At 38.7% G+C, this 57,671-nt stretch carries 49 protein-coding genes and 2 tRNA genes (2 of these 51 running past the window's edge); 27 read left to right on the forward strand and 24 right to left on the reverse strand.

The annotated features are described in order from the left end of the window. Positions 1–1,304, reverse strand: partial view of a type I pullulanase gene (gene pulA / locus FERPE_RS08800; RefSeq protein WP_041263510.1) — the 5' portion only. 1,228 nt of this gene lie to the left of the window's left edge; only the first 1,304 of its 2,532 coding nucleotides appear in the window; the start codon lies at positions 1,302–1,304; the stop codon falls past the left edge of the window. 244 nt (positions 1,305–1,548) lie between these two features. On the opposite strand from pulA, the gene FERPE_RS08805 reads away from it, so the two are divergent. The 7 genes from FERPE_RS08805 to FERPE_RS08835 are packed head-to-tail and all read left to right on the forward strand — an operon-like array spanning position 1,549 to position 7,241. Next, positions 1,549–2,376: a phosphate ABC transporter substrate-binding protein gene (locus FERPE_RS08805; protein ID WP_014452276.1), complete on the forward strand. Its 828-nt coding sequence runs from the start codon at positions 1,549–1,551 to the stop codon at positions 2,374–2,376. 55 nt (positions 2,377–2,431) lie between these two features. Beyond that, positions 2,432–3,295, forward strand: coding sequence for a PstC family ABC transporter permease (locus tag FERPE_RS08810; protein ID WP_014452277.1), 864 nt, complete (start codon positions 2,432–2,434; stop codon positions 3,293–3,295). Continuing rightward, positions 3,292–4,122 carry a phosphate ABC transporter permease PstA gene (pstA, locus tag FERPE_RS08815; protein ID WP_014452278.1) on the forward strand — a complete coding sequence of 277 codons (831 nt, stop codon included), beginning with the start codon at positions 3,292–3,294 and terminating at the stop codon, positions 4,120–4,122. The genes FERPE_RS08810 and pstA overlap by 4 nt, the downstream gene beginning before the upstream one ends. Beyond that, positions 4,119–4,877: a phosphate ABC transporter ATP-binding protein PstB gene (gene pstB, locus FERPE_RS08820; RefSeq protein ID WP_014452279.1), complete on the forward strand. Its 759-nt coding sequence runs from the start codon at positions 4,119–4,121 to the stop codon at positions 4,875–4,877. Before pstA ends, pstB begins: the two co-directional genes overlap by 4 nt. 39 nt (positions 4,878–4,916) lie before the next feature. Further along, positions 4,917–5,564: a phosphate signaling complex protein PhoU gene (gene phoU, locus FERPE_RS08825; RefSeq protein ID WP_014452280.1), complete on the forward strand. Its 648-nt coding sequence runs from the start codon at positions 4,917–4,919 to the stop codon at positions 5,562–5,564. Next, entirely contained in the window at positions 5,561–6,256 is a 696-nt protein-coding gene (locus tag FERPE_RS08830) for a response regulator transcription factor (protein WP_014452281.1), read from the forward strand. The genes phoU and FERPE_RS08830 overlap by 4 nt, the downstream gene beginning before the upstream one ends. After that, positions 6,237–7,241 (forward strand): sensor histidine kinase, encoded by a 1,005-nt coding sequence (locus tag FERPE_RS08835; RefSeq protein WP_064012556.1) that lies wholly within the window; start codon positions 6,237–6,239, stop codon positions 7,239–7,241. The genes FERPE_RS08830 and FERPE_RS08835 overlap by 20 nt, the downstream gene beginning before the upstream one ends. 154 nt (positions 7,242–7,395) lie before the next feature. Here the strand turns inward: FERPE_RS08835 and infB are convergent, their stop codons facing one another. From infB to FERPE_RS08850, 3 genes are read right to left on the reverse strand one after another with little or no spacing between them, the layout of a single operon-like run. After that, the gene (infB, locus tag FERPE_RS08840) at positions 7,396–9,450 is read right to left on the reverse strand and encodes a translation initiation factor IF-2 (RefSeq protein WP_014452283.1); all 2,055 of its coding nucleotides are present in this window, start codon (positions 9,448–9,450) and stop codon (positions 7,396–7,398) included. A gap of 21 nt (positions 9,451–9,471) precedes the next feature. Next, positions 9,472–10,473: an NAD-dependent epimerase/dehydratase family protein gene (locus FERPE_RS08845; protein WP_014452284.1), complete on the reverse strand. Its 1,002-nt coding sequence runs from the start codon at positions 10,471–10,473 to the stop codon at positions 9,472–9,474. Then, the gene (locus FERPE_RS08850) at positions 10,464–10,958 is read right to left on the reverse strand and encodes a MarR family winged helix-turn-helix transcriptional regulator (protein WP_014452285.1); all 495 of its coding nucleotides are present in this window, start codon (positions 10,956–10,958) and stop codon (positions 10,464–10,466) included. Before FERPE_RS08850 ends, FERPE_RS08845 begins: the two co-directional genes overlap by 10 nt. Positions 10,959–11,265: 307 nt before the next feature. Here FERPE_RS08850 and FERPE_RS08855 point away from each other — a divergent pair, with 307 nt between their 5' ends. After that, entirely contained in the window at positions 11,266–12,897 is a 1,632-nt protein-coding gene (locus FERPE_RS08855; RefSeq protein ID WP_014452286.1) for a phosphoenolpyruvate carboxykinase (ATP), read from the forward strand. Between the two features lie 203 nt (positions 12,898–13,100). Continuing rightward, on the forward strand, positions 13,101–13,739 hold the full coding sequence (locus FERPE_RS08860) for a peroxiredoxin (protein WP_014452287.1): 639 nt from the start codon (positions 13,101–13,103) through the stop codon (positions 13,737–13,739). Positions 13,740–13,826: 87 nt separating this feature from the next. Here FERPE_RS08860 and FERPE_RS08865 read toward each other — a convergent pair whose 3' ends face one another. From FERPE_RS08865 to FERPE_RS08910, 10 genes are all read right to left on the reverse strand, one after another. Next, positions 13,827–16,304, reverse strand: a complete 2,478-nt coding sequence (locus FERPE_RS08865) for a glycogen/starch/alpha-glucan phosphorylase (RefSeq protein WP_014452288.1) — start codon at positions 16,302–16,304, stop codon at positions 13,827–13,829. 230 nt (positions 16,305–16,534) lie between these two features. Continuing rightward, on the reverse strand, positions 16,535–17,044 hold the full coding sequence (locus tag FERPE_RS08870; protein WP_014452289.1) for a hypothetical protein: 510 nt from the start codon (positions 17,042–17,044) through the stop codon (positions 16,535–16,537). Between the two features lie 18 nt (positions 17,045–17,062). Next, positions 17,063–17,623, reverse strand: coding sequence for a metal-dependent hydrolase (locus FERPE_RS08875; RefSeq protein WP_014452290.1), 561 nt, complete (start codon positions 17,621–17,623; stop codon positions 17,063–17,065). 16 nt (positions 17,624–17,639) lie between these two features. Next, the gene (locus FERPE_RS08880) at positions 17,640–18,587 is read right to left on the reverse strand and encodes a M48 family metallopeptidase (protein ID WP_014452291.1); all 948 of its coding nucleotides are present in this window, start codon (positions 18,585–18,587) and stop codon (positions 17,640–17,642) included. Between the two features lie 31 nt (positions 18,588–18,618). Next, the gene (locus FERPE_RS08885; protein WP_014452292.1) at positions 18,619–19,554 is read right to left on the reverse strand and encodes a D-alanine--D-alanine ligase; all 936 of its coding nucleotides are present in this window, start codon (positions 19,552–19,554) and stop codon (positions 18,619–18,621) included. A 58-nt stretch (positions 19,555–19,612) separates the two neighbouring features. Then, on the reverse strand, positions 19,613–20,614 hold the full coding sequence (locus FERPE_RS08890; RefSeq protein ID WP_014452293.1) for a LacI family DNA-binding transcriptional regulator: 1,002 nt from the start codon (positions 20,612–20,614) through the stop codon (positions 19,613–19,615). After that, positions 20,581–21,828: a competence/damage-inducible protein A gene (locus tag FERPE_RS08895; protein ID WP_014452294.1), complete on the reverse strand. Its 1,248-nt coding sequence runs from the start codon at positions 21,826–21,828 to the stop codon at positions 20,581–20,583. The genes FERPE_RS08890 and FERPE_RS08895 overlap by 34 nt, the downstream gene beginning before the upstream one ends. Before the next feature lie 138 nt (positions 21,829–21,966). Continuing rightward, a tRNA-Arg gene (locus FERPE_RS08900) sits at positions 21,967–22,043 on the reverse strand. Between the two features lie 68 nt (positions 22,044–22,111). Further along, positions 22,112–22,201, reverse strand: a tRNA-Ser gene (locus tag FERPE_RS08905). Between the two features lie 155 nt (positions 22,202–22,356). Then, the gene (locus FERPE_RS08910) at positions 22,357–23,574 is read right to left on the reverse strand and encodes an IS110 family RNA-guided transposase (RefSeq protein WP_014450884.1); all 1,218 of its coding nucleotides are present in this window, start codon (positions 23,572–23,574) and stop codon (positions 22,357–22,359) included. Between the two features lie 224 nt (positions 23,575–23,798). On the opposite strand from FERPE_RS08910, the gene FERPE_RS08915 reads away from it, so the two are divergent. The 5 genes from FERPE_RS08915 (at position 23,799) to FERPE_RS08935 (ending at position 30,074) form a co-directional block, all read left to right on the forward strand. Then, positions 23,799–24,530, forward strand: coding sequence for a hypothetical protein (locus tag FERPE_RS08915; RefSeq protein ID WP_014452295.1), 732 nt, complete (start codon positions 23,799–23,801; stop codon positions 24,528–24,530). 42 nt (positions 24,531–24,572) lie between these two features. Further along, a complete protein-coding gene (locus FERPE_RS08920; protein WP_014452296.1) occupies positions 24,573–25,688 on the forward strand; it encodes an ABC transporter permease in 1,116 nt (371 codons plus the stop codon). 59 nt (positions 25,689–25,747) lie between these two features. Beyond that, the gene (locus FERPE_RS08925) at positions 25,748–26,431 is read left to right on the forward strand and encodes a hypothetical protein (protein ID WP_014452297.1); all 684 of its coding nucleotides are present in this window, start codon (positions 25,748–25,750) and stop codon (positions 26,429–26,431) included. Between the two features lie 65 nt (positions 26,432–26,496). Next, positions 26,497–28,077 carry a CotH kinase family protein gene (locus tag FERPE_RS08930; RefSeq protein WP_014452298.1) on the forward strand — a complete coding sequence of 527 codons (1,581 nt, stop codon included), beginning with the start codon at positions 26,497–26,499 and terminating at the stop codon, positions 28,075–28,077. 383 nt (positions 28,078–28,460) lie between these two features. Then, positions 28,461–30,074 (forward strand): sodium:neurotransmitter symporter family protein, encoded by a 1,614-nt coding sequence (locus FERPE_RS08935; protein ID WP_014452299.1) that lies wholly within the window; start codon positions 28,461–28,463, stop codon positions 30,072–30,074. Positions 30,075–30,235: 161 nt separating this feature from the next. Here the strand turns inward: FERPE_RS08935 and heR are convergent, their stop codons facing one another. The 6 genes from heR to pelG are packed head-to-tail and all read right to left on the reverse strand — an operon-like array spanning position 30,236 to position 37,870. Next, positions 30,236–30,985, reverse strand: a complete 750-nt coding sequence (gene heR, locus FERPE_RS08940; RefSeq protein ID WP_014452301.1) for a heliorhodopsin HeR — start codon at positions 30,983–30,985, stop codon at positions 30,236–30,238. A gap of 21 nt (positions 30,986–31,006) precedes the next feature. Further along, entirely contained in the window at positions 31,007–33,346 is a 2,340-nt protein-coding gene (priA, locus tag FERPE_RS08945) for a replication restart helicase PriA (protein ID WP_014452302.1), read from the reverse strand. A 36-nt stretch (positions 33,347–33,382) separates the two neighbouring features. Beyond that, positions 33,383–34,270, reverse strand: a complete 888-nt coding sequence (locus FERPE_RS08950; protein WP_014452303.1) for a methylenetetrahydrofolate reductase — start codon at positions 34,268–34,270, stop codon at positions 33,383–33,385. A 40-nt stretch (positions 34,271–34,310) separates the two neighbouring features. Beyond that, positions 34,311–35,222: a hypothetical protein gene (locus FERPE_RS08955; RefSeq protein ID WP_014452304.1), complete on the reverse strand. Its 912-nt coding sequence runs from the start codon at positions 35,220–35,222 to the stop codon at positions 34,311–34,313. Further along, positions 35,203–36,414 carry a GAF domain-containing protein gene (locus FERPE_RS08960; RefSeq protein ID WP_014452305.1) on the reverse strand — a complete coding sequence of 404 codons (1,212 nt, stop codon included), beginning with the start codon at positions 36,412–36,414 and terminating at the stop codon, positions 35,203–35,205. Before FERPE_RS08960 ends, FERPE_RS08955 begins: the two co-directional genes overlap by 20 nt. Before the next feature lie 43 nt (positions 36,415–36,457). Next, a complete protein-coding gene (gene pelG, locus FERPE_RS08965) occupies positions 36,458–37,870 on the reverse strand; it encodes an exopolysaccharide Pel transporter PelG (protein ID WP_014452306.1) in 1,413 nt (470 codons plus the stop codon). A 431-nt stretch (positions 37,871–38,301) separates the two neighbouring features. On the opposite strand from pelG, the gene FERPE_RS08970 reads away from it, so the two are divergent. From FERPE_RS08970 to FERPE_RS09025, 12 genes are all read left to right on the forward strand, one after another. Beyond that, positions 38,302–38,583 carry an RnfABCDGE type electron transport complex subunit B gene (locus FERPE_RS08970; protein WP_014452307.1) on the forward strand — a complete coding sequence of 94 codons (282 nt, stop codon included), beginning with the start codon at positions 38,302–38,304 and terminating at the stop codon, positions 38,581–38,583. A 60-nt stretch (positions 38,584–38,643) separates the two neighbouring features. After that, positions 38,644–39,654: a DNA-processing protein DprA gene (gene dprA, locus FERPE_RS08975; RefSeq protein ID WP_014452308.1), complete on the forward strand. Its 1,011-nt coding sequence runs from the start codon at positions 38,644–38,646 to the stop codon at positions 39,652–39,654. A gap of 102 nt (positions 39,655–39,756) precedes the next feature. Continuing rightward, a complete protein-coding gene (gene panC / locus FERPE_RS08980; RefSeq protein ID WP_014452309.1) occupies positions 39,757–40,599 on the forward strand; it encodes a pantoate--beta-alanine ligase in 843 nt (280 codons plus the stop codon). A 33-nt stretch (positions 40,600–40,632) separates the two neighbouring features. Next, entirely contained in the window at positions 40,633–42,801 is a 2,169-nt protein-coding gene (locus tag FERPE_RS08985; RefSeq protein WP_014452310.1) for a TIM-barrel domain-containing protein, read from the forward strand. After that, on the forward strand, positions 42,773–44,254 hold the full coding sequence (gene xseA / locus FERPE_RS08990; protein WP_014452311.1) for an exodeoxyribonuclease VII large subunit: 1,482 nt from the start codon (positions 42,773–42,775) through the stop codon (positions 44,252–44,254). The genes FERPE_RS08985 and xseA overlap by 29 nt, the downstream gene beginning before the upstream one ends. A gap of 53 nt (positions 44,255–44,307) precedes the next feature. Next, positions 44,308–44,580: a hypothetical protein gene (locus tag FERPE_RS08995; protein ID WP_014452312.1), complete on the forward strand. Its 273-nt coding sequence runs from the start codon at positions 44,308–44,310 to the stop codon at positions 44,578–44,580. Between the two features lie 75 nt (positions 44,581–44,655). Continuing rightward, positions 44,656–45,387, forward strand: coding sequence for a hypothetical protein (locus tag FERPE_RS09000; RefSeq protein WP_014452313.1), 732 nt, complete (start codon positions 44,656–44,658; stop codon positions 45,385–45,387). A 266-nt stretch (positions 45,388–45,653) separates the two neighbouring features. Next, positions 45,654–46,655, forward strand: coding sequence for an ABC transporter ATP-binding protein (locus tag FERPE_RS09005; RefSeq protein WP_014452314.1), 1,002 nt, complete (start codon positions 45,654–45,656; stop codon positions 46,653–46,655). Further along, complete coding sequence (locus tag FERPE_RS09010) at positions 46,645–47,643, forward strand: ABC transporter ATP-binding protein (protein WP_014452315.1); 999 nt, start codon at positions 46,645–46,647, stop codon at positions 47,641–47,643. The genes FERPE_RS09005 and FERPE_RS09010 overlap by 11 nt, the downstream gene beginning before the upstream one ends. Positions 47,644–47,645: 2 nt before the next feature. After that, positions 47,646–49,379 carry an ABC transporter substrate-binding protein gene (locus FERPE_RS09015; protein WP_014452316.1) on the forward strand — a complete coding sequence of 578 codons (1,734 nt, stop codon included), beginning with the start codon at positions 47,646–47,648 and terminating at the stop codon, positions 49,377–49,379. Positions 49,380–49,521: 142 nt separating this feature from the next. Continuing rightward, entirely contained in the window at positions 49,522–50,487 is a 966-nt protein-coding gene (locus tag FERPE_RS09020) for an ABC transporter permease (RefSeq protein WP_014452317.1), read from the forward strand. An 18-nt stretch (positions 50,488–50,505) separates the two neighbouring features. After that, entirely contained in the window at positions 50,506–52,221 is a 1,716-nt protein-coding gene (locus tag FERPE_RS09025) for an ABC transporter permease (protein WP_014452318.1), read from the forward strand. 74 nt (positions 52,222–52,295) lie between these two features. On the opposite strand, the gene FERPE_RS09030 is transcribed toward FERPE_RS09025, so the two are convergent. The 4 genes from FERPE_RS09030 to bgaS form a co-directional block, all read right to left on the reverse strand. Continuing rightward, complete coding sequence (locus tag FERPE_RS09030; protein ID WP_014452319.1) at positions 52,296–53,270, reverse strand: glycoside hydrolase family 130 protein; 975 nt, start codon at positions 53,268–53,270, stop codon at positions 52,296–52,298. Between the two features lie 31 nt (positions 53,271–53,301). Then, complete coding sequence (locus FERPE_RS09035) at positions 53,302–54,273, reverse strand: glycoside hydrolase family 5 protein (RefSeq protein ID WP_245530410.1); 972 nt, start codon at positions 54,271–54,273, stop codon at positions 53,302–53,304. Between the two features lie 139 nt (positions 54,274–54,412). Beyond that, on the reverse strand, positions 54,413–55,429 hold the full coding sequence (locus FERPE_RS09040; protein ID WP_014452321.1) for a LacI family DNA-binding transcriptional regulator: 1,017 nt from the start codon (positions 55,427–55,429) through the stop codon (positions 54,413–54,415). 32 nt (positions 55,430–55,461) lie between these two features. Further along, positions 55,462–56,859, reverse strand: a complete 1,398-nt coding sequence (gene bgaS, locus FERPE_RS09045) for a beta-galactosidase BgaS (protein WP_014452322.1) — start codon at positions 56,857–56,859, stop codon at positions 55,462–55,464. A 238-nt stretch (positions 56,860–57,097) separates the two neighbouring features. On the opposite strand from bgaS, the gene FERPE_RS09050 reads away from it, so the two are divergent. Next, on the forward strand, positions 57,098–57,671 hold the 5' portion of the coding sequence (locus FERPE_RS09050; protein WP_011994508.1) for an IS110 family RNA-guided transposase. 575 nt of this gene lie beyond the right edge of the window; only the first 574 of its 1,149 coding nucleotides appear in the window; the start codon lies at positions 57,098–57,100; its stop codon lies off the right edge, out of view.

Genomic DNA, 57,671 nt, shown 5'->3' on the forward strand with positions numbered 1-57,671 from the left:
GAGTAGCGTCCTTCTGGAACTGTAAAGAGGTATGGGTCATAACCCCAGTTGTAACTTCTTTCAAAATCTTTATCAGCTTCATCGCCTGTCCAGAAATCGAACATTGGAAGAATATGAACGTGAGTAACCCCGAGTTCAACGAGGTGGTCAAGACCAGTTGTTACACCATTAGGACCTCTTGTGCCTTTTTCTGTGAGTCCCAAGTAAAGTGCTTTGTTCTTGACGCCAGAATTATCGAGTCCGGTCATATCTGCGATGTGGATTTCGTATATTATCGCATCTTCTGGGGCAACTAGTGGTGGTCGTGCGACTTTTTCCCAGCTCTCTGGATTTGTTTTGCTGAAGTCAATGATAGCACTCTTGGCAGAATTCTTCGTTACCGCTTTTGAGAAGTAATCAACTGATTCTCTATATTCTCCATAGCTGAAGTACCTGATTTTGTAGAACCATCCATCCCAGTTTCCTTCAAGGACGGCTTCCCATGCCCCGTTGCCTATATATTTCATTGGAACAACTTGCGTTGGTTCTTTATCATCCCAATTTTTGTAAAGTAGCACATCAACAGTTTTTGAAACAGGTGACCAAACCCTTATCGTTGTCTTTTCAGGGGTGTATTCAAATCCGAGTGGACCATCGTAATAAATCTTGTCCAAAATTTCCATCATGATGACCCTTGCCGGTTTGTACCCTTCTATCTCTACTTGGACATCTTTGTTAACATCCTCAAGTTTGATAGGTTCAGCGAGAACAACTTTGACATGGTTTGTTCTGGAAATATCCGTCGGATTGGCTTTCTCGACACGAGCTATTTTGAGTGGTTGACCGTCTACCGTAACTTTTGCACCGACTTTTGTTGTGTCGACTTGACCTGTTAAATATGCTTCGATTGTGTATTGGTCCCTAGCCTGTGCAAAGAGCACACGAGGGCTTGTGTCTGGTTTTGTTGTGTAAATCTGTTCTATTCCTTGCAAGAGCCACACCTCCGCCTTACCATCTTTGATTGTTATGAATCTATCCATTGCAACATCTTTTTCTCTCCATTCTCCAAGTCTAACTATTATTCCAACTTTCGTTAATGTCTCCGGGAATTTAACTTTTGCAACAACTCCAAAATCATCTTTTTCTGTGAACTGATAAGCTGCACCTTCTTTTGAAATAGGTTCAACCCACCAAATCCAAAGGTTCCATCCGTCGTAGTTACCATCCCACCTGTGATAATGGATAATCAGCTCTGTTTCCGCAAAGCTTATCGATAATGCGAATACGATGAGCGTAATAACTGAAAGCTTTTTGAGCAGACCCATACTTGAATCTCTAAACATACCCTGACACCTCCTTAAATTGGTGTTTTTGAACAACTATATTGTACCCAAAGTATTATACATTATCCCAGATTTTTTTCTACAAATTTTTGGAAATGTTTCCAGTGAAAAAAGAGACGAGCAGCACCTCAAATAATCGAACTTAACAATTCTTAACATATTAAAAATTTTACTTAATGGACCTCTGAGAAAATAAAAGCGAACTTTAAAACAGGAGGTGGAAGGTATGAGGAAGTTCATTTTAACGATAGCATTTGTTTCACTTTTTGCGGTTTTTGGTTTTGCGACTGCGTTGGTTATAAAAGGTTCGAACACGATGCTTGACATTGCGCAGTTGTGGGTCGAAGAGTTCAACAAACAGAATCCAGACATCAAAGTTACACTTGAGGGGGCAGGTAGTTCAACGGGGATTGCAGCACTTTTTAACGGAACAACGGACATCGCAAACTCCAGTAGATGGTTTAAGGATTCTGAAGTTCAAAAGATGTTTGAAATGAAAAAGTGGTTTGCACCAGTTCTTGTTGCTTGGGATGGTATCGCAATAGTTGTTCACAAGGATTTGCCTATCAAGAACCTTACCATACAGCAAATAAAGGATATCTACACAGGAAAAATTACAAGATGGAACCAGATTGATCCGAACCTTCCGGCGAGAGATATTGTTGCTTTCTCCAGAAACACAGCTTCCGGAACGTTCGAAGTCTTCAAAGAAAAAGTGCTCGGTGATGAAAAGATGTCTCCAAGGGTAAGAATGCTTGAATCGTCTATGGCTGAGCTTGAAACTGTTGCCAAAACTCCGTATTCTATAGCTTACTTTGGTGTTGGCTACGTAGATCAGAGTGTAAAAGTTGTCTCCGTAAACGGAGTTATGCCAACAAAACAAAACATACTTTCTGCGAAGTATCCGCTTTCTCGTCCACTCTTCATTTTCATCGATGTTACAAAAGGTTGGCCTGAAGAAGGACCAGTTGCAGAATTCTTGAGATTTGTTATGTCAAAGAAAGGACAGGAACTTGTTGAAAAAGCAGGGTTTATCGCTGCTCTTGGACAGTAAGGAGGGTAGCAGATACTGAAAAGAAGGTTCTAAAAAACAAGAAAGGGGATGCCATGTGCGTAGAGAAATAAAAGATAAAACGCGCAAAGCTTTGATGGCAATATCTTCAGTCACAGCGATTGCTGCTCTCTTTGGAATATACTATTACCTTGTTAAAGAGTCGCTTCCAGCTATCCGCTCCGTTGGGGCGGAACTCTTTTTATCTGACCAATGGTATCCCGTTTGGGAACCAGGAGAATATGGAATGAGAGCGCTAATTATAAATTCTTTGATTGTAACTGTATTAGGGACGTTATTGGTTGTTCCTGTTGCATATTTCATAGCCATCTATTTACATGGATTTGCAACGAAGAAGGAAAAAGCAATTGTAAGGAGATTGATCGAGTATCTGTCAGGTATACCATCTGTAATCATTGCTTTTGTCTTTCTTACGTACCTCAGTCCCATTTTTCCGGCGATAGGTATATATTCTCCCCAGAATTTGTTACTTGCATTAATAGGTCTGTTCTTTTTGACAATACCGATAAGTACCGTATTAATATTAGAATCCTTAGACAGTGTTCCAAGAGAACTAGAGGAAGCGAGCGCGGCGCTTGGAGCACTCCCGTTGAAGACTTACATGAAGATCACGACTAAAGCAACACTGCCAGGTGTTATGAACGCGATAGTTTTAACGGCGAACAGGATAGTTGGCGAGACAATTGTTGTGTTGCTCCTTGGTGGGGGTGCAGCTATGGTGCCTACAAAACTAACGGACCCGTTTAAGACGTTGACAGCAGCTATTGCAAGTGAAATGCCGGAAGCTGCTAAATTTTCAATTCATTACAGCGCGTTATTCTTTGCAGGCTTGGTACTTGTAATCTTCTCAACGGTATTTGAACTCACATCGGTTATGTTGTTAAGGAGGAACCGAAGATGAAAAAAGTAGATAAATCACGTATCGTTGAAAACAGAAAGACAAGGCTTGTCCTACGAATTCTTACATACATTATTTCTTCACTTATCGTTGCTCTTTTCATACTTGCGTTTGTGCCGGGGTTAAAATACTGGTCGTGGGAGTTTTTCACTCAATTCCCAAAGGAACGTATGACCGATGGGGGTATATTTCCAGCCATTCTTGGTTCAATCTTACTAACCGTAACATCACTTGCGATAGCGATTCCACTTGGTGTGCTGTTGGGAATTGTGCTTTCGGAATATAATTTGACCTATATAAAGTTCGCAGTTACTATTTTGAGTGGTATACCTTCCGTTGTCTATGGACTTTTTGGATTGGGGTTGTTCTGTATCACAATGAACATGAGAACTTCCATTTTAGCTGGTGCCTTAACACTATCTTTGATGGTCTTGCCGGTTATATCATCATCAGTTTACGAAGTGATGCAAGCAATTCCAAGAGAACTTAGAGAGGCTGCATATGCTTTGGGTGCTCGAAAGAGCGAAGTAATATTTGAAATGTTAGTCCCTTCAGTTAGAAACACCATCCTTACCGTTTCATTTGTCAGCGCGGGCCGCGTGATTGGTGAAACAGCACCGCTTATTCTTACCGCTGCTGTTTTCTATGCAACACAATTACCGAAAAGTCTTCTTTCTCCAGTTATGACGATGCCAACTCACATATATTTCTTGACCGCCGCATATGGAAGTAGTGCTCGATGGATGGCAGAAGGAACAGCTTCTGTTCTTATACTATTTATAATTCTTGTCTACTCAATAGCATTTATGTTCAGGAGGGAAAAGAAATGACGGATACAGTGATTGAAATTAGGAATTTTAACGCTTATTATGGTGAGAAAATCGCTGTTAAGGATGCGAATTTGAAAATACAAAAGAACAAAATTACAGCAATAATGGGACCATCTGGTTGCGGTAAATCAACGTTGCTCAGAAGCATCAACAGGATAAATGACTTGATACCAGAGTTCAAAGTGCAAGGTGAGATACTATTTCACGATAAAAACATATACGACCCAGATGTTGATGTGTACACGCTCAGAAGAAGGATAGGGATGGTTTTCCAAAAACCAACGCCTTTTCCAATGTCTATCTTTGAGAACATTGCCTACGGCTTGAAATTGATAGGTGTAACCGATAAAAAGGAACTCAAAGAAAGGGTGCGTAATGCACTTGAGATGGCGGCTTTGTGGGATGAAGTTAAAGATGACCTTGAGAAAAGCGCTTTAAAACTGTCTGGTGGACAACAACAAAGACTTTGTATAGCGAGAACTATAGCAATAGAACCAGAAGTGATATTGTTTGATGAACCCACAAGTGCACTTGATCCGGTTGCTACGCAGAAAATAGAGGCTTTAATTGAAGAGCTTGCCGAGAAATTCACTATAGTCATTGTTACACATAATATAGGTCAGGCGTCGAGGATTTCAGATTACGTTGTCTTCATGTATCGTGGAGAGATAATTGAACAAAACATAACTTCAAAGTTGTTAACCAATCCACAAAATGAAATCACTCAGCAGTTCCTTAGTGGTAAAATAGGATAAATAGGATAATGATAGATAATTATCAGGGGAGGAATACAGATGGTAGACGAAAAGCATCACTTTGAAAAGGAGTTTTCTATGCTTAGAGCTGAGCTTTCTAAGATGGTTTCGTTAGTCACAGATTCGATAGAAATGGCCTCTGTGACATTCGAGAATATGGACCGCTCAATCGCAAGAAAGATTTTAGAACTTGACGATGAAATTGACGATCTCAACAGAGAGATTGAAAACCTTGTCATAGATATAATAGCAAGGTTTACACCTCTCGGAAAAGATTTGAGATATACAATCGCTGCAATGAAACTTGCTAACAATCTTGAAAGAATAGGGGACCATGCATGCAACTTCGCAGAGAAAACATTATGGATTTCGGACAACATGCCTGAATTTAAGCCTTCAGCCTTGGTAAAGCAAATGTTTGGAGAAGTTATCAATATGCTTCAGAAGACGGTTCTAGCGTTCTCGAGAAGGGACGTTGAACTTGCCATAGAAACGTGGCGTATGGATGACGTTATTGACGATTTGGACAGAAAGGTTACAAACGATGTTGAAGGTTTCGAACCTCACACTTTGGTTTTGAACGTGCTTTTTGCAAGGGACTTAGAACGTGTTGCTGACCATTTGACTAACATATGTGAGGAGATAGTATTTATAGAAACAGGAAAGGAGCTAAAAAGCCTACTATGAGGGTTCTTGTTGTCGAGGATGAAAGGTTGCTTGCGGAAAATATAAGCAAGATGCTCAAAAGCGAAGGGTTTGAGGTTGAAATCGCATACAGCATATCTGATATGTACAAAAAAATTGAGGTGTTCGAACCAGAACTAATTGTGCTCGATTTAATGCTACCTGATGGCAATGCATTGAACGAAATCCAAGAGCTCAAGACTGAACTCCCAGAAGTTGGAATTATCATTATTTCCGCAAAGAACACCGATTTGGATAAGATAATAGGTATTGAACTTGGTGCGGATGACTACGTAGGTAAACCCTTCAACACAAGGGAACTTGTTGCCCGTGTGAAGGCGTTTTTTAGAAGAACAAAGGGATTAAAAGAGGTCATTCGTTACGGGAAACTTGAGATATATCCAGAAGATTACACAGTTTTCTACGATGGTAAGAAAATAGAACTAACATCAAAGGAATTTGAAATTTTAAGACTCCTTGCTCAGCGTCCAGATAGGGTATTCTCCAGAGAGCAGATCTTGGAGGAGTTGTGGAAGGACGATTTCGAAGTCTACGATAGAGTAATTGATGTTCATATAAACAGCCTGAGAAAGAAACTCGGGAAGAACTGGATAGTAACTGTCCGTGGAGTTGGATACAAATTCTCAAAGAAAGGGGACACAACCCTTGAATCAGATGAATCCGACAGAGAATAAATTATCACACGCTGAATTAGCGACAAAGCTTCTGGACCATGTTCAGGAAGCGGTTTTTGTTTTAACCGGTTCAAAAATTACGTATGCGAACAAAAGAGCAAAAGAGTTTTTTGGAGAATGCGAAGGTTTGGATTTGTTTGAGCTTCTCATCTTAGAAAAAGGAACCTTGATTGTTGATGCGATACATTCGGACAATTTTGGAAACACCCTGGAATTTGAGGATAGGGTTTTTTCTAGTAAAAAAGGTGGATGGGTCTATTTTCACATTACATATGTAAAAGAACTCTCCACCTTAATTCTTCGTGATATTACTCAAGAAAGAATTCTACAAGAAGCTAAGGACAATATGTCTGTTTTGATAGCCCACGAGCTCAAAAACCCGCTCGGAGTTTTGCTAAGCACGGTATCTGAGATGATTGAGGACGAAGATGATGAGGAGAGATTAAAAAAGTTACTCGCAATTGAGAGGCAAGCACTCAGGCTTAAAAGAATTGTCGAACAGGTTGAGTATATAACCAGGGCACAACTTGGACTTTACACACCTAAGCCTGTTCCAATTAATGTAAGAAGGTTAGTAGATACCGTTTTAGATGATGTAAAAGAGCTCGCCCAAACAAAATCAATAAAGATTGAAAAGCATATAGATGTTGAAAAATTGGTGGCTGATGAGTTTATAATCAGGACTATATTGAAAAATCTTGTCTCCAACGCGGTTAAGTATTCTTTCGAAAATTCAAAGGTTATTATCAAAATTACTGAAGATTACATTTCTATCCGAGACTTTGGTGTTGGGATTCCTGAAGAAGAAATTCCAAAGATATTTAACAGATTTTACCGCACATCAACGGGTGTCAAAATGGCTTCGGGCTCGGGTCTGGGACTTGCCGTGGTTAAACACCTAGCAAATATTGCGAATTACAGAATTGAAGTCAAATCTCAACACATGATTGGAACTGAATTTATTGTATATCTCCGTTCAGAATAGTGTTTTTATGCTAAAAAATAAGCCAGAGAAAACACCCCTCTGGCTTTTTGTTTTGAAGCGTTTAGAAAGGTTGATGAAGATATTAGTAAGTTTAAAACTCAATAAACAATAAAAAGCCACCGCGAAGGTGGCTTTTTTGAATCAGTTTAACGCTTTAGTTATTTTCTTCCTTAGGTTCTTCGACAATAGCTGTCAACTTCCTTGGAACTTTCTTGATTATGTAGAATTCCAGCTCGTCCCCTTCTTTTATATCATCAAAATTCTGGAACTTTATACCACATTCCTGTGGAGCACTAATTTTGTTAACATCTTGTTGGTAATGTTTTAAGCTTTCTATTTTACCTTCGAAGACCAACGAGCCATTTCTGTATATCCTAACAAATCCGCTCTTGTCCACATATCCATCGTAAACTTGAACTCCTGCAACGTTTCCATATTTGTGTATTTTAAAGACCTTTTTAATCTCACCTGTTCCGGTCTTTTCTTCAACTTCTTCAGGCTCAAGCATACCTTCAAGAGCTGCTTTTAAGTCTTCGAGAAGTTTGTAGATGATAGTGTATGTTTTTATTTGAACGCCTTCTGATTCTGCTAATTTCGAAGATTGTGAATCGGCTTTTACTCTAAAACCAAGTATGATGGCTTCCGAAGCTGATGCAAGCATGACATCACTTGTGTTTATTGCACCTACTGCAGCGTGGACGATGTCTATATCAATTTCGTTTGTTCTAAGCTTTGCTATAGCATTTTGCAAAGCCTGGAGGGAGCCAACCGTATCTGCTTTCAAAATAAGTTTCAGTTCCTTCTTTTCGCCTTCTTGCATCTTTTTCAAAATCTCTTCGAGTTTTATTTGTCTCTTCTTTCTCAACTCGCGTGCTTCGATTTCTCTTACCTTTTCTACAATTTCTTCAGCTTTTTCTTTTGATTCAACAACGTAAATGATACTGTGCGGGTCTGGGAGTTCTTCGAAACCAACTATCATAACAGGAGTCGATGGTTCAGCTTGGTTTATGCGTTTTCCTTTGTCATCTATGAGCGCTTTTACTTTTCCGTAAACCTTTCCAGCTACAACGTAGTCTCCCACTTTGAGTATACCATCTTTGACTATCGCATTTGCCACAGGTCCGTATCCCTTATCAAGGCGTGTTTCAATTGTTACAGCCCTTACAGGTTTATCAGGTATGCATCTTATATCTTGCATTTCAGCAACCAGGAGAATCATTTCAAGCAACGTATCAACATTCGTTCCGTTTCGTGCAGATATGGGGACAACGATTGTGTCTCCACCCCATTCTTCTGGTATGAGGTTCAATTTTGTTACCAAATCTTGTTTTGTGAGTTCAACATTTGCGTTTGGTTTATCTATCTTATTGATAGCTACAATAATCGGCACATTTGCAGATTTTGCATGGTTGTAAGCTTCTATCGTTTGGGGCATAACACCGTCATCTGCAGCGACTACGAGAACAACGATATCCGTTGCTTGAGCTCCTCTGGCTCGCATTTCTGTAAAGACTTCGTGTCCGGGAGTGTCGATGAATGTAATCTTCTTACCATTGACCACAACTTGGTAAGCACCAATACTTTGTGTAATTCCACCCTCTTCTTTTTCTGCTATTCTTGTCTTCCTTATATAGTCCAAAAGTGTGGTCTTACCATGGTCAACGTGACCCATCACAGTTACAACAGGGGGCCTTGGAACTAACTTTTCTTTATCTTGGTAAAGTATCTCAAACTGCCTCTTCAATTCATCGAGTGGGTTTTCCAGTTTGACTTCTTCTTTTCCTTGCTCCTCTTCAAATGTGAGGCGAACATCATACATCTTTGCAATTTTCTTTGCAAGCGATACAGAGATTGGTTGGCCAGGTCTGAGAACCTCACCTTTCATGAAGAAATCTTGGATAATTCTATTTTGCGGAACTTTTATCTTTTCCGCAAATTTGTCCAATTTTAGGTCTTCTTCTGTAATATGAACGGGAGGCTTTTTCGCCTCTACTTTTTCCTTTGTTGGTTCCTTTGTTTTAGTTAATGTTACATCTTCCTCCTCGTCGAGCGTTTCCTTGTAGATTTCGAGGAGGATATTCACAGTCTCTTCATCGATAAAACTCATGTGGCTCTTTACTTCAATACCAAGCTCCTCTAGTTCGTGGAGCAATTCTTTTGTATCCATGTCGAGTTGTTTTGCAAGTTCGTATACCCTTAGTCTTGCCAAAAAATCCACCTCCCGTTTAACTCAAACTATATTATAACACACATTCTTTGGATTGTTCAATTCGTTTAACCAATTGAAAAAATCGTGTATTGAATCTTCAACTTTTCTGGGGGTGTATGGTATTATAGATGAGATTTTCGCCTTTGAAAATGTGTAATTCAAACGCAATGTGTGTAGTGCATAAGGAACAAATTCAGTTGGTATTGAAAAGAGCAAATTAGCAATCAATGAAATTGCGCTGAGTATATCTCCAGAAGTGTCATCTAGTATCTTGAACGAATTAAGACCACATAGTTGCGGGAGCTTTGCAAAATCAATGTCGTTACCAGAGACTATGAAACGTTGCTTTGAAATTTTGCTGTAGCTATTTGATATAAGCAGGCTGTATAGTTTAACAATGGCATCGGCGACGTCTCGCACATCGACGAAGTCAAATTTACCATTTACCGTATAACGCAATTTTCCAGTTTTATATTTCAACAGTACTCTTGAGAAATATGATAATTTGTAATCGTATGGTCCAAATATACCTGTTGGAAAGATGATAAAACCATCAAGACCTTCAGAAAATGCCTTTTCAACTTCTTTGGTGGCTATAGCCTTTGATTTTGCATAGTCCCCAACAACACGGGTTTCATCCACTGGTGTTTCTTCGGTTATTAAACTACCTTTTTCAACTTCAACAAACGCGTGAACACTGCTTACGTAAATCAACGGTATTTTCTTTTTCTTCGCAAGGTTTATAACATTTTTCGTTCCTCCAACGTTTACCGAATAGACCAGTTTCTTTTTGGCTGGGGTTATCGCTATAACTGAAGCGAGATGGAATATTGCATCAACATTTTCAAGTGCGTGTGAAAAATCTGAGCGCACGTCTGAATAGAAAACCTCCACTGGAACAAGTTGGAGTGGAAATAGAGTGTCACCTGGCTGAATCAAAACCCTAACCTTTTCACCTTTTTGGAGAAATTTCTTTACCAACACGTTTCCTAAATGACCGGTTGCACCTGTGATTAAGACCATATTTTATCACCTCTATCAATCATTTTGTATTCATTAAGCATTCTTGAGAGTCTTACCATAACATCAAAGCCGAGTTGGAGGTTGGAAAGTTCTTCTTTCGAAAGTAAGGATAGAATCTTGTTAAAAATATCTTCAAACGCTTTCAATAACTTTTTGTAAAGACTTTTTCCTTCATCAGATAGGACAATGTAAAAATGCCTTCTGTCTTCTTCAGATTGAATAGTTTTTATCACCCCTTTTTTGATGAGTGATTTTGTGGCAATGCTAACTGCGGCTTTTGAAATATTCAGTTGCTTTGATAGTGTTCCATTGGAGACTTTATCAGACGTTGCGGAGAATAAAAAGACATAAAGCTCCGTTGTGCTCATACCTTCTAGCTCAGGTATCTCGGGTATGAGACTTACCATTCCAGTTACGATTTCAACGATATTTCTTAAGATGCTTTCTGGATTAAGAGAGTTATCTTCAAAATGTTTAAACTCCACTATCCCTCACCTCCTTAGTTACCTTGTAATCTATTGCCCATATATTTAGACCGTTTATTTTTTAAATCGTTTAATTTTTTAACTATTTTTGACAAATGCATGCGTTACTATCGTTGGTTAGTCTATTCTTAGAACGAAAATATGTGATAGCTTTGTTTAGATTGCAAAAGTTTTGGTATGCTCGTTTTATCTTTCGAATCTTTGAGTATGCAATGTTTATAGTTTCACAAAAAGAGTACTAAAATTGATATGCTTCATAGAAACCTAACTTTGCGACCTTAAGTATTTCAGAGGGGAGGGCTTTTTGATGTCGACCAAGGGAAGGTGGCAGTGGTCGGAGGTAAACAAGACAAATTTTTCTAAGATTAGGTCAACCATTGAAGCTGCGTTTTACGGTAACAACGTAGAGCTTTTAACATCGCGACGAGAGGCATACAAGAAAGCTATAAAATCGCCAGGGACCATAGTCACCGATTTGCCTGTCTACAAACCAGAATTGTTGAACTTAGATGAAGGAACTCGTATTCTTTTGTTCAACGATGGTGCAACCGTAGGTAGGTTTGCTGGTGCGAGGAAGATTATAGGGATGCCAGGGGTTAACGAGGATGCACTTGCAGAAGTACTCAGAGAAGCAGTTTATGGAACGCGTTACAGAAAGATGTATCATGCTATTAGTTACACAGGATTACACGAAGACTTTATGGTTAAAAACCACATACTTATACCCGAAGGTTTTGAGAATACGGTGTATAACTGGCTTTTGAATTTCCAAGACCTAACGCCAGAGTATGCTGCTATGTATGAAAGGTCTAAATTTTTAAATGAGCCGGATATTTATATCTTCACAGACCCTGATTGGTCCCACCCTGATTTTCCCGGTGGACTTGCTCTCTTTGACCCAAAAAACAACTGCGCCGCGCTTTTAGGACTAAGGTATTTTGGTGAGTTTAAGAAGGGTACGCTTACACTTGGGTGGTCTGTTGGGAATAGACAAGGTTACGTTGCTTGCCATGGGGGCTTGAAAAAATATGAGTTCGATGGGAAAAAATACGTTGCAGCATTCTTCGGGTTGTCAGGTTCAGGGAAATCCACACTAACGCACGCCAAACACAATGGAAAATACAAAATCACAATTGTTCACGATGATGCATTGGTGATAAATCTTGAAGACCTTTCATCAATAGCATTGGAACCTTCGTACTTCGATAAAACTTCTGATTATCCGTTAACAAGTGACGATAACAAATATTTACTGACAATCCAAAATTGTGGTGCAACAGTTGACGAGCAAGGAAGAATTGTACCAGTTATGGAAGACATCAGAAATGGCAATGGAAGAGCGATAAAATCAAAGCTTTGGTCACCCAACAGGGTTGACAAGATAGAAGAACCTGTTAACGCCATTTTCTGGATAATGAAAGACCCTGTGCTCCCACCAATTGTAAGGATAGAAGATCCCGTTCTTGCTTCAACGATGGGAGCAACTCTTGCAACCAAACGAACATCCGCTGAGAAACTACTTCCGGGTGTTGACCCTGAAGCACTTGTCTTTGAACCCTATGCCAACCCGTTTAGGACTTATCCACTATCTGAAGACTATGAAAAGTTCAAGGTACTTTTTGAAAAAGGTGTAGAATGCTATATAATCAACACGGGATTTTATTTGAATAAAAAGGTTCCAAAGGAGCTGACTCTAGAAATTTTAGAACTCATAGTCGAGCGAAAAGCTAACTTCGTTGACTGGTTCGGTGGCTTGAAAATATTAGAGATACCCGGCTTTGAAGTAAGAACTTCCGATTACGAATACAGAGAATTACTAAAAATTTCGTTCGAAAAAAGATTGGAATTTTTGAAGAACAAAGATGTCGAAAACCAAGGTTACGACAAGCTCCCAGAGGAGTGCAAGCTTTCTATCCAAAGCTTGATTGCTTATCTATAAAGTATCAATTGTATCAAGTAACGAAGGATAAGTATGGTAATCTTTTATTTACCGAAGAGTAACATTATTGAAATTGATAATTTTTAGACTTAGTATAAAATAGGAATTGATATAAATGATTTTGAAGAAGAAAACTTTCCGGATATTGAGAAAGTGAAGAAGTGAAAAAGTATTATCAAAAAGTTTGCGAAGGAGGTGTTTTTATGGGTTTTCCACTTATAGGTGATAAGGTTCCAGAATTTACGGCAAAAACTACGCATGGTGTAATAAACTTCCCGAAAGACTACGAGGGTAAGTGGGTTGTGCTTTTCAGCCATCCAGCAGACTTTACACCAGTTTGTACAACGGAATTTGTAGCCTTCCAGAAAAGGTATGAAGAGTTCAAGAAACTCAACACGGAGCTTATAGGATTGAGCATTGACCAGGTTTTCTCACACATTAAGTGGGTGCAGTGGATAAAGGAGAAACTCGGTATTGAAATTCAGTTCCCGATAATTGCAGATGACAGAGGTCAGATTTCTGAACTCTTCGGTATGATTCATCCTGGGAAGGGCACGAACACGGTTAGAGCTGTCTTCATAATCGACCCGAAGGGTATTCTGAGGGCTATGCTTTACTACCCACAGGAGCTTGGAAGAAACATGGACGAGATTTTGAGAATGGTTAAGGGATTGCAGGTGAACGATGAACATGGTGTTGCACTTCCAGCAAATTGGCCAAATAACGAATTGATAGGTGATGAGGTTATTATCCCACCTGCAACTGATTGTCAAACAGCCGCGAAAAGACCTCAAGAATACGACTGTTACGATTGGTGGTTCTGCCACAAGAAACTTAAGTAATCAACTCAATACAAAAAAAAGAAGCGGGGATGTAACCTCCCCGCTTCTTCTTCTTTACTCTCGTTTTTTGTCTAACACTTTACACTTTTACACTTTTTTGGTTTTCCAAATATCTCTTACATATTCTTCGATAGTCCTATCACTTGAAAATTTCCCACTTCTTGCTATGTTGAGTAGCGATTTTTTGTTCCATTCTGCCTTGTTTAAAAATAGTTCTTCGACCTTTTTGTGTGTTTGTTCGTATGCTTCGAAGTCTGCTAATACAAAGTATTGGTCTGGCATAGGTGCAAACTTACCGTAAAGCAGGTTTTCATATATATCTACAAAAAGTTCTGGATTGTCTTTGTTGAAGTAACCGTTTCTAATCATATCAAGAACTCTTCGTATTTTTTCGTTTTCCAGATATATACCGAACGGGTTGTAGATACCTTTTCTTCTTGCTTCTTCTATCTCTTCCGCTTTCAGACCAAAGATAAATATGTTTTCCGCCCCAACTTCTTCAAGCATCTCCACATTAGCACCATCAAGAGTTCCTACGGTCAGTGCGCCGTTTAACATGAATTTCATATTTCCGGTTCCTGATGCTTCAAAGCCAGCTGTTGATATCTGCTCGCTCACATTAGCAGCTGGGATTATTATTTGTGCGGCAGAAACATTGTAATTTGGTATGAATACCACTTTTAACTGTTTGCTAACAACAGGGTCATTGTTCACAACGTCTGCAACGCTGTTGATAAGTTTGATTATCAACTTCGCCATCCTGTATCCTGGTGCAGCTTTACCTGCAAAGATAAACGTTCTCGGAACTTTCAAGTGTTTCCCTTCTTTGATTTCGTTGTAAAGATGTATTATATGCAGTATGTTCAAAAGTTGTCTTTTGTATTCGTGAATTCTTTTTACTTGAATATCAAAAAGCGAGGCTGGGTCCAATGTAACACTGAGTTTGTCTTGCACGTATTTTGCAAGTCTTTCTTTATTCCACATCTTTGCTTGGTCAAGTTTTTCTAAGAACTCAGAATCATCAAGAAAAGCTTCAAGCTTTCTAAGTTCATACAAGTCCACAATCCATTTATCGCCTATTGATTCGGTTATGAGTTTTGCTAGGGGTGGATTACATTCAAGCAACCATCTTCTCTGTGTTACACCATTTGTCTTGTTGTTGAATTTTTCCGGATACATCTCGTAGAAATCTTTTAGCACAGTTCTTTTAAGTATTTCTGTATGCAGTTCTGAAACACCATTTATGGAGAATGAGGCAATTGAGCAAAGGTTAGCCATTCTGACTTTCTTTATGTTCCCCTCTTCGAAAACAGACATATTAATTATTTTCTGCAAATCTCCATTGAATTTTTCACTGACATCTTTCAAAAACCTTGCGTTGATTTCCTCAATAATCTGATAATGCCTTGGCAACATATTTTGGAGTAACGGAGCTTCCCATTTTTCCAGAGCTTCGGGCATTACGGTGTGGTTTGTGTATGCTATTGTGTTCTTGACTATTTCCCAAGCTTCTTCCCAGCTGTATCCTTCTTCATCAAGGAGTATACGCATCAATTCTGGAATAGCTAGTGTCGGGTGCGTGTCGTTGAGTTGGATAACCTCTGACTGTGAAAGGTTGCTCAAATCGTTACCAAACCTTCGTTTATGTCTTCTAATGATGTCTTGTATGGCTGCGCTTACAAAGAAGTATTCTTGTTTTAATCTTAGCTCCCTACCTTGGAAGAATGCATCATTTGGGTACAATACTTTTGATAACGTTTCAGCAAGATTTTTCTCATACAAGGCTTTTTCGTAGTTACCCTTTTCAAATTCTGCGAAATTAAATTCATTTATAGCTCTTGGTTGCCACAGCCTGAGTACAGAAACGATATCACTGTTGTAGCCTGTTATGTATATATCGTAAGGAACAGCTAAAACATCGTATGTGTCGACCCATCTGAATTTCAGGTGTCCTTTCTCATCTATGTAGCTTTCGCTTCTTCCAAAGAATTTTACGGTCACCGCTTCTTCTGGTTTAGGAAATTCCCAAGGATAACCGTTCTTTTGCCAGTCATCTGGTAATTCTTTTTGGAATCCGTTTTCGATTTCTTGTTTGAATAATCCGTACTGATACCTTATTGTGTAACCAAAAGAAAGATAACCAAGTGTTGCTAATGAATCGAGAAAACATGCTGCAAGTCTACCAAGTCCTCCATTACCAAGAGCTGCGTCTTCTTCGAGTATAGCAATTTCGTTGAGCGAAAGACCATATGAAGCAAGCAATTCTTTTACCTCATCTTCAACTTGCAAGTTGAGTATGTTGTTGTACAAAAGCCTTCCAATGAGGAACTCCATCGAAAGGTAATTTACAATTCGCAGGTCTTTTCTCTTTAGTATTACTTCTTCAGTATTCAACCACTTTTCCGCTACTAAATCCCTAATAGAATAGGATATGGCTAAGAATTTTTGAAGAAATGTGGAATGTTCTTTGTGTTCTGCAAGTGTATGGTTGAGATGGTATTCAAACTGTTTGGGAATTTCTAAGAACTTGCCATTTATATGTTTTGACTTCGCTGTTCTTGGCACAGTTTTGCACCCCTCTTCAGTAACGTTCTTTATTTTCCCCGCTTTCTCTAAAGCTTTTTTGAACCGGTTCCAATTCAGGTTCTAAAAAAAGCGAAAGACCAGGATAAAGTTTACACCAAAAACTTGAAAAAGTCAAATTAAGGCTATAAATAACCAAATACTTGATGATATTTCACTTTACATCAATAATCTTCTTTAATCTTATAAAACCTCAGATTTTTAAAATGCGACTACATGAAGTAATCTGTTAATTCAGGATGGATTTCGAGTTCATAATCTTCGGAAATAAATTCACTATCAAAGTAAACTTCGAATAACCTTTTCAATGCCGCTTCGACGAGTTGGTTAAGTGTGTAATCTTTTGTGAGTTTGCTGTTCACAATAGCGTATATTTTGTATTGGTCCATAACGACAGCAACAATTGGTTTCGTTTCGTCAATTTCGATTATTTCCGTATCCACTACATGGAAGACTTTATCAATTACAATTGCAGATTGGTCGTCTTTTTCCATAAGCCATTCGATAGGGTTATCTGAGGCAAGGAATCCTGTTAACTTTATTGAGGGAGTTGCTTCAATGGGAGCGTAGAACTCGATACGGAAATTACCGTAATACTTACTGTTGACAGGTTTCAGTTCGATTTTTGTCTGTAATTTTGAGATTTGATTCACTATTTTAATGAGATTGTTTTTCTCGTCTTTGTGTACGTATGTAACGTTTACACCATCTAAGAACTTCATTCTTTCTCCTCCTTTGGTTTAATACAATTTGAATATTTTGATAGGATTTTTGATATAATCAGCTATCATGTGGACCATAACACCAGAAAATGCACTGATTCCAAAAAATACAGCCGAACTGCTCTTTGGAGATGTAAATAAGTAAACCAAAAGACCGTAAATTGCGGCGAATGTTATTGAATGTGCAAATCCTCTATGGGAAAATATCGGGAGCGAGAGAAATAGATTGATGAGGCTGATACCTATCACCATTGATATAGCGACCGAGAGAGCTAATATGCCTTCTTTTGTAATTACACTCAACTGTTGGATGGTGAGCAACTTTTGGTATATAAAGGTTGTGAAAACGTATATGCTAAATGCAAGTGAAATAGCTTTTGTAAAGTTTCTCAGAGGGGCATTAGAACTGTCCAAATCTGGCAAGTCACTTCCAAGAATAAATACAGCATAGCTGATAGCAATTTCTATAGGTGTTGGGGAAAAGCTTTTGTTGAGAAATTTTGAGACCAGACCATATATCAGTAGAAAAGCAGGATATGAAATCATACCTATTCTCAGATGAGCTGTAAGGTTTGGCATAATTTGAACCCTCTCTTTAAATTAGTTTGTTTTCTAAATGTTTTATTCGTTCTTCAATAGAAGGATACGTTCCTGATATGAAGTTTATTTTACCTTGCGCATCTGTACAATTTGGGTCAACGAAGAAGTGGTATCTTATGAATGAAAATTCCGTATCGAATTTATAGCAATTTTCCACCGCCTTTGAAAGTAATTTAATCATAACCTCTTTTCCAAGAATTTTTGCTGCGAAAAGGTCAGCATCGAATTCTTTCCTCACACTTACAAAGACATTTGAAAGAAAACTCAAGGGAATAAATAGAGTTGAAACAAGCATTATTGTAGAGTGAAGGACTATACCGTTTGCAATCTTTCGCTTGTTTATTTTACCTTCATTCCAAACCTTTCGGAGTTTTGTTATCTTTTCGTGAGAGAGCTTGTAAATCAACATTGGGCTTCCAAACGTTCCACTTACCGTGGTCAAGTAATCTGTGTCTTTGTGAATTATATGATAGAGTTCATGAAGCAATAAAGCTTTCAGCTCTTCGGTTTGCAGTTTTTTCAACGCGCCACTTGTAATGCAAATTGTATGTGTATGCTCTCCACGTCCAACGGAGAGTGTGTTAATAGATGGGGAATTTATAGGCATCAGTTCTATGTCAGATTGTATGTTCAAACAAGATTTTAATTCGTTGAGTAAATCCTTAGCTACTTTTATTTCTGCATCTATTGTTTTGTCGTAACTTTTGAGGCTCATGAGCCTGATAATTATCTTTTCAACAACAGATAAACCAAAAAGGACTTGCAACAAGGAAAATAACCCAAAGACGATTGTAAACACAACTACAGTTTTTAAAAGGGTATCTAATATGAGACCAAGTAAAATGCTCAGTGTAAGAAATATCACTATAACGATATACATGGAGATTGTATTTGATAGTTTTCGGTCCAGTTTTGTTTTCTTTATGTTGGATAACTTGGTCATTTTTTCATCCTTTCTACTATTTTTTGATCAACTATTGTTCAAAAGGTGGATTTCTGTAAGCTTCGATAGCTATTGTATTCACTAATTCTTCAAAACTGAGACCGTAGGCTTTGGCAGACATAGGTAAATCACTCAGTTCGGTCATTCCAGGTAGAGTGTTCACTTCAAGAAAGTAGAAAGTTCCATTACTCACAATTCCATCAACTCGCGCGAAGTGTTTACAGCCGAGTTTGTTGTATATCCTCAGTGCGATATCTTCAACCTTTTTTGTCACTTCCTCTCCGATTTGAGCTGGAATTATAAATTCCGTCATGCCATCTGTGTACTTGGCTTCATAATCGTAGAAAAGCTTTTTTGGACGAAGTTCTAGAATGGGTAGAACCGTGGGTTTCCCTTCGATATCGATTATCGATACCGTTATTTCCGTACCCTTTATGTATTCTTGAACAATCATCTCATTATAATTATTGAATTCCAAAGTTAAAGCTTCTATGAGCTCTTTTTCGGAAAAGCAAATATGCGTTCCTATGCTTGAACCTTCTTTTCTCGGCTTTATTACACAAGGCATTCCTACTACTTCTTTCACCCTTTGGATACCGTTTTGAATGAACTCCTGTTTTGGCAATAAGATAAATCTTGGAACAGAGACAATATCGTGAACGTAGAGATTGCAGATGTATTTATCGAATGCGATAACACTTGTCTCCATACCTGAACCTGTGTAAGGTACTCCGACTGAATCGAGGATTGCTTGCAAATGCCCATCCTCTCCGAAAGTACCATGCAATATATTGAAAATGACATCGTAATTTCTAAGTTGCTTTAATTTATCCATAAACGATAAAGTGAAGTCTATTTCATCTACTGTGTGTCCAAAGTTTTTGAGTGCTTGAGCTATTCTTTTGCCACTTCTTATTGAGATTTCCCTTTCTCTTGATATTCCGCCGAGCAGCACAGCTATTTTCAATTATCATCAACCTCCAAGTATTTTAGTGTATCTACGAGCCATTTAAGACTATCACCGACTACGTACTCCTGATTACCAGTTCGGGTTTCAATATGTATTTTTTCGGCTTTTCTTTGAGTTTTCCGGAAATTCGTTTTATCAACGTTTCTGCTGCCAGTCGCCCCATTTCTGCAATAGGTTGTCTCACAGTTGTAATTTCCAGAACTTGGGCGATTGGAAGGTCATCAAAACCACATACTCGAACATCTTCTCCAACTTTCAGCCCCATAGTCCTTGCAACTTCTATTATTGGAACTGCCAAGTAATCGGTTGTTGTGAATATGGCGCATCGCTTAAACCTGTAGAATATGCGTCGCGCAACTTCAAACGTGCTTTCCCAGTCCAAGGGCACGTAGTAAACTTTATCGATACTCCTACCTTTTTTTTCGAGCGATTCCTGGAATCCTTCGAGACGCTCATCAAAAACAGTGCTTTCGAGTTCGTGGCTCTTTCTGTGCGTTACTACGAATATATCCATATCAAAATCTGCAAAGTAATCCCCGGCAATAATCCCACCGTAGTAATTGTCGACCATTATTGAGTCGTAATCATCTGACTCTTGTTCAATGCATACCACAGGGGTTTGGGGTTTTATGATATTACTTAACACCTTGTCAACATTTACAGCATCGACTATAAGCCCATCTGTGGAAAGAAGTATGTCGGAAGACCTCTTTAACGCCTCGTACTTTTTCTCGTTGTAAAGGGGATACAGCAGTGAAGAATAGCCGTATTTGAATAAGACTTCGTCAATAGCTGACATCAATATTTGATAAAAATCACCCTTCATTTCTGGGGTTATCACAGTTATTAGCTGGCTTGAGCCTGTTGACAATCTCCTTGCGTGTGGGTTTGGAAAATACCCAAGGACTTTTATCGCTTCCAACACTCTTTGCCTTGTGTGTTGATCAACATGGGGGCTATTGTTAAGGACTCTTGAGACAGTACCAACCCCAACTTTTGCATACTCTGCAACATCTTTTATAGTTACTCTTTGGAAACTTCTCTTTGTCTTAGCCATTTCAATATCCCTCTCCTCGCGATATCAAATGCAAGAAGCGTGCTTCTCTTTCGTATCATTTCCCTGTTCCCTCTCAAATGATGTGTGATAGTGTGGGTAAATGAATTGGATGAAAAAGCAAAGCAAACAGTTCCAACAGGCTTTTTTTCGGTTCCACCGGTTGGACCAGCTATGCCGGAAACAGCGACGGAAAAATCACTGTTAAGCAGGATTCTGACATTCTCAGCCATCGATTCTACGCATTCTTCACTCACAGCTCCATATGTGTTGATTATAGATTCTGGGACCTTTAATACGGAGCTCTTAATTTCATTCGAGTAAGCCACAACAGAACCTTTGTAAACTTTTGAAACTCCGGGGATATCAACGAATTTAGAAGAAATCATACCGCCGGTGCAAGATTCAGCAAAAGAAATCGTCAGATTATTCTCGTTTAGGAGTTTGTAAACCACATCTTCAATACTATCATCATCGGTAGCATATACATGTTCGCCTAAGGCATTTAGAAGTTCAGAAGCAACTCTGTCTATCTCTTCTTTCACGGTTATACTTCCAGTGAGTCTGACCTCGACGCCTCTTTCATACGATGCCATCGTTGCAACCGTGATATTTGGGTTTGAATAGATGATGTCTTTGTATTCGTCCATTAATACAGCTTCAGGAATTCCTAATGTCTTTATTCTTCTTGTGTAAAGCGCATCGTCACTTTTTATTGTTTGAGCAATGCTTTCAAAGATAGGTATCATTTCGGCGGGTGGACCTGGTAAAAGGAGAACGATTTTTCCGTTTACTTGTAACATTTGACCTGGAGCAGTTCCAACGGGGTTGTTTAACACACTCGCCCCTTCAATAACCATGGCTTGTTTTTTCACACTTTCTGGAGCTTTGCCGTAATATTTCAAAGCCCTCTCCACCAATTCTTGCGCAATTTTTTCGTCTGTAACAAGCTTGCGCCCAAGAGCCCGAGCCATTGCTTCTCTTGTTAAATCATCTTCAGTAGGTCCTAGTCCGCCAGTGGTAATAAGCAAATCTGCTTCAAGCAGACCTGCTCTGAATCTTTCAACAAGTATATCGAGTTTGTCAGGTAGAGTTTCTATGCGGACGACGTAATATCCCAAGGCTTTTAGTTTTTCGCTTAAGTACTTTGAATTCGTATCTACGATAAGTCCCTCGACGAGTTCGTTGCCTATTGAGAATATTATTGCGTTCCTCAAATACATCCCCCGCTTCGATTGGTGAGTGATTTAAAATTAAACAGAAAGAGCCATTAAGAATTATACCATAAAAAAAGAAAAGCTACACCGAAGGTGTAGCTTTTTTACTTATTAAATTTTTGCTTAAATTATGTTATTTGGCGTGCCCGGCGGGACTTGAACCCACAACCTCCAGATCCGCAGTCTGACGCTCTATCCAGTTGAGCTACGGGCACGTCTCTTCTCTAACCATTCAAAAATGGGTGATGAGACGTTTGTAACTCATCACCCAAGCTTTCGGTGTTGGCGGAGAGAGAGGGATTCGAACCCTCGGTGGAGAAACCTCCACACTTGCTTAGCAGGCAAGCGCCTTCGACCACTCGGCCATCTCTCCGCATAATCGTAAACAAGAGGTTTGCAATTGAGCTCTTCGTTAGTATCTTTGCGTTAAGATTGTACCACATACTATAAAAATTTCAAGAGGGAAAGTACAAAGAGAAAGTTGTGGTATAATTAAAAATGAAGGTATTATTTAGATAAATACAGGAGTCAACTATGTAAAATTAAATTTTGAGTAGAAGACGAAAATGTATGATCGATGTTGAATTTCTCGCGCTTTTTCATCATAGCAAATATCGTCCTTAGCAATTTGTGCGCTACACTCATCATCGCTTTTTTGTATACTAACCCTTGCGCTCGTTTTCTTTGAAAATATGCTTTAAAATATTCGTTGTGTCTCACTACATTCACACTCATCAGCCAAATTATTCGTCTCAGGTGTGCATTGCCCCTTTTGGATATACGGCTTTCTCCTTTGTGTTTGCCTGATTCATCTACGCTTGGGTCAAGCCCACAATAGGCAATTAGTTTTTTGTAAGTGCTAAATCTTGAAATATCGCCAACTTCGGCAAGAAAATACAGTGCGCTATTTTCACCAATTCCGTCAATGGACGTGAGTATTTCAACATCTTGATTAAGCGAAGCACATTTGCAATATTCTTTGAGCATCTCATCAAACTCATTAAGTTGCTGTTGTAAAAATCGAAGTTCCTTGATAGTTTGAATAAGAATCTTCTCTTTCACTGGCCAATACTGAGCGATGGAGTTGTTAGCAAGCTCTTTAAGAGTTTCTGGGGTAAGTTTTAACTTTCTACCGATTGTTTTTGAAAAGAAAACACGTAGAGAATCAATGGAGGCTTTTTGGATAGCTTTAGCAGAAGGGAAAGAAGAAAGCAAATCCAAGATAGCATCATTGTAGATGTTGGTCACTTTTTCAAGTTCAGGGAAGAGGAGAGAAAGAAGCTTTTCGATGTCGTTTTTGACTCTTGAGATTTGATGAGTGATGCTTTCCTTTTTCCTTGCAATATCCCGAAAATCTGAGTTGAGGAAAGAAGAAGTAGGAAGAATGTGATGGGTATAGAAGATGGTAAGAGCAATAGAGCGAGCATCGATTTTGTCAGTTTTAGTTTTCCTAAGCCCAACGGGAAGAGATTTGTTAACAAGCAAAGGATTAAGAACGACACAAGAGAAATCATTGAGAGAGAGGAAAGAAAGAAGGTTAAGATGGTAACAGCCAGTAGACTCCATAGCGATAAGGACAGAAGACTTAGGGAAAACGGAGAGCTTTTGAACAAAGGAGGAAAACCCTTGTTTGGACATATCGAAAGCAGATTCGAAGATGATAGAATTAGGATTTTGGATAGCACAGGCGTTGAACTTATGCTTGGAGATGTCAATACCGACAAAGATGGAGAAGTTTTGAGACATACTAAAACCTCCTTTCGATTGAATAGGTTAAAAGGCGAGGGCAGGGGCCTGCTGAACCAAACCTCCAGTGTGACGAGGGTTAAAAACCCAACCAACTTATCATGGTTAAAGGCAGGCGACAGACTCCCGTAATGGCTTGAAAGCCAAGGGACACTAAGTCGTCCTGCCCTGCCTATTTTTTGACTAAAATATTTATACCATACTTTTACGTAGGAGGGAAAAATATGAAGTTTGGAAAGCACACTTCTTTGCCAGAATTTTCTTTTCTTTCTTTCACTAAGTTATTTTCTCTTTTAATTTTGTCTCTCTTTATCTATGTTTACGCATATACAAATTCGTTTGCTGATTGGTATGGTTTGTCCTACATAAAGCCTTCCTTAGTAGCACAAAAGTTTATAGATAATTCTGCCCATGAACTGCCATCTTTTGACAACTTAGTCATCTATTATTCATTTGAATCAAATGCAAATCCCAGGAAACCATTGATAATTTCTAGTGGATTCACTCTGAAGAGTACTATTTTTAACCATTTACCGGTATCTCCGATAAGATACAGTGTTTTTGGAGCAAGTTATGACATTTCTGCGAAGCTGATAGAAACGTTAATTGGTAATATGAAAAAAGGCATCGTTTTTGGTTTTTCGGGAAAGTTAGGTATAAATTATGAAACGGTAAGTCTGCTCGTAGGGAACTCCCGAGATTTTGATGATTTTACAAAGAGTGATTTAAAACACTACAATACCGCATCAATTGTAAACTTAATTGGTTCAATAGAACTTTTCGTTCAATTACCAATGGATTATAAACACTTTCCGGATATGTTAGTGTATGTTGGATACAACATAGGTGCAAGTCTTTTTGGCCCATTTACACCGAACTTTGAATATATCGAAGGAGAATATGAAAGAACATTTAGTAACATCTCTTTTGGATTAGCAGTACGTTACAAATTCTAACTTCTTGCTTGTTTGTTGGACAATGGTCAAGGGTGAGTGTAAATGCGCCTGATTACACTGGAATTTAAAAGAGTTATCTCACGTCCTATTACGTACATAGTATTATTAGGCTTGCCGATACTTTTTATCTCACTCGGTAGTGTATTTTTTAATTCATTTGGTGCGGATAGTTTGAAAATAGGGGTTTACAGTGAAGACAGGTCACCACTTTCCAAATTTACCGTGGGAATTGTCATGTCTCTGTTCCATGGAGGGACAATTCAATACGTCGGTCCAGATTATGTTGAAAAACTTAAGAACGGGGAGCTTAATGCGGTTGTCATAATCCCAAGTGATTTTACTACATCGTTGTTTTTGGCAAGGCAGACGGAAATTAGGTATGTTCCAAGTCCTGTAGATACACAACTTTCGGCAGCAGCTTATCTTGTGTTTAAAAAGCTCTTCGAAGACTTAAGTGGTGGTCCATTTTTCAATCCAAAAGTGCTCCAACAGATGTACACTTCATCGAGTGTGCCTGCTCCAAAACTTGTTACGGACAAGGAAGTGAATTTTAGTCAAGTATTTGCACCAAGTTTGATTCTTTTGATAACCATGTTTGCTGCAATGTTGATAGGTGCAGGTAGTGTGGCTAATGACAAAGAACGTGGTCTATTTTTGTACTATTCCATCGGAAAGATAAAGCCTTATCATTACTATATTGCCAAGTTCACGACTACTTTTCTTATATCTTTCGTCGCGGGTTTGGTTTCCTATTTTGTCTTTTTGATAAATGGTTTTTCCATGAGCATTCTAGTTATCTTAATCATCATTTTATCAAATGCTCTGTTTCATACGGCTTTAGGAATAGCGATATCAGCATTTTCTCAAAACACCATGTCATCAAATCTTATCGCCGCAATTTTGGGTGTTCTGTTACTTTTCTCGAGCGGTTCGTTAATGCCTGTATCATCTTTACCAGAGTTAGGAAAGAAGATTTTGAATTTTGTCCCAATATATAAATCAGTCTACTTACTTCGCATGGCACAGCTTTTTTCAATAAAGGACGATTTCAAAGTTTTGATTACTAAAAATCTTTTTCTTTCGATCATAGGCGCCTCTATTTTTGGCGCATTATCAATTGTGTGCATTAAAAAAGAGTTTTCACCAAAAAAGAGTTAACAATTTGAGAAAAGATAAAAATACTAAGCATAAAAGAATGAAAAGACGGAGGGATAACCTTGGGAGAGATGGTAAAACTGATTTTTGTGCTATTGTTGGTAGTTTTAGTTGTTATCATTTCAGTAAATTCTAAGAGGCAAATTCCGTGGGATTGGCAGATTTCTCAGCACGTTAGTGAAAGTTCCGATACTTTAGCTCCAACCATTGCACAAAGCGTGCAATCCGAAAGTTCAGAAAAAGTTTCACAATCTCCAACAGCCTCAGAAACTTACACTCAATCCACAAGTTCTCAATTTAGCCTGCAAGACGCAGCTGGACAGACCGGATACACTGGCGACACAGAAAACTCAACGACCGCTGCCGAGACTTACGAGGTAAATAATACAACGGGCACACTGTTGATACCACTTGTGACTACCGCAACGGAAACTACCAACATGACTGGCTTGGACATATATAATGAACTGAAAGAGGTTGAACAAGCTGCTAGGAAATATATAAGTGGAGGTTTTAGAATCTCAACTCTCAATTCACAGTCGATTTATTCCAAAGGTTACATGAGTGAGTATTTGGCAAATAGATACGAAGTGGGTTACAAGCTTTCTGGAGAAGGGTACACCATATTCATTAAGCCAAAGTACGAAATTCCCGATAATGTTTTGGAGGAACTTGCAGGGAAACCTAAAATTCGGTTGGATGGACAAAGTGTAGTGTATGAGTTTTGGATAAGGGCTTACAGATAATGGTGGATGATAATTCACGGTAAAAAGGGGGAGGCTGAACACGCTCAGTAAAAGGGGGGAGCAAAATGAGAAGTCAAGTAATTGTTGCGATTGTTTTTGCCGTATTGGTTTCGACTATAGCTTTTTCCCAACTCATTATATCCCATGAATCGGGATTTTACGAGAGCCCATTCCAAGTAGAAATTAAATCAACGGTCGGTGGGCAAATTTACTATACTATGGATGGTACTGACCCAGTCATTGGTAATACAAGAACTGTTGAGTATGAAAGAGCTATACCTATAGTTGAACGATACGATAACACGCTTATTTATATTCCAACATCTCCTTTATATTGGAAAAAACCCGAAGGAGAATTCAAAAAAGCAACCGTTCTAAAGATTATCGAGGTTGTGAACGGAAAGGTTACTGATAGTGCCGTAAGAACATACTTTGTAGGAATACACCACGACTTACCAGTTGTTTCAATAATCACTGATCCCTCAAACCTTTTTGATGAAGAAAAGGGAATTTACGTCCCTGGCAAACTCTTTGATTCCGCAAACCCTGAGTGGAGCGGTAACTACCACCAAAGGGGAAGCGATTGGGAAAGAAAGGCCATTATGGAATATTTTGAAAATGGAAAACTTGTTTACCGAACGGATATAGGTTTGAGGATCCATGGTGAATACACTCGGAATTTCCCGATAAAATCTCTCAGGCTATATGCGAGGAACAGGGAAGGAGAGTTCACTTATCCATTCTTTGGAAGAATAGGTTACAAAAAGCTTATTCTAAGAAACTCCGGCAACGATTGGGAAGCGACGTATATCCGGGATTCAGCAGTGCAAGAAATCTTCAAAGGATTAAATTTTGACACACAGGATAATTATCCGGTTGTTCATTACATCAACGGAGAATACTGGGGGATAATCTATTTGATGGAGTATTACGATCAAAGATACCTGCAAGTAAAACACGGAGTCAGTGAGAAAAACACGGTGATTATAAATGGAGATTTGAGCATACAAGATGGAAAAGAAGGCGGTCAAGAAAGCTTTGTCAAACTCGCCGAATTTGTTAAGGACAACGATTTATCAAGACCAGAAAATTATTCGTATGTTGCGAGTATGATAGATATTGACAGCTATATAGAGTACAAAATTGCTGAAATCATAGCCGGAAATATGGACTGGCCCGGTAATAACGAACGGATGTGGCGAGTTTTGAAACCTGAGGACAAACATTTTGGTGACGGTAAATGGAGATGGATGATGTATGACATGGACCTTTCCTTTTGGGAGCCAACACATAACACACTAAAAGTTGCAATGTATGGTGACCCAAATGTTTGGGTTACTGTAACAGTGGGTGCCACATCGACACTCCTTTTCAGAAGACTATTGGAAAATGAAGACTTTAAGAAGAAATTCCTGGAAAGGTTCGACTATGTACTAAACGTGGTATTTAATGAGGATAGGGTTGTAAAAATCATAGATGAACATGCAAGTCGAATAAAGACAGAGATAGCCTTACATTCCAGACGCTGGGGAAAGCCAGAAATAGACAACTGGGAAAGTGAAATAGAGTGGATGAAAGAGTTCGCAAGGGAACGGAAGAGATATATAAGAGAATACTTGAACGCGATTTTTGGAACTGGAAAATGATTTAGTTACTAAACAAGTATGCAATTACACTGTTTTACAGTTTAGCTGCTTGTTTTACGACAATTTTCCGTATGACATTTTGCTCGTGGGGAAATTATAAAAAAGAATAAAAACGAGCAAAGATTAAAAAGACCGCCTTTTGTCAAAAAATTGTGAAAGGCGGTCTTTTTTTATCCATGCTGATTTCTAGGTGAAAAATCATCATCTGGAAAAAAAGTCTAAATCTTTAATTTTTAGCGAAGTAAAACTTTGTTGTTAATTGAAAGTTCGTATTACTTACATTATGATTTATGTTGAGTTGTTATTCAAGATAGAACTTTTGCCCTTCGAGTTTCTTTTTATTTTTTCTTTAATCCTCAAAATTTTGGGAGGTGTGGATTTCTATGGGCAACAAAAGGTCTGCTGGAAAGACAAAAGATTCTAGCAACTTATCTTTCCACGAAAGGGAACACTGGGGCAGCAAGTTAGGGCTGATTCTCGCGATGGCAGGTAACGCGATAGGTTTGGGAAACTTTTGGAGGTTTCCATATCAGGCCGCCAAAAATGGTGGCGGAGCTTTTATGATTCCTTATTTTGCTGCCTTACTGTTCATGGGAATACCTCTTTTGATAATAGAGTGGTCTATGGGACGATACGGTGGACGGTACGGATATGGAACTATAGGACCTATGGTTTACCTGCAGGCAAAAGAAGGTGCAAGTAAAAAGGTTGCTTTAGTTCTTGGTGCTTTAGCTGGAGCGATTGCACTCTCTGTTGTTGTATTGTTGAACTCTTATTACAACCATATCATAGGATGGACGCTTGGGTATGCATGGTTGACTGCAACTGGCGGATATATGGACCCTTCAGTTGATACAGTCTCATACTTTGTTCATTATATTCAAAGTCCTTCGTTGGTTTTCACTTTCTGGATAATTACCTTGGCGATATTATGGTATGTAGCGCGAGGTGGTGTTCAGAAAGGTGTGGAAAGGCTAGCAAAAATTGCAATGCCAACAATATATGTCTTTGCTTTGATTCTTCTTATCAGAGCACTTACACTTGGCTCACCTGTTAAACCTGAGTGGGCACCCATCAAGGGACTGGACTTTTTGTGGGCACCTCGATGGAATGAACTGAACTGGTCGTCAACACTTGCAGCGGCAGGTCAAATATTCTTCACCCTTTCACTTGGGATGGGTATAATTCAAAACTATGCTTCTTATTTGAAAAAAGACGATGATATAGTAACATCCGCGGTTGCTACTGCTTCACTAAATGAATTTGCAGAAGTAATCCTTGCTGGAACAATAGTAATACCCATTGCCTTTACTTTCCTTGGACCGGAAGGGTTAAAGAGTGGTGTAGGACTTTCTTTCATAGCCTTGCCGAATGTATTTAGAACGATGGTTGGTGGTAATGTCATTGGAACATTGTGGTTCTTGTTACTTTTCTTTGCAGGTATCACAAGCTCTATAGCGATGTTCAATTACTTGGTAGCATTTTTAGAAGAACAGTTTGGAGTCGACCGAAAGAAAGGTTCAAGCGTGATATTCGCACTTTATATACTCGCAGGTTTACCTATCGCGTTGGAACCAATCGTTACGAAAACAAGCGAACTATTATACCTCACAGAGCTTGACAACTGGGTAGGTTCTTATCTGTTAGTTGTTTTGGGATTGATTGAAATAATATCAGCCGTCTGGCTATTCAAGGAAAAAGGTTTAGAAGAAATCAATAATGGGAGCTACTGGAAGGTTCCAAAATGGTTCTATTCAATAGTCATGAAATTGATAACCCCGGCGTTCATAATTGTATTGCTCGTATTTTCAACCATTGATTACGCCAAAAATGGTTATCTAAAAGTAGTGCCAGATTTTGCGAAAAATTATCCAAACTTAATTCCATGGGTCTTTGCCGCAAGGTCAGTTATGGTTCTTGTGTTCTTACTTAGCTTCATTTTGATTTATAGGGCTCTGAATAATATGCAGAAAAATGAGGCAGGTGGGAAACAATGAGCACACCAGCACTTGTTTTTATGCTTGCCAGTTGGGGATTCATAATTCTACTCTCCGCAGCTTCAATAGGGACTATTTTAAAGAACTCTAAGAAAGCGAAATAAAAACTCCAAAAATGCAGCCGCCTTGCAAGGCGGCTGCAATTTAAAGACTGACCTTAATTACTTAGGTTGCAACGTTCCGGCGAAAACTTGCCAGACTAAGATTGTTTTTGAAACAAGGCTCAAGATGATGTAGACTTTTTCACCGTATAAATAGTCTTTCCACTTGCCAATCTTTTTATACTGCAAAGTCATATTTATTGGGAATAGGTTAAAGAAAATAGCGATACTGACAAATATCCAAATCACAAAGTCAGGTGGATTTGATCTGAGTATGACTAGGAATACCACTATCCATGGGATTAACCCAGCAAATACCCCAAAGTAGAATGGACTCCAAACGGTTTTCTCTGTGAACTGATTAATTAATTCCATCAGATATCCAAAGAGTATCATTGTTGCGTTGATTGAGAATATGAGTAGTAAAGTTCCAAAATCAGAGATACCTACGAGCATAGCTATGATGATCATCATGATGGAGGAAGAGATTGAATACTCTGCCCATCTGAATGGGTTAATACCTTTACTCAGGTCTTCGTTGTACTTTTTGTTGAATACCGTAGCAACTAATAGATGGAAAATAAACGTTATGAATGGGAAAGAAGCTATAAGATATGCAAGCTTAACATCGAAGAGATTTTCCACTGCTGGGATGAGACTGCGTGTAGTTTCATCGAATTTCAAAAATCCCCTTGTTATGGTTATTGAAAAGTCGTTTGCAAGAACTAATACCACTATTCCTTGCACAAGATGGAAAATTGCAGCAAACAGATTCATTTCCCTCAACTTGGTAAGTTCACCATTTTTCATCTTAATACCCCTTTTCGTATGTTATATCTCCGGAGGAGTGACCTGCACAACCCAATCCCCCGGATATTTGGTTTTGATTTCACTAATTAAATTAACAACTTTAGATACATTTGTGGTTTTAACAAAGAACTGATAACGATATTTGTTCGCAACTTTAAATACGGGGTGCTCAGAAGGGCCAAGTATTTCTATATACAGCTCTTCTGCGTTGAGAATTTCGTTGTAAACGGCGTCGATGGTTTCTCTGGCTATTTCTTCTGATTGGTTTGAATACATAACATGCACAATATCTGCGAATGGAGGATAATTCAATTCTCTTCTTAACGACAATTCACGCTCGTAATAACCTATAACATCCTGTGCACTTGCGTAAACAATTACGGGATTGTTCGGGTCGTAGGTTTGTATGATAGCTTTGCCTTTTTCTTTTCTCCCAGCTCTACCAATGACTTGGACAAGGAGTTGAAAAGTTCTTAATGGAGCGTTTATATCAGGATAAGATATCAACGCATCGACGTCAACGATTCCAACGAGACCTATTCGATAGATATCCAGTCCTTTTGTTATCATCTTCGTCCCTGTAACGATTTCCAATTTTCCTTCTCTTAAAGCTTCGAGGACTTTTTTCAGTTTTTCAGGAGTGTCAATAATTTCTGCATCTATTCGTCCAATATTTTTACCAGGGAAGAGTTCCCTGAGTTCTCTTTCTATCTTTTCAGTCCCTGTGCCTTTGTCTGTGAATAGTTGAGAGCCACAAACTGGGCACATATTCGGAACACCTTTTTCCAAACCGCACAGATGACATTTCAGCTTTTCGGAATCGGAGTGGTAAGTCATGGAGACATCGCAGTTGTCACATTTCACGGTGTGACCACATACGGCACATTGGACCCTTGAAAATCCTTTTCGACGGGTGAATATCAAAGCTGACATGCCCTTGTTTAGAACGTTTGTAATTTCTTCGTGAAGTGTCTTAGATATCGAAGGAGTCACTTTCTTTTCTTTCCTCATGTCGATGATTTCAACTTCTGGTAATTCTACGTTGAATCTCTTTGTGAGAACGTGGAATTTGTAGAGCCCATCCTTTGCAAGTTTGTAGGTTTCAAGATGTGGAGTTGCAGAGCCAAATATAATGGTTACTGGAAAGTGATGTAGTATCTTTCTCACATCGTAATATGGCTCACTGTTGTTGTAGTATCCTTCGTCTTGTTCTTCATCAACAACGACAAGTTTTAAATTCTTCAAGGGAACGAAGAGGGCACTGCGCGGACCAACGAGGATGTTTATTTCCCCTTTTACTGCTTTTGACCATATTTCTACCCTTTTTGCGTCTGTCTGATAGCTGTGATACACCGCGATGGGGATATCTGGAAAGTGTTTTCGCAGTCTTGCAATGGTTTGTTCTGTTAGTGATATCTCTGGCACAAGGTAAATCACATTACCAAAGTTCAGTGCGTGTTTAATAACATCTAAATAAACCTCTGTTTTTCCGCTTCCTGTAGGACCAAAAAGTAGGTGTTTTAAATGCGTTTTTCGGTCGTTTAATTCTTCTAAGATATTTTCTACGGCTTTGTGCTGTTCGTCCGTTAGCTTTCTTTTACTGTTAAGTTGTTCAGTTGTTTCGTTTGTAATTGGTAGTTCTGTTATTTCAACAACACCTTTATTTTTTAGTTGCACTAAAACACTTTTATCTATACCTTCGCCTTCCAAGTCGCTCAGTATTTCATCGACGGTTGATACTCCTTTTAAAAGCAAATAGTTTACAACTACCGATTGTTTTGAAGTCAATCGTAACTTTGCCAATTCTTCTGGGGAAGCTAAAAGCTTTACAAATTCTTCTTTGCCCCTTGGTCTTGGCTTTTTAGTTTCGAAATCGCGGAAAATTCTAACCAGCCCATTTTCGATGTACTCTTTTGCCTTGCTCATTTTCCTAAATTCTTCGTATTTCATCTTTGGAAGGTTAAACAACGGGTTAGCACTTTCAACAAATAGCGTGAAGTATTTGTCAAAACTGGGAGGGAATGATAAGTCGAACAACCGACCTATTGGATAACCCAGAGAAAGTGCACAGTCGATAAATGCATTTAGTCGGACACTATCTATGAATGAAATATAGTCACAACGTTCAATGATTTTCGGTACCTTAGATGAATTCAATCCTATTTTCTCAAAGTCAATAAGTTCTTTTATGTTACTCTTCCATATTTTTTCAATACTCTCAAACTTTTGAATCACATACGCCAAAGTCTTTTTATTTCTAAAAGATACCACAACCCTTTCTCCAAGGGTTATGTTTTCAGCGGAAGAGTATACGAACATCTTGTTCTCCGAGTAATTCGATATTGCTACAACGTAATACATCGTTACCTGCTCCTTTTGTTTGACTCTCTTGTTTTTTTAATACTGCGAAACTACTGCATCCGAAATTGTCTTTATCGTTTCCATTTTCTTTGTTGTGGAAGTGAGGTAAAAGCCATGGACATATGGTGCAAGCTTTTCAATTATGGAGATGCATTGATGAATTGAGTATTGTTCTAAATGTGCATCATTTTTTTGACGGAAGTATTCTTTTGGAACGAAGACGCCTGGGACTTTTGAGTAATGTTCAAGTTGTTGAAAGGATTCAAAAACCATGAGAGCGATGTAGATTTTAGTTCTTCTGAAAAGTTCTTCAGCTTCAGATTTTTCAAATAATTTTAAAATAGTCTCGGAATTGAAGATAGGTTGCGAGACGAAAAATTGGCATCCATTTTGCATTTTGAGTTCCATTCTTTCCAATGTCTGATTCAAATCTTTCTCAAATGGGCTGAAGACACCTCCCGCATTGAACGAGAAAGAACCAAAGATTTTCAAACCTGCGAGGTCTTCACCCTTTTCGTTCAGTAGTTTTGTTAGTTTGAACACATCGTATATACTAAAATCTTCAATACTCGATGAAAACGGATAGGTTCCAACCCTTGGGTCATCTCCGGAGAGAATCAAGAGATTCTTAATACCAAGCATGTGTGCAGCGATTAAATCACCTTCTATTCGAATTGCATTTCTCGTAGTTCGTGAAAAATGCATCAGCACCTCTAATCCCATTTCTACCAGCATATGAGCAGGTGCTATGGGAGATACCCTTGCACTTCCCATAGGTAAATCTGTGACCGCAATTATTTGAGCTCCTTGTTCTACAGCTTCTTTGCAGAAAGCTAAGTATTTGTCTGGGTTCGTTCCCCTTGGAGGAAGTGTCTCTAGAATAAACCGATAAGCAAAAAATTCGGTTTTATTTGTTTCATCCATATGGTAACACCTCGAGTACTAAGAGTGGGGAAAAATCTAATTAGTTTTCACAAATAAGCTTTCTGGTTGTTTCTGATAAGTATGCTTTTACAATATTGTATTCCCTCTTTCTGAGTTTTTCTAAAAGATACTTTTTCAGAAGTCTTGGCTCCTTTGTTACCTCATATCCTTTCAAGAAATAGTTTTCATCTTTTTCAAGATAGTACATAATTTCATAGTATTCTGGCAGGCGGTTGCTTACATTTTCCATTTTTGCGCGTAAAAGATTTTCAAGGTCTTGTCTTACAACACCTTTCGGAATACCTGTTCTCAAATAGTTGTAAATAGTCAAGCAGGATTCTATGTCGTTAATATTCCTGGACTTTGCAATCTGTTCTTCAAAATAATTTTCTATGTCTTCGAATGCTTGGCCGGCGTAAAGGGCAATATCCATGTGGGGGTCCTTTTGCAACATCCGGAGGTATTTCATATTCTCCTCGACATCAATACCGTGTGTTACGTATGTGACAAGTTTCTGAGTAACGGCCTTCTTTTCAGTTGTGTCTCCAATAATAATAATTGTTTTCACCGGGAGAACTGATTTTACAGTTTCGTCGATATTTAGCCGGATCTCCGGTGGTAGTGGTATGTTGAAGAAGTCTTCAATTTCTTCATTTTTCAAAGGGATAAAGAATAGCCAGGATAGTGGATAAGCTAACACGAAAAGAACAACTTCCGGTAAATTTTTTCGCTCGATGTAAAAAAGAACTGCAGAAATGAGTATGACGATAAGGTTCTCTAAGCGGAATCCATAAAAAAGTATGGAGAAAAGGTTAATGAAAACTATAATTTGGTTGGTACCCGAAATTATTTTAGAGCTTAATTGTTGGCGTTTGTTAATAGAATTCTTTCTGATATTTCTCATCTCTCCGGACCCTTTGAAATCTGCATTTTTAACATACCTCGATTTCATATTTATTGATCAACCTCTCAAGTATTTTTGCCTTTCCTTGAGCGTCGCAGACAGCTAAGAGGGCTCTTAGGACAATTTTACCATTTGTAGGGTATGCTACTAGCACATCGGATTTTCTGAAAGTGTTTACTATGGAGTTGTGGTATTCGGATTTGTAGGTTATACATAATTCCTCATAAGGTATGCCAAATCTTTCTTTTCGTTTCTCGAAGACTTTCTTCTTTTTAATGTAATAATTTTCGTCCCAAGTTCCGTCTGGTTTTTTGTAGACTTCTTCCAGAGCTTTCTCTTCTTGCAGTATTGTCCTGACGTTTGCATACAACCAACCTGCAACAGCACTTATGTATTTTACAAGAGTTTCTGAAAACTTTTCTGGCGAAACATCTTCAACAACGAAAACACCAAAGGCATTTGATTTTTCACCAATTACCACGGCAAACCAAGGCTCGAAGGAAGTTATATCTGCTTTCATTATAACTTTGGGAAGCGTTGAATATCCGTTTTGAAGAGCATCGTAAATGACTCTGGATTTTGTTGTATCGAGTGAATTTGGTAGTCTTTTCTGACCTATGCCAGCTACATACCTCATGAAATTCCCCTCGCAGCGGTAGAGATGAAGATTTTCGAGTTCGAAGAACTCAGCGATAATTTCGACAGCCCTCGTAAGCATTTCATCTACATCTAGTATTTCCAATTCTCTAAGCCTTTCAAGTAAAACTATCAATCCTTCACCTTCAAAGTAAATTCTCATTTGTAATTGAGAGATGACTACTCTCATATCGCCTATAGCAGAAAGTAGCTTCTGGTTTTCCAGCTCCAGTCTTTTCTTATCGTTTTGTAAATCTCTAATCTTTTTATTAAGCATCTCACCAACAACTCCAATTATGAGTCCAACAACAATGGTAAAAATTGAAACGGTATTTAAACTCAGTCCACCAATGTTTTGCACTTGTTTGAAAAGTGTTAGTAGCAGTAACTGGAATATCGAAATCGATACTAAGAAAGGCAGTAACCCATATCTTGCGGACCATATGAAGATGAAGGCAACAAGAAAAACAATTGTAACTGAAGAGCTTATAACAGAAGTGAGGTGCAAGGTAATCACTATAGCAAATGATATTATCAGTTCCAACAGTTGGAACAAAAAGCTTTTCAAGTTTGTAAAGTTGTTTTTTTGAATGAGTTTTTTCAATGCTTTGTTATTCCATAGTTTGGGAGTCTTATGTTTTCCTGTATCATTCAGTTTCTTCAAAATATTTGTTTTCGTGGATAATCACCTGCCTTAAAGGAAGAGATAGTCTGTTTCGTATGAACTCAAAGTGGAGCAAATCTTTGTATACGGCTCTGAATTTTGTCCAGCTGTAAATCACTGCTATGATGAATCCTATAGCAAATCCAATACCGGGGAAACGTATGATAGTTAACATCGAGAATACGAAGTTAATTGTGAATGCGATTATGGAAGCATACATAGGAATATCTGGCAAATCAAAGTAATGAGCAATCAGTGAAACGTAGAGAAAAATACCGTTCGCTGCAGCTCCCACAATACCAAATCTTAAGGCTTTAAGACCATAATCGTTTAACAACAAAGCTTTTGCAAAAGGACCCGAGAGTATTAAGCCAGAAAGCATAAAAGCGAATTGGACTGAAAGAATGAGTTTTGTGGTTGCGTATAAGTTATTATCGAGTGTTTCTTTGGCGAGCTTGATATATGTAAGTGTGCGATTTTCTTCTATCGATTGGTAGAAAGCCCTGTAATTAAAGTAGAAATCAGTTTCTAAGTTCAGCACAAAGAGTGTCAGCGTTGGGACAATAAAGAGATAAGAAATGAACATAGGGATATCATACTGAGGAGCAAAAATGAAACCTTTTGAAATTGAGTATTTGAAATAAGACCATGCGATGAAATCGTCTATCCAGGCTGCCATATAAGTTATGAAACCCGAAACGGCTTGTTTTTTGTATTTTTTTACGGCTTCCAGGAATAGAAGTTTGGTCTCTTTGGAAGGTTTCACAACAAACAAATAGCGCCTTATAAACAACTGGAGCATTGAAGCTATAAACATCAGTCCGAAGTTGTAACCCAAATAAGAAAAGTATTCGCCTCTAAATTTAAAAAGATAAACACTTCCAAACAGACTCAGCAGACTTCCGAATAAAAAACTGAGTACAACAGGAGTAAAAACCCTTATTGCCGTTATGAAAATGACTTGTACCCAAATGATTGTCAAACTTGTTAGAGAATATGAAAACAGAAATATTTTCCAAAGCTCTGTAATTTTATTTATTAGGAAGAAGACAGTTAGGAAAGTTGCGGAAGAAAAGACTGCATATCCAAGAGATGAAATGTAAAGCCCATATATTTTTTCGAATTCCTTTTTGTAGATTAAATCCGCTAGAAACCTCGTTACAGAAGTGGAAACACTGCCGAAGATTATCGTGGAAAAGATAAACGTGTATATGATTGCCGAAATAAAGAACGGTATCTCATTTTGCGGAATGAGTAATTGAATAACAACAAGAGTGACAGAAGACATTATCCAAGGTCCAGCACTAACATTTGCTGAATAAAAGAAACTGAATATATCAGAAAAAAAAGAGTTTTTACTTAACAATTTGTTGAGTTCAAAACCAATCCCCGCCATATTTACCCCTTTTTAGGAAATTATTGGTTACATAGAAATTATAACACAATGTGTGCATAAATAAAAAATACCCCCGGTCCATTATCCGGGGGGTCTTGAAAAAGTTTTTCAACTCTTCCAAGGGGGGATAGGGGGGTCGCTGCACATATATTATCAGATATGTAAGGTAAAGTTTCAAGTATCGCAGTGTTAATGGAATGATACGGTTAGTTCAAATTCATGTTTAGATAAACTAGGTTTGAAGGTTTCGCATGGGTTTTTAACCATTTTTGGGAACAACCTATGTGTTGTTAAGTATAAATGTAGGCACGCGCCATATAAGTTTGCATTGAAATTTGTTTTGGTGTATAATAATTAAAAAACACAGTAGGTTAAGCTTGCTTTTTTTCGAACATTTTCCATTATTTCATATATATTCGGAGGTGAACGGTGTGGTGGTCGTTTACTCGGCAGTCCTGCTTGGAGGACTAGGTTTTGCTTTTGGGTTGTTTCTTTCATATGTTTCTGAAAAGTTCAAAGTCGAAGAGGACCCAACGGTCAAGCTCATTTTAGAGGCTTTACCTGGAATAAATTGTGGTGCATGTGGTTATCCTGGATGCGAAGGTTACGCCAAAGCTATCGCCAAAGGAGATAAGCCTGATAAATGTTTGCCAGGTAAAAAGTCTGGAGTTGAAGAAAAAATCAGGCAGATACTTAGTCAGAAAAATAACTAACTGCTGATTTCTGGAACGTTTTGCTAAAAATTAGAACCTATATATCTTGGGGGATAGGGGATGGGGTTGGATACTTCGCTGAGTATTGTTGCACTTTCTAAGGTTTTTAAGAAGAATATTACGCAGATAGAGCAATATCTGCATTATGAGCCAACAATCTTTGAAGATTTTGAGAACTCCTCGCGGGAATTTTCAGAACTGATTACCAGATTGTCGATTTATTTGCGTGAAACAGGTACTAAGCTGATAACTTACTGGGATGAAGAGTATCCTCAATCGTTAAAGAACATACCGGACCCTCCGGTATGTTTATTTGTTAAAGGAAAATGGGAGTATTTGTCGTATAATCTTTTCGCAGTTGTTGGAACGCGTAAGATGACTAGCTACGGCAAACAGGTAACAGAAAGATTTGTTAGCGAAATTTCAAAACATTTTGTAATCGTGAGCGGTATGGCTTACGGAGTTGATACCATAGCACATTCGAGTGCTTTAAGGTTGAACAGACCTACCATTGCTGTGCTTGGATGTGGCGTGGATGTGGTGTATCCTAAATCAAATAAGATGCTTTACGAACAAATAATAGATAACGGGTGCGTAGTTAGCGAATATCTGCCTTGGGAATCGCCTAAGAAATTCACATTTGTAGAGAGAAATAGAATAATATCTGGTCTTTCGGTAGGTGTATTGGTCACCGAAGCTGGTGTTGAAAGTGGTGCGCTCATAACGGCAAAGTACGCTATTGAACAAGGAAGAGATGTTTTTGCAGTTCCAGGAGATATCTTTAGAACAACTTCTCAGGGGACAAATTACCTTATTAAAAGCGGAGCCTTTGTTGCAACCGAACCTTCTGATATACTTGAATACTACGGCTTTAAAGACCACAGAAAGATAGTTGAACTGACGGATGATGAAGCTCAAATCTTCGGTGCCATTGAAAGTGAGGTAACAATAGAAGAAATGTCAGAAAAACTAAATGTCCCAATCTCGCAAGTTATGCTCATTTTAACGACTTTGGAGCTCAAAGGTCTTGTTTACAGGACAGAACGCAATACGTATGCAAGGGCTAGGTAAACATTAAAAACGGTGTAATAAAACGCACGGCAATATGCGGCGGTAATATCGAATATCGATTGTTAGAGATGTTTTTGCGAACGTATGGAAGGAGGCGAAAATATGCGCCTTGTTCACACAATAGCGGAGATGAAGAAGATAGTGAACGATATCTTGAAAAGCGGCAAAAGTATAGGCTTTGTGCCCACAATGGGGTATCTTCACAAAGGACATTTGAGTTTAGTGGAAGCGGCACGCAAAGAGAACGATGTTGTTGTTGTCAGTATATTTGTCAATCCCACACAGTTTGGGCCAAATGAAGATTACAACAGGTATCCACGTGACCTCGAGAGAGACCTGAGGTTGCTGGAACCAATAGGTGTAGACTATGTATTCAATCCATCCGTTGAGGAAATGTATCCAGCCATGTATTCAACGTATGTCGAGGAGGTTGAGCTTTCAAAGTATCTGTGCGGTGCAAGTAGACCGGGGCACTTTAGAGGAGTTTGTACCGTTGTGACAAAACTTTTCAATATAGTGAAACCAACGAAGGCTTATTTTGGGCAAAAAGATGCCCAGCAGTTCAGAGTATTGAGAAGAATGGTAAGGGATTTGAATATGGATGTTGAGATGATAGAGATGCCCATCGTTCGGGAAGAAGACGGACTGGCTATGTCTTCAAGGAATGTATATTTAAGTCCAGAAGAAAGAAAAGAGGCAACGAGGTTGTATAAATCGCTTCTGAAAGCCAAAGAGCTTATCGAATCTGGGGAACGTGACGTACAGAAAATAAAGAGCGAAATGTTAAAAATACTCGACCATCCACTTTTGAAAGTTGACTATGTAGAGATAGTTGATGAAGAAACATTGAAACCGGTTGAGAAAATAGAGAGGAAAGTCATTGTAGCTCTAGCTGTTTTTGTTGGCAAGGCAAGGTTGATAGACAACATGATTTTTGAGGTTTAAAACAAATAATCTTTAGCCAGGGAGGTCTTGAAGTTGATATATAAGATAGTCTACGGAGAAGCTGACGCAGGGAGTTTTGCAGTGTTGGGTAGATACGCAAACAAGATTTCGACAGCGAAACCTGAAGAATTTGACTCTCTCTTCAAAGATTTGTGTGCTCAAGTTGAAATTCACGATGGTCAAGAGTTCTTCGTTGTGAAGAGACGATATCATGCTGATGGATACTTCTTCGGCTTTGGTGATAAAGTAGGTCCACTTGATAGAAATGGACGAAAATACATCTTCTGGAATACTGATAATTTTACACATCATCCAGGTGCAGACCCGCTTTACAAGTCATTCCCGTTTTACATTTACGTCTCAAAGGATTTAAAAACCAAATATGGTTGTTTTACAGACTACCCAGGGTATTTAGAGATAGACTTGAATTCGAATAACGACAAAACTCTTACTTTTAAATCGAAAGCTAAGGGATTTGTCCAGTATATAATCGTCGAAGATTCAATAAAAAAGATTTTGGAACAGTATCTCAAACTGACAGGCAGGAACGTTGCGTTCCCTATTTGGGCGTTTGGGTATCAGCAATCGAGATGGAGCTATTTCAACGAGAATGAAGTCTTGGATATTGCCAAAAAGTTTAGAGAGAAAAAAATCCCTTGCGATGTGATTTATCTTGATATAGACTATATGGAAAAATACAAAGTCTTTACTTGGAGTAAAGAAAACTTCCCAAATTACAAAAATATGCTGGAATCACTCCACAAAGATGGATTTAAAATAGTGTCGATTCTTGACCCTGGTGTAAAGGTGGAAAAAGGATATTTCGCATTTGAAGAAGGGAAGAATAAGTACTTTTTAAAAGACTACAGTGGAGAAGATTTTGAAGGTGCTGTTTGGCCTGGAAGAGTTAGATTCCCTGACTTTTTGAACAAAAGCGTTAGAAAGTGGTGGGCGAAGAATGCGAAGAAGTATTTAAATGACGGTATAGATGGTTTTTGGAACGATATGAACGAGATAGCAATATTCGCCACGGAAAAAGACTTGGAAGAGGCAAGGGAAAAGTTAAAACATGCAAAATTGGAAGATGGCATAAACCTCGCAGGTATGTTGGGGACTATAGGCGAGATTGGACGCAGAGGACACGGAGAAGACATTTTACATCTTGATGAAACCCCGCACTGGAAAGTGAAAAATGCATATGGGTTGAACATGGTGCGTGCCACATCTGAAATGCTCCAAAAAGAGAATAAAAGACCGTTTTTGATAACTCGCTCAGCGTATTCTGGCATTCAGAGATATGGTGGTGTGTGGACCGGCGATAACCATAGTTGGTGGGAGCATATTCTCCAAGAGATAATTAGGTTGAATTCACTAAGCCTTGCAGGTGTATTCTACAGCGGATGTGATGTCGGTGGGTTTGGTGGAGATGTGAACGCACAACTGCTTATTAGATTCATGGAGTTCGGATTATTTACTCCAATGTTTAGGAATCATTCAGCTATCGGAACAAGAAGGCAAGAACCTTGGGCATTCGGATCAGAAGTGGAAGAGATACTAAGAGAGGTAATAAGATGGAGATACAAACTTATTCCTTACATTTACACACAATACATGTTTGGCGTTCTCAAAAACAGGCCCCTCATGAGACCTCTCTTCTACGATTTTGAACAGCTTGAAGCTTTCAACATTGAGGATGAGTATTTATTTGGAACAGATATCTTGGTTGCTCCTGTATACCGACCGAACATACAAAAACGTTTGGTTTGGTTGCCAAGAACAAGCATAGGAATTTTTGATAGGAAAATTTACAAAAGAGGATGGAACATAGTAGAGACTCCAATCCATTATATTCCAGCGTTCCAGATTAGTAACTCGGCAATACCGATGATTGAACCAACGGATTACGTTGACTTATCGAAAGTTGACAAGATATACTGGAAAGTGTTCAAAACATCCCAGAAGTCAAAAGTTGTTGGCTATTTCTACGAAGATGATGGCACCTCACTTGAGTACAAAAGAGGCGTTTACAACTTAAAACAGGTCGTAATAAAAGATGGATATCTGCGAATAAAAACATTGAACAACAGATTTCCAGTGAAAGAACGCGAATGGGAATTTGAGATTATTGACCAGAAGGGTAATTTTAAGAAAGTTAGTGTAGTGGTGAGTAGTGATGGAGAATATAGGATTCCAATCGAGTGAACCTTTGAATTTTGAAACACTCAGAGATTTTGTGGAATACGTCCATAGCAAGCTTAAGGAAACGAACATCTTATCACAAAGATACAGATTCGTTGCTGATGTTGTTAAGGTGAAACCATACAATGGAGCATTGTATATAACCGTTTCCCAAGAGGGAGTCGATGGAAAGAAGTTTGAGCTTACAGTTATCGTATGGAAGCATCTTTTGAGAGGGATTATGAACTATCTTTATTCTTTTGGAGTTAAAGATATTTACGATTTAGAGCACAAAAAATGGGAGTTTCAAGGAAGACTTTCTTTTTATCCAGATAGATTCCAGTTCAGTTTTTGGGCAGATTCAATTGCACCACAAGGTGAATCCGATATATTGAAAAGACGACAGAGAATAAGGGAAGAATTAAGAAAGCAAGGCTTGTTAATGGAAGTGACGCACGAACTTTCGGAGCTGGAACCTATCAGATTGATTGCGGTGATTACATCAAAAACAGCGCAAGGATATTTTGATTTTCTTTCGAACCTGTTAGTTCCAGATATCTATCGACCTGTAATACATCTATACGAATCTTCAATGCAGGGAGTTTCAACAGCGCAAGAGGTTATCTCTGCCTTGAATAGGATCGAACTTTTCTGCAGAACAAACAACGTGAGATACGATGTAATAGCCATAATCAGAGGTGGTGGAGGACCTAGTGATTTAATGTTTTTCGACGATTTAGAACTTGCCGTTCGAATCGCTTACATGAATAAATATATCCCCGTTTTGACCGGAATTGGTCACGAGAAAGACGAGACCGTGGCAGATTACGTTGCTTGGAGACGGTTTCCTACTCCTACTGCGGTGGCAAAGGAAATCTCAAACCAGTTGAAAGGTTATATAGACGATATGGAGCAAAGCTACAGAGAACTAAAACAAAAAGTAGGTGCCGTTATTGGGGTAACTGAAGCCAGAATTCAGTCGGGAATTTTTAACGTATTGAGTGATGCATTTAAAAACAACATATCAATATTGGTTCGGAATATAAGAGAGTATGCCAAATATCTCACAAGTAAGGTAAGTTTATCTGAATTCGAGGACAGAATCTCTTTTGATTTTGTAAACAACATTTCGAAGAGATTGGAGTCAAAGTTTTCCGAGTCAGAACGATTAATTGCTGATTCATTACACGCAATGAGTAAGGATCTTTCGATTAATATAGAACAAAAGACAAGTGAATTGATAAGTTTTGAAAACATCTCTGCCGTCGTGGATAAGAATTATTTGTCATTCTACAGTAAAACAGAGCAGATGAAAATGGAACTCGAAAGTATAGGAGGACCTTTGAAGGCGTTAGCTGTTGGCGGGGCTTTAATCACGAAAAATGGCGAAATAGTTAGTAGTATAAAACAAATAAGTAGTAACGATGTTATTAAGATTAATTTTGTAGATGGTCAGGTAACTTCAAAGGTGATTTGAAATAGCTTAAGATGTTCATAATCGTCTATAATCAAAAGGGAGGGCTTAGAAAGATGAAAGTTACAGAAACATTTGATATTGAGAGGATACTTGCGTTAAATGAGGAAGAAATCAACAGCCTAACATTTAAGGAACTAATGCAACTAATAGACATGATAAAAAACTACTTTATATCATCAGAGTTGGATATAGAAAAACAGATAGAGCTTTATGCAAAGGCTATACTGCTTCTTACAAGAGCGAGAGAAAAGCTTATCGCGATCAAAAAACAAAAAGAGGAAATAGATAAGAAATACGAGGACTTCCTGAAAAGCGTTGAAGAATAAGATATTTGAAATAATTCTAAAATTCTAACACAATGCTGGATTTAGTAGCAGGTGGGAGAGAATAGGAGGGGGTATATGCGCGAAAAAACTGATAGAGATTTCTTTAGAAAATTTCCGCTTCTCTACGTCTTAGTTTTCTCCATCGGTGTTATTTTACTCTTCTTCGATTTCTCATTTCTATCGTTTCTCCAAAATTATATGACCATTGTTGAGTTTGCAAAAATAGGGGTAAGTATTATTTTAATTGCTTCAAGCATCTTTGAAATCATTTTTTACCTTTTCAGCTTTATTCCACTCTCAAAGTATGACAGAAATTTTGAAGAGTTAAAAACTCTCGTTGTTAGCCAAATCAGAGAAAAAGGTCACAAAATTCTTGGTGAATTTCTCTCATTCCGTCCATGGATGACCGACGAATACTTTGTGAAATCCAACCATGGGGTTCCAAAGTATTTTTATCCCGTCTATTATGTTGTAATTTCTGTTGCTAACAATATGCTGTACATCAACGAAGTTCGTTTTGATATCTTGCACAAGTCTTATCACATTGTTGGTTACAGTATTATACCTTTGAAAACTATTCTTTCGGCAGGTTTAGTCCAGGACAAAATCCTTTTCTCTACAGCTTCTGGTGAAGATTCTTCAACTGCGTATTTTTTGGAAATTCGAAGCTTAGGCGGAACCGTTAAGGTCCCGGTTTTTGAAGAAGAAATAACTAGCAGATTTGGGGATATTAAAAATATCCGTGACGAAACTATCATCAAACTAACGATTATTATCCAAACACTTACTCAACAAAAAGTAATTTGAGAAACTTAGCGGTAGACTTTTAAAAAATCGAGCATAGTTGCTTTTATGAAGAATTAAATTCTCTTTTGAAAAAAGAAGTTGAAAAACCTCTCTATTTGGCGAAAAAAATCAAATTCAAGCAACTTGTAAGTTACAATCATATTGTGGTATAATATGTATCAGTCAATTTGAGATATGCGACCTCAGCTTTCTTGGAAATTGGAAAAGTTTTAAGCTGAAGCAAATTGAGTTCTTAAAGATAAAGCATAGAAGGAGGACTGGTAGATTTGGACCCCATTCTCAGTGTTAGAAACTTAAGCACATGGTTCTATCTTGAAGAAGGAGTTCTTAAAGCAGTCAACGATGTTTCATTTGATTTGTCTCAAAACGAAGTTTTGGGGATTGTTGGTGAAACAGGTTCTGGAAAAAGTATTACAGTTAGAAGTATCATGAGACTTATTCACCATCCTGGTAAAATTGTGAACGGTCAGATTATATACAGAGGCCGTGGAAAAGAAGAAGATATTGTAAAGATGGACGAAGATGAACTTACCGAAATACGTGGTAAAGAAATATCGATGATTTTCCAAGACCCACTTACATCCTTGAACCCACTTTACACGATTGGTGACCAGCTAATGGAAACGATTATGCAGCATCAACATGTTGATAGAGCAACTGCATGGAAACTTGCAGTTGAAATGTTGGAAAAGGTTCAAATTCCCGAACCGGAAAAGCGAATGAACTCGTATCCTTTTGAATTTAGTGGTGGAATGAAACAGAGGGTTGTTATCGCTATCGCACTTTCGTGTAACCCGAAGATACTTATAGCTGACGAACCAACAACAGCACTTGATGTTACCATACAAGCCCAGATTCTTGAGTTGATGAAAGACCTTCAGAAAGAATTGAAGACGGGGACAATTTTTATCACTCATGACCTTGGGGTTATTTCTGCGATGGCTGACAGGGTTATGGTAATGTACGGTGGAAGACAGATGGAATTAGCCCCTGCAGAAGATTTGTTCCACAAGCCGATGCATCCATACACTAATATGCTCTTAAAATCCATCCCAAGGGTTGACATAAAGCAGGACAAATTAGAATCGATACCAGGTCAACCACCGAGAATGATAGATGTTCCCGATGTTTGCCCATTTGCACCAAGATGTCCAAGAAGACTTGATAAGTGTGCGAAAGAATTGCCACCATTTGCAGAACTTGAACCAGGGCACTTTGTCAGATGCTTCAACCCAGTAGAAGTCGGAGGGGATATAAATGCCAAGTAATGAGGTAATTATCAGAGTACAGAACCTAAAAAAATATTTCCCTATATACAAAGGTTTTCTTATCAAAAAGCACGTTGCTGATGTTAAAGCTGTTGATGATGTTTCTTTTGAAGTCAAGAGGGGGGAAACATTTGCTCTTGTCGGTGAATCAGGATGTGGGAAGACAACAACGGCGAGAGTCATGCTAAGACTTATTGATCCAACGGATGGAAAAATAGAAATCATGGGAACGGATATTTCCAGATTGTCAAGGGAAGAACTTTTACCTTTCAGAAGAAAGATGCAGATAGTATTCCAGAATCCAATTGGGTCTTTGAACCCGAGGATGACGGTTGGACAGATTTTGACTGAACCAATGTTGTTTCACAAGATAGTTAATTCAAAAGAAGAAGCTGAACAAAAAGCAATAGAGCTTTTAAGAATGGTAGGTTTAAAACCATTCCACATGGACAGGTATCCACACCAATTCAGCGGTGGTCAGAAACAAAGGATAGCTATTGCAAGGGCACTTAGTGTTGATCCAGAGATAATATACCTGGATGAACCAACGTCGGCGCTTGATGTTTCTGTTCAAGCTCAGATTGTCAATTTGCTTTTGAAGTTCCAAGAAGAACTTGGACTGACATATGTGTTCATTTCCCACAACCTTGCACTTGTTAGGTTTATAAGCCATCAAGTTGCAGTTATGTACTTAGGTAAGATTGTGGAGATGGGAGATGTTAACGAGGTGTTTGATAATCCTGTTCATCCGTATACAAAGGCATTGCTGTCAGCTTCACCAATTCCAGACCCAGCTATTGAAAAGAAGAGAAAAAGAATAATACTTACAGGAAACGTTCCGAGCCCGATAGCAAGACCAAGTGGTTGTTTCTTCCATCCGAGATGTCCATTCAAAATGCCTATTTGTGAGAAAGAATATCCAGAGATGAAATCCGTTTCTTCAAACCACCAGGTTGCATGCCACCTGGTAGATAAAAGGGAGGTGTAGGTATGAGGAAGGTTCTCGTGTCACTTTTGTTGACTTTTGTTGTTTTCTTTGCATTTGCCAACTACCTTGGTTACGACGCAACGGGTAAGAAAGGTGGAACACTCATTCTTCCAACATTGAGCGGTCCAAGGACATGTAACGATACTGTGTCCAAGGAAACAAGCTCCTCAGATGTTATTGCTATGTTCATGGGATGGGGTGGAGTCCTTATTGAAAGGTCGGCTATCGATGGAAAGTTCTACCCCGCGCTTGCAGAAAAGTGGGACGGTCCAAGGCTAACAAAAGATGGCGGTATGGAAATCATTTGGTACCTCAGAAAAGGTGTAAAGTGGAGCGATGGCACACCATTCACAGCAGACGATGTTGTCTTCACACTCAATGAAATCTACACAAATCCTGATATCCCAAGTTCATACAAGGATGTTATAAGAAGTACAAACGGATATTTACCAAAAGCGACAAAGATTAACGACTACACTGTCAGAATGTACTATCCAGAACCATTCAGGCTTGCTCTCAGATACCTTGGTGGAATGTACATATTCCCAAAACACAAGGCGGAAAAATGGGTCAAAGAAAAGAAATTCGCAGAATTCTGGACAGTTGATGCAATCAACAAGAAGGAAATTGTCGGTTTGGGACCGTTCATTCCTGTTGAATATGTGCCCGACCAATACGTAAGGTTTGTTGCAAACCCGTACTACTGGAAGAAGACAAAAGATGGTGTACAACTTCCATTCTTGAAAGAAGTTGTTTACAAGATAATTTCCTCGCAAGATGCACAAAAACTTGCGTTTGAAAAAGGCGAAGTTGATATCTACTCACCAAGAGGAACAGAATTCAACTACTTCAAAGAAAACGAAAAGAAATTCAATATCACAGTTCTTGCATACGGTCCAGCATATGGAACACAATTCATTACATTCAATTGGAATAACAAAGATCCAGCAAAGAGAGAATGGTTCAGAAATGTGCACTTCAGAAAAGCAGTTGCATACGCAATGGACAAGAAAAAGATGATTGATACGCTCTTCAATGGTCTTGCAATTGAACAATGGTCACCAGTTTCCATGGCATCACCATACTACAATGAAAAAGTCACTGTAAAATACCCATACGACCTTAATAAGGCAAGAGCAGAACTCAGACTTGGTGGATTCAGCTGGGACAAGAATGGTAGACTTATCGATAGCAAAGGAAGACCTGTGAAATTCGTTATTGAAACGAACGCTGGTAATACAGTCAGAGAAGGTATGGGTAACATTATTACAGCTGCTCTCAAACAACTTGGTATGGACGTTACGTTCGTTCCAGGCGACTTTAATACACTTGTTAACAGGATGCTCAACGTTGGTGACTGGGACGCAATTATCATTGGTTTGACTGGTTCTGATGAACCACAAGGTGGTAGGAACGTTTGGTCAATTGAAGGTTCGCTCCACTTCTGGAACCTTTCACCAAAGGTTGCTGACTGGGTTGATCCAAATGCCTACTATGTCCCAGATTTTGAAAAGGAAATTGATAAGATATTCGCAGAAAACGTTAGAATTCTTGATGAAAACGTTGTGAAGGACTACTGGGCGAAATTCCAGAAACTTGCTTCCGAAAACATACCGCTTATTTACACAGTTAACTCACTCAGGCTCTTTGCATGGAGAAACACAGTTAAGAATGTCAAGATTACAATGCTTGGTGGAACAACCTGGAATCTTGACTGGCTCTGGAAAGAAGAATAATTCTCAAAAACTATGTTTATCGGGCGGGCTTTCGCCCGCCCATTATTAGATTTTTAATGTTCTGATGGTTTTGTAAGTGTTTTTCAGACATCAAATTGTGAAAGGCATGCTAAAAAGGTGAACAAAGGAGAGGTGAACTGGGTTGATAAAATACATCGCACGCAGGCTTATCATAATGTTGCCAGAGTTGTGGATAATAACAATCATAGTATTTGCACTCATACAACTATCACCTGGGACTTTCTTAGACCAGTACAAACTTGATCCATCTGTTTCCGCAGAGACACTAAAAGCTATGGAAAGAGAACTTGGGCTGGACAAACCGGCCATTGTTCAGTATTTCTACTGGCTTGGTAAAGTAGTTAGAGGTGATTTTGGTTATTCGTTCTATTACAGAAGACCTGTCGCTTCTCTTATTGGCGAACGTTTACTTGGAACGTTTGTCTTGTCGCTCTACTCATTTGTTTTATCATGGATCATAGGCGTTGTTTTAGGTATTGTATCGGCATTGAAGAAGTATACGCTTACCGACAAAATTCTAACAGTTATCGCATTCAGTGGTCTTGCACTTCCAGGTTTCTTCCTTGCACTTGTACTTTTGTATATGGCTGCACGCACTGGTTGGTTCCCAATCGGTGGTATGTATAGCCCAGAAACATCCCGACTCGATGTATGGAATGCATTTAAAGATATTTTCTGGAGAATGCAATTACCGGCCTTCACATTGACATTCGGTGGTTTTGCCGGTTTGATGAGGTATATGAGAGGTTCGTTACTTGATGTCCTTAATGAGGATTATGTTGAATTTGCTAGAGCGAAAGGAATGCCCGAAAGGGTTGTTATATACAAACATGCTTTAAGAAACGCTATAAACCCATTAATTACAATGTTCGGATACAGCCTCTCAGGTTTATTGAGCGGTGCTGTTATTACTGAAACCATATTCTCCTGGCCAGGACTCGGTAGGTTGACATATCAAGCGTTATTGCAAAAAGACTACTATGTTGTTATGGCAAGTACTGTTATTGGAACTGTTTTGCTTGTTTTAGGAAACCTTGTTGGTGACATACTGCTTGCGGCGGTTGACCCGCGCATAAGATACGAGTAATAAGGGAGGCTTTGAGATATGGCTGAAGATAAAAAGAAAAACATCAATCAAGTTCCTCAGAATGATTCTAACGCTACCGTTGAAAGTACAGAGAGCATAGATTTCGAAGAAGTTTACCTTACGCGTGGGCAACTGATGTGGCGAGCTTTCAAGAAAAACAAGCTTGCAATGTTTGGTATGTGGGTTCTTATCATTATGTATATTGCAATGATTTTTGCAGACTTCTTGGCACCATATAACCCATTTACACAAAATTTGAACCATTCTCTAAAGAAACCTACGACGGTTATGATGAAGTATAAAGTTCCAGACCTTAAAACAACGATGGCGCCGTATGTCCTTCCGGAAATTAGCTATATCGATAAATTGGACTACACTCAGAATTTTAAGACCATGCTGTTCCCAAGCAGGATAAAAGTTAAACTGAGCGATGGAACAGAGCTTGCGATAATTGATAAGCATGTTGTTGAAATAAAAGAAGATGGAACAATTGTTCCGAAATACCTTCCAAAAGGAAGGAAACTTGACGAAAGATTTGTTCTTGCAGAATCGATTAAGCTTGTTGTTAGAACAATTGGTTATGCCCAGGTGGATGGTCAATGGGTGCAGTATAAAGATGAAACAGAAGATTTGGATGCACTTGTCTTTGGAGTAGATGACAAGATATTAGAGCAGGGTAGGAACGAGAGGATAACAAATTCAAGAACTGCAAGGTCTTTTGTTGCCCAAAACGAAGGTTGGAAGTTCGGCTTCTTTGCAGCAACCGAACAAGAAGCTATGGAACGTTTGACTGCCGTAAAGCTTGAACAAGCACTTGTAGGTATCAAATATTACGACTCAGATTTTAACGAACACGAGATATCACTTGATGAAGCTAAAATTGTATCCTACGATTACAAATTCTACCCCGTAAAATGGTTTGTTAAATCTTGGGGACCAGACAAGACTGATCCAGGAAGAGTAGGGTATCTTTTCTGGGTTATTCCTCTTCACTACCATCTGTTTGGCGTAGATAACTACGATAACAATGAATATGTGTCAATAAACATATTCGGTGCAGACAGGTACGGTAGAGATGTTTGGAGCAGAATTATTTTTGCGTCAAGAATTTCATTGACCATAGGATTCATAGGTCTGTTTGTTACATTGACGCTCTCACTCTTCTTTGGAGCGCTCGCAGGATTTTATGGTGGGCTTGTTGACGAAATTATCATGAGATTCTGTGAAATTTTAATGGCAATTCCGGGATTCTATTTGCTACTTTTACTCCGTGCGGTGTTACCAATAGACCTACCAAGTTCCCAAACGTACATGCTCTTGATATTCATTCTTGCATTCCTTGGTTGGCCCGGTAGAGCAAGGATTATCAGAGGACAAATTCTGGCGGAAAGACAAAGAGAGTATGTTGAAGCTGCAATCGCGCTTGGGTTCCCAGATACACGTATTATGTGGAGACACATCATACCAAATCTTGCAACATACATTATCGTAAGTTCAACACTTTCAATACCAGGTTACATCCTTGGTGAAGCCGGTCTCTCTTATCTTGGTCTTGGTATTAGGGAGCCCTCAGCATCTTGGGGTAATATGTTGACTGCTGCACAGGATGTTTACATACTCGAAAAGGCTCCTTGGTTGCTCATTCCAGGTGCATTCATATTCATTGTCGTCCTCGCGTTTAACTTTGTTGGTGATGGTCTCAGAGACGCATTTGACCCAAGAGCGCTTGGATGATCATAAAAATAAAATCAGGAATATTCCAAGTAAAAAGTGGCGGGTTTCCCGCCACTTTTTACTTACCGAATTTTTCAGTTGTCATACTTTAACCAATCAACAATCTCTTGCACATAACCAAACGCTAGTGCAACGACTGTATCAGCACCACCGTAATAAATAACAAGACGTCCTGTATCTCCATCAACAAGACAGGCAACTGGAAATACGACATTTGGGACGTCACCAACGCATTCATAAAGCATTTGTGGTGATAGCAAATAAGATTTTGAACGTTTGATAATTTTCCAAGGTTTGTCAAGGTCCAGTAATGCAGCACCGAAACTGTATACATATCCATTGCAGGAGAGCAAAACTCCATGGTAGAAAAGCAACCATCCCTCGCTAGTTTCTATAGGAACAGGGCCAGCGCCTATTTTCAATGATTGCCAAGGTGTGTAACCTGCACCCATAACGAATCTATGCACCCCCCAATGAATCATGTCTGGACTCTCACTGTAGAAAATATCGCCAAAAGGAGTATGACCATTATCCGATGGTCTGCTGAGCATTGCGTATTTTCCATTAATCTTGCGTGGGAATAGGACACCATTCCTATTAAACGGTAGAAAAGCGTTCTCGATTTGGTAGAATGTTTCAAAATCGAAAGTGTATCCCACTCCTATTGTTGGTCCATGGTATCCGTTACACCAAGTAATCCAATATCTATCTTCGATGAAAACTACGCGTGGATCGTATTTGTATTCACTTTCTACAGGCTCTCGCGTTTCCTGGATGAATTCAATAGGTTTGTCCTCTATTTTCCAATTAATCCCGTTCTTACTAAAACCTCTACGTAGGTTCATCCTTCTTTGTTTATCATCTACCCTGAAAACACCAGCAAAACCTTCTTTGAAGGGCACAACCGCACTGTTGAAAATGCTGTTAGAATCCTTCGCTTGGTCTCTTTGGATGATTGGGTTTCTGGAATATCTCCAAACGACGTCACTGCAACCTTCTGGTCTATTTTCCCAAGGAATATTAGGCAGACTTTGAGTAACTATCTTCATATAAATCCCTCCGTTGGATAAAGCATTCGATTTATTCTTTGCTTTCTCCAACCACGGCTGTTGCCAATGGTTCGATCCAGTTTTGAGACCATCTATCGTATATGCCGAACCCTGCACAAAATTCCCAGTACGCATACGAAAATCCAAATTCTTCCGCCATTTTTCGCACACTTTCGGTCCACTTAACCCTTGAATCCATGTCTGCTTTTGAATAAGCACCGAATTCACCAAGAAAGATTGGCACTTTATTTTGCTTTGCCCAATCGCTCACGTATTTGAAATGACTTCTGATTTGGTTGATTTCCCATTCCTCGCCATTCCACTTGACTCCAACAGGTGGAGTGGGATTAACCCATTCGGCACCCTGATGTGTGAAATTGAAAGGTTCGTAGTAATGGAAGGAGACTATGATGCGTTTGTCGTTGACTAATTTTAGACTTCTCACTGCGCTATAGTGTGCCCAGTTTGGAGCATCGATAATGACAATCCGGGTTGGATTGCTCTCCCTGATAACTTTGAGCACTTTTGGATAAAGTTCGTTCCATTTTTCAGCTGTCAAATTCTGAGCAGGCTCGTTGTAGATTTCAAAGAACAGATTTTCCGGGTAATCTTTAAAGAATTTTGCAATCTGTCTCCAAATTTCCACCAAGACATTGCCGTATTTATCCGGTTCTTGATAAAGTTCTTCAAAATGGTGCGTATTGATGATTACTGTTAGATTATTCTCAAGAGCCCTATCGACAACATGCTTAACTCTTTCGAGAAAATTCCTGTCAATATCATATGGTGGCTTTTCGGATATATGTGCTGACCATCTTATGGGAATCCTAACAGAATCAAATCCCCTTTTCTTTATTATCTCAAAATATTCATCCTCAATTCTTACTCCCCAAGCTCCTTCGAAAGGAGCTTCTAAAGCATTTCCAATATTTACTCCTTTACCTATAATTTTGTTGTATTCAAGTGCTGAGTTGCTATCACTTTCAGCAACTGACTGATCCATGCTATTCACTCCTTTGTTTGGTTCATTTTTTCCACACTGAGTGGATGAGATTAGGAGCATAACAAGAAACAGGATGCAAATAAGAACATATCTGAAGTGTCTTTCTACCATACTACTCACCTCTTATAAATCAAACTCTTCACTTTACAACAGCATTTGAAATGTTCTTTACCGACGCACGTTCAACAATTTTTGTTGGAAGAACAACGTTTCGATGTATCTTCGGTCCTGTTCCTAGGATTCTTTCGATGAGAAGTTGTGCAGCCGTTTGTCCCATTTCCCACCTTGGTTGATGTATTGTTGTTAGTGGTGGATACAAAAATTCCGAGTATGGGGCGTTATCAAAACCAATTATCGATACATCTTCTGGAATAGAGAGGCCTAATTCTCTCAAAGCTCGCATCGCACCTATCGCTGACCAGTCGTTTATGCAGAAGACTGCGGTGAAATTCTTTCCATACTTTTTCAAATGGTTCATAACTCCTTCATAACCATGTTCTGGTTCGTATCCTTCATTTTCGCTGAAATAGATTTCTACATCTTTGTGCCTTTCCAAGAACTTTTTTATCCCTTTTTCCCTTTGCACAGCTGCAGGTGAATAATGAGGACCTCTCAAGAAGAGAATCTTTCTGTGACCATTTTGGTAAAGGTATTTTAACGCAGTTAGGGCACCTGAAATGTTGTCTATATTCACCGAGTCGCATAGTATTTCTTCAATATAATAATCAAGAGCTACAATTGGTACACCACTTTTGATGAATGGTTCAATGTAGTTTAAACCACCTAGGAGTTCGCAAAGGATAACTCCATCGATTTTTCTTTTGAAAAACTGGTCAAGAACATGCTTTTCCACTTCTGGCATCATTTTTGGAACAGATACCATCACTTCAAAATTATGCTTGCTTGCGTAATCTTCGATTGCCATAGCGATTTCATTGTAATGATACCCTCTTAAATCAGGCAATAAGACACCTATTGTGTATAACAAATCCGATGCCTTCCGTAAAGAAGGCATCGGTTTATAGCCTAGATGTTTGATTGCCCGAAGTACCTTCCTTCGAGTATCTTCACTGACATTTTTCGCACCATTTAATACCCTTGAAACCGTAGCAATTGAAACACCTGCTTCCCTAGCAACGTCAAAAATGTTGGGCATTCAAACACCCCTTAACTATTTTCATTGGTTTCTTAGAATTTCATCAAATTGTAAGGGTCGTATCCTTTGAACTGGTCTATACTTCTTGTCCTTGCGATTTCTCTGAAAACATACATCGAAGGTCTGGGGATATAGGTTTTCTTTTCCAAATCCGTATAAGCAAGTCCGAATCTTTTACTGTAACCTTTTGCCCATTCGTAATTGTCAATTATTGACCAATGTAAATATCCTCGTACATCGACACCTTCGTTCATCGCCTTTTCAACAGCATAAAGGTGCGAAATAATTACTTGTGAGCGGTATTTGTCTTTCTCATCGGCAATACCGTTCTCTGTTACTATTAATGGTTTATTGTATCTTTCGTATATAGCCTTGAGCAAATAGTAGAGTCCTTCGGGATATATTTCCCATCCGAATTCACTAGCTGGCCTTCCTGAAAGTGCAAAACCGCCTTCTGGACAAGCGTATCCGTAACCTCTAACCGTATACCAGTTAAGCTCGAAATCTTTGAAGTTAACAGGGGTAGGTAATTTGTCAATGACGGAGCGAGTGTAATAGTTAACCCCGATATAATCGATTTTATCCTTTACTTGGTCCATATAATTCCAGTTTGCAAGCCACATCGCATTTTCAAATATTTCTTCATCGTTTGGTTTCAGTGTGTCAAACCATGTAAAGGAATAAATAACTCCAACTGGTTTGTCTGTATGCTTTTTAATAGCATCGTAAGCTAAATTGTGTGCTAAAGCTTGATTTTTAAGGCTCTTGATATACCATTCTGGATTGAAATAGTTCGGTGGGAAACCTGCCATTATTTGGAAATATCCAAGCTGTGCTACAACATGTGGTTCGTTCATGCTTGACCAATAGTCAACAATATCACTGAATTTCCATGCGATGTATTCCGCGTATTTTGCAAATTCTTTAGGAGTATCATCACTTACCCAGCCAAGCTTATCCGTTGGTTTGCCTTTGCGCACCGCAAATGGATCATGGATCCAGAGTGGTAGTGTGAAGTGATTCAAATTGACAAATACTTTTAGACCTTTTGCCTTCATATCTTCCATCATTTTTCTATAATGTTCAACAGCTTCTTTATTTGCAATTTCGTCCAATTTTTCGAGCATCCCTTCCCCAAAAGGAATCTCTTTCGTAGAAGTTGGGAATATTCTCGACCATTCGATACCAATTCTTAAAGTATCCATCCCAAAATCGACTGCAAGTTGATGAATTTTTTCGTAGTTTCTCCAATACCAAGCACCATTTTCTGGTAAATCACCACTCACAATACCATTTAAAAGATTTTCGAGGTCTCTAACCCAGACAAACCAATCAGTCTGGGTATCGAGCTCTTTAATATCATTTGGATTCCCCATTTCAAACTGGAACCCAGAAAGTGACGCACCGAACATAAATGACTTTGGAAACACAAATATCCCTCCTCGTATAATAAGTTCGGTAAAAATTAAAATTGGTCTTTGAAAATTGAATGCATATTTTTTAACACCTCTGGTAAAATAGTTTCAGGTTGCCCCTCCTTGAGACTTTGTTCTCTTAAATAAGATTGCCTAACTAGAGTACAGCTTTTTACTTGCCGGAAAATGTTTTGCCTCGTTTTCTTATGTACCGCGAGGTTGTAAGGCTGTACTCAATCCGGAGGTGATTCCTTTGGCTATTTTAGCTATTGATGTCTCAAAGAACTATCTTTCTTTCTTTTCTGATTTCATCGGTAGTGGGACTGTTGAGAACTCTCCTCAAGGTATTGTTGAACTTTTTAACAAAGCTTTTGCTTCTTCTTCCGATTTTTCTCTTGTCCTTGAATCAACTGGTGTTTTTTCTTTTAATGTCGCTAACTTCTTCTTTCAAAACAACGTACCTGTCTTTTGGGTTAAAACTGATAACATTAAGCTCTATCGCAAAATTCTCAATCGTCCTAAAACTGACAAAATCGATGCTGAACTTATTTTCTCTATCGCTTCTAAATTTCCTGAGTCTTTAGTCCCTTTTGTCAATAACTCATATATCATCTCTGAGCTTCGTAATCTCACCAGACTTTATTTAAAGTTCAACGAAGATATCGCTCGATTGAAACTTAGGCTCTATTCGTATGTTTCTCTTTATTTCCCTAAACTTGACTTTAAACTAAATAAGACTTTCGAATGCCTGCTTAAAGATTATACAATCGAAGAAATCGCAAACATGCCAATTGAAGAGTTATTTGAATATATTGCGAAAATTTCCA

It is taken from the genome of Fervidobacterium pennivorans DSM 9078, from assembly GCF_000235405.2.
Classification (GTDB): domain Bacteria; phylum Thermotogota; class Thermotogae; order Thermotogales; family Fervidobacteriaceae; genus Fervidobacterium; species Fervidobacterium pennivorans.

What these genes read in the sequence shown, in the direction of transcription:
- FERPE_RS08860 (WP_014452287.1), top strand. Translation starts at nt 13,101, where the DNA reads ATGGGTTTTCCACTTATAGGTGATAAGGTTCCAGAATTTACGGCAAAA.
- FERPE_RS08855 (WP_014452286.1), top strand. Translation starts at nt 11,266, where the DNA reads ATGTCGACCAAGGGAAGGTGGCAGTGGTCGGAGGTAAACAAGACAAAT.
- FERPE_RS08835 (WP_064012556.1), top strand. Translation starts at nt 6,237, where the DNA reads ATGAATCCGACAGAGAATAAATTATCACACGCTGAATTAGCGACAAAG.
- dprA (WP_014452308.1), top strand. Translation starts at nt 38,644, where the DNA reads ATGGGGTTGGATACTTCGCTGAGTATTGTTGCACTTTCTAAGGTTTTT.
- FERPE_RS08830 (WP_014452281.1), top strand. Translation starts at nt 5,561, where the DNA reads ATGAGGGTTCTTGTTGTCGAGGATGAAAGGTTGCTTGCGGAAAATATA.
- FERPE_RS08910 (WP_014450884.1), bottom strand. Translation starts at nt 23,574, where the DNA reads ATGTCTCAAAACTTCTCCATCTTTGTCGGTATTGACATCTCCAAGCAT.
- heR (WP_014452301.1), bottom strand. Translation starts at nt 30,985, where the DNA reads ATGAAAAATGGTGAACTTACCAAGTTGAGGGAAATGAATCTGTTTGCT.
- FERPE_RS08950 (WP_014452303.1), bottom strand. Translation starts at nt 34,270, where the DNA reads ATGGATGAAACAAATAAAACCGAATTTTTTGCTTATCGGTTTATTCTA.
- FERPE_RS09025 (WP_014452318.1), top strand. Translation starts at nt 50,506, where the DNA reads ATGGCTGAAGATAAAAAGAAAAACATCAATCAAGTTCCTCAGAATGAT.
- FERPE_RS08870 (WP_014452289.1), bottom strand. Translation starts at nt 17,044, where the DNA reads ATGAAGTTCTTAGATGGTGTAAACGTTACATACGTACACAAAGACGAG.
- FERPE_RS08880 (WP_014452291.1), bottom strand. Translation starts at nt 18,587, where the DNA reads ATGACCAAGTTATCCAACATAAAGAAAACAAAACTGGACCGAAAACTA.
- pstA (WP_014452278.1), top strand. Translation starts at nt 3,292, where the DNA reads ATGAAAAAAGTAGATAAATCACGTATCGTTGAAAACAGAAAGACAAGG.
- FERPE_RS08935 (WP_014452299.1), top strand. Translation starts at nt 28,461, where the DNA reads ATGGGCAACAAAAGGTCTGCTGGAAAGACAAAAGATTCTAGCAACTTA.
- FERPE_RS08805 (WP_014452276.1), top strand. Translation starts at nt 1,549, where the DNA reads ATGAGGAAGTTCATTTTAACGATAGCATTTGTTTCACTTTTTGCGGTT.
- FERPE_RS08890 (WP_014452293.1), bottom strand. Translation starts at nt 20,614, where the DNA reads ATGGCTAAGACAAAGAGAAGTTTCCAAAGAGTAACTATAAAAGATGTT.
- xseA (WP_014452311.1), top strand. Translation starts at nt 42,773, where the DNA reads ATGGAGAATATAGGATTCCAATCGAGTGAACCTTTGAATTTTGAAACA.
- pstB (WP_014452279.1), top strand. Translation starts at nt 4,119, where the DNA reads ATGACGGATACAGTGATTGAAATTAGGAATTTTAACGCTTATTATGGT.
- FERPE_RS08920 (WP_014452296.1), top strand. Translation starts at nt 24,573, where the DNA reads ATGCGCCTGATTACACTGGAATTTAAAAGAGTTATCTCACGTCCTATT.
- FERPE_RS08915 (WP_014452295.1), top strand. Translation starts at nt 23,799, where the DNA reads ATGAAGTTTGGAAAGCACACTTCTTTGCCAGAATTTTCTTTTCTTTCT.
- FERPE_RS08875 (WP_014452290.1), bottom strand. Translation starts at nt 17,623, where the DNA reads ATGCCAAACCTTACAGCTCATCTGAGAATAGGTATGATTTCATATCCT.
- FERPE_RS08845 (WP_014452284.1), bottom strand. Translation starts at nt 10,473, where the DNA reads ATGGTCTTAATCACAGGTGCAACCGGTCATTTAGGAAACGTGTTGGTA.
- FERPE_RS08955 (WP_014452304.1), bottom strand. Translation starts at nt 35,222, where the DNA reads ATGAAATCGAGGTATGTTAAAAATGCAGATTTCAAAGGGTCCGGAGAG.
- FERPE_RS09040 (WP_014452321.1), bottom strand. Translation starts at nt 55,429, where the DNA reads ATGCCCAACATTTTTGACGTTGCTAGGGAAGCAGGTGTTTCAATTGCT.
- panC (WP_014452309.1), top strand. Translation starts at nt 39,757, where the DNA reads ATGCGCCTTGTTCACACAATAGCGGAGATGAAGAAGATAGTGAACGAT.
- FERPE_RS09015 (WP_014452316.1), top strand. Translation starts at nt 47,646, where the DNA reads ATGAGGAAGGTTCTCGTGTCACTTTTGTTGACTTTTGTTGTTTTCTTT.
- FERPE_RS09030 (WP_014452319.1), bottom strand. Translation starts at nt 53,270, where the DNA reads ATGAAGATAGTTACTCAAAGTCTGCCTAATATTCCTTGGGAAAATAGA.
- phoU (WP_014452280.1), top strand. Translation starts at nt 4,917, where the DNA reads ATGGTAGACGAAAAGCATCACTTTGAAAAGGAGTTTTCTATGCTTAGA.
- priA (WP_014452302.1), bottom strand. Translation starts at nt 33,346, where the DNA reads ATGTATTACGTTGTAGCAATATCGAATTACTCGGAGAACAAGATGTTC.
- FERPE_RS08995 (WP_014452312.1), top strand. Translation starts at nt 44,308, where the DNA reads ATGAAAGTTACAGAAACATTTGATATTGAGAGGATACTTGCGTTAAAT.
- FERPE_RS09000 (WP_014452313.1), top strand. Translation starts at nt 44,656, where the DNA reads ATGCGCGAAAAAACTGATAGAGATTTCTTTAGAAAATTTCCGCTTCTC.
- FERPE_RS09035 (WP_245530410.1), bottom strand. Translation starts at nt 54,273, where the DNA reads ATGGATCAGTCAGTTGCTGAAAGTGATAGCAACTCAGCACTTGAATAC.
- FERPE_RS09010 (WP_014452315.1), top strand. Translation starts at nt 46,645, where the DNA reads ATGCCAAGTAATGAGGTAATTATCAGAGTACAGAACCTAAAAAAATAT.
- FERPE_RS08930 (WP_014452298.1), top strand. Translation starts at nt 26,497, where the DNA reads ATGAGAAGTCAAGTAATTGTTGCGATTGTTTTTGCCGTATTGGTTTCG.
- pelG (WP_014452306.1), bottom strand. Translation starts at nt 37,870, where the DNA reads ATGGCGGGGATTGGTTTTGAACTCAACAAATTGTTAAGTAAAAACTCT.